The 53,569-nt window shown below is 67.7% G+C and carries 64 protein-coding genes and 1 tRNA gene (2 of these 65 only partly in view); 34 read left to right on the top strand and 31 right to left on the bottom strand.

Translation table 11 applies throughout. From position 1 onward, the window contains the following. The 13 genes from FHS98_RS13525 to FHS98_RS13465 all read right to left on the bottom strand — a co-directional run. Window positions 1–183, bottom strand: partial view of a hypothetical protein gene (locus FHS98_RS13525; protein ID WP_167105944.1) — the 5' end (the start) only. The gene continues 264 nt to the left of window position 1, outside the view; the window shows 183 of its 447 coding nt (coding positions 1–183); its start codon is at window positions 181–183; its stop codon lies beyond the left edge, outside the window. A gap of 59 nt (window positions 184–242) precedes the next feature. Beyond that, window positions 243–1,175 (bottom strand): phage capsid protein, encoded by a 933-nt coding sequence (locus FHS98_RS13520; protein WP_167105941.1) that lies wholly within the window; start codon window positions 1,173–1,175, stop codon window positions 243–245. Window positions 1,176–1,414: 239 nt separating this feature from the next. After that, window positions 1,415–2,242, bottom strand: coding sequence for a hypothetical protein (locus tag FHS98_RS13515; RefSeq protein ID WP_167105938.1), 828 nt, complete (start codon window positions 2,240–2,242; stop codon window positions 1,415–1,417). Further along, window positions 2,235–2,573: a Bbp19 family protein gene (locus tag FHS98_RS13510; RefSeq protein ID WP_167105935.1), complete on the bottom strand. Its 339-nt coding sequence runs from the start codon at window positions 2,571–2,573 to the stop codon at window positions 2,235–2,237. The genes FHS98_RS13515 and FHS98_RS13510 overlap by 8 nt, the downstream gene beginning before the upstream one ends. Beyond that, window positions 2,560–4,194 (bottom strand): portal protein, encoded by a 1,635-nt coding sequence (locus FHS98_RS13505; protein ID WP_243848035.1) that lies wholly within the window; start codon window positions 4,192–4,194, stop codon window positions 2,560–2,562. The genes FHS98_RS13510 and FHS98_RS13505 overlap by 14 nt, the downstream gene beginning before the upstream one ends. Before the next feature lie 37 nt (window positions 4,195–4,231). Further along, window positions 4,232–5,104 carry a hypothetical protein gene (locus FHS98_RS13500; protein ID WP_167105929.1) on the bottom strand — a complete coding sequence of 291 codons (873 nt, stop codon included), beginning with the start codon at window positions 5,102–5,104 and terminating at the stop codon, window positions 4,232–4,234. Between the two features lie 15 nt (window positions 5,105–5,119). Further along, window positions 5,120–5,362, bottom strand: a complete 243-nt coding sequence (locus FHS98_RS13495) for a hypothetical protein (RefSeq protein ID WP_208402264.1) — start codon at window positions 5,360–5,362, stop codon at window positions 5,120–5,122. Continuing rightward, window positions 5,359–6,996: a hypothetical protein gene (locus FHS98_RS13490; RefSeq protein ID WP_167105923.1), complete on the bottom strand. Its 1,638-nt coding sequence runs from the start codon at window positions 6,994–6,996 to the stop codon at window positions 5,359–5,361. Before FHS98_RS13490 ends, FHS98_RS13495 begins: the two co-directional genes overlap by 4 nt. A gap of 445 nt (window positions 6,997–7,441) precedes the next feature. Then, the gene (locus FHS98_RS13485; RefSeq protein ID WP_167105920.1) at window positions 7,442–8,065 is read right to left on the bottom strand and encodes a hypothetical protein; all 624 of its coding nucleotides are present in this window, start codon (window positions 8,063–8,065) and stop codon (window positions 7,442–7,444) included. A gap of 522 nt (window positions 8,066–8,587) precedes the next feature. Then, entirely contained in the window at window positions 8,588–10,489 is a 1,902-nt protein-coding gene (locus FHS98_RS13480; protein ID WP_167105917.1) for a hypothetical protein, read from the bottom strand. A 151-nt stretch (window positions 10,490–10,640) separates the two neighbouring features. Then, window positions 10,641–11,294 (bottom strand): Gp49 family protein, encoded by a 654-nt coding sequence (locus tag FHS98_RS13475; protein ID WP_167105914.1) that lies wholly within the window; start codon window positions 11,292–11,294, stop codon window positions 10,641–10,643. Further along, on the bottom strand, window positions 11,291–12,397 hold the full coding sequence (locus tag FHS98_RS19095; protein ID WP_167105911.1) for a DUF7146 domain-containing protein: 1,107 nt from the start codon (window positions 12,395–12,397) through the stop codon (window positions 11,291–11,293). Before FHS98_RS19095 ends, FHS98_RS13475 begins: the two co-directional genes overlap by 4 nt. Before the next feature lie 213 nt (window positions 12,398–12,610). Further along, a complete protein-coding gene (locus tag FHS98_RS13465) occupies window positions 12,611–13,027 on the bottom strand; it encodes a hypothetical protein (RefSeq protein ID WP_167105908.1) in 417 nt (138 codons plus the stop codon). Window positions 13,028–13,164: 137 nt separating this feature from the next. Here FHS98_RS13465 and FHS98_RS13460 point away from each other — a divergent pair, with 137 nt between their 5' ends. Beyond that, window positions 13,165–13,356: a hypothetical protein gene (locus FHS98_RS13460; protein ID WP_167105906.1), complete on the top strand. Its 192-nt coding sequence runs from the start codon at window positions 13,165–13,167 to the stop codon at window positions 13,354–13,356. On the opposite strand, the gene FHS98_RS13455 is transcribed toward FHS98_RS13460, so the two are convergent. Continuing rightward, on the bottom strand, window positions 13,349–13,591 hold the full coding sequence (locus tag FHS98_RS13455) for a hypothetical protein (protein WP_167105904.1): 243 nt from the start codon (window positions 13,589–13,591) through the stop codon (window positions 13,349–13,351). The two genes, FHS98_RS13460 and FHS98_RS13455, sit on opposite strands and share 8 nt — an antisense overlap. Before the next feature lie 91 nt (window positions 13,592–13,682). Here FHS98_RS13455 and FHS98_RS19090 point away from each other — a divergent pair, with 91 nt between their 5' ends. From FHS98_RS19090 to FHS98_RS13355, 19 genes are all read left to right on the top strand, one after another. Next, window positions 13,683–14,432 carry a helix-turn-helix transcriptional regulator gene (locus FHS98_RS19090; protein WP_341786069.1) on the top strand — a complete coding sequence of 250 codons (750 nt, stop codon included), beginning with the start codon at window positions 13,683–13,685 and terminating at the stop codon, window positions 14,430–14,432. After that, the gene (locus tag FHS98_RS13440; RefSeq protein WP_167105895.1) at window positions 14,419–14,892 is read left to right on the top strand and encodes a hypothetical protein; all 474 of its coding nucleotides are present in this window, start codon (window positions 14,419–14,421) and stop codon (window positions 14,890–14,892) included. The genes FHS98_RS19090 and FHS98_RS13440 overlap by 14 nt, the downstream gene beginning before the upstream one ends. 81 nt (window positions 14,893–14,973) lie before the next feature. Further along, window positions 14,974–15,381, top strand: a complete 408-nt coding sequence (locus FHS98_RS13435; protein ID WP_167105892.1) for a hypothetical protein — start codon at window positions 14,974–14,976, stop codon at window positions 15,379–15,381. Further along, window positions 15,378–15,731 (top strand): hypothetical protein, encoded by a 354-nt coding sequence (locus FHS98_RS13430; RefSeq protein WP_167105889.1) that lies wholly within the window; start codon window positions 15,378–15,380, stop codon window positions 15,729–15,731. Before FHS98_RS13435 ends, FHS98_RS13430 begins: the two co-directional genes overlap by 4 nt. After that, window positions 15,728–15,919 (top strand): hypothetical protein, encoded by a 192-nt coding sequence (locus FHS98_RS13425; protein WP_167105886.1) that lies wholly within the window; start codon window positions 15,728–15,730, stop codon window positions 15,917–15,919. Before FHS98_RS13430 ends, FHS98_RS13425 begins: the two co-directional genes overlap by 4 nt. After that, complete coding sequence (locus tag FHS98_RS13420; RefSeq protein WP_167105883.1) at window positions 15,919–16,329, top strand: hypothetical protein; 411 nt, start codon at window positions 15,919–15,921, stop codon at window positions 16,327–16,329. The genes FHS98_RS13425 and FHS98_RS13420 overlap by 1 nt, the downstream gene beginning before the upstream one ends. Beyond that, complete coding sequence (locus FHS98_RS13415) at window positions 16,326–16,625, top strand: hypothetical protein (RefSeq protein ID WP_167105880.1); 300 nt, start codon at window positions 16,326–16,328, stop codon at window positions 16,623–16,625. The genes FHS98_RS13420 and FHS98_RS13415 overlap by 4 nt, the downstream gene beginning before the upstream one ends. Continuing rightward, window positions 16,626–17,069 (top strand): Ros/MucR family transcriptional regulator, encoded by a 444-nt coding sequence (locus tag FHS98_RS13410; RefSeq protein ID WP_167105877.1) that lies wholly within the window; start codon window positions 16,626–16,628, stop codon window positions 17,067–17,069. A 61-nt stretch (window positions 17,070–17,130) separates the two neighbouring features. Continuing rightward, entirely contained in the window at window positions 17,131–17,373 is a 243-nt protein-coding gene (locus FHS98_RS13405; RefSeq protein ID WP_167105874.1) for a DUF2312 domain-containing protein, read from the top strand. Then, complete coding sequence (locus FHS98_RS13400) at window positions 17,373–17,594, top strand: hypothetical protein (RefSeq protein ID WP_167105872.1); 222 nt, start codon at window positions 17,373–17,375, stop codon at window positions 17,592–17,594. Before FHS98_RS13405 ends, FHS98_RS13400 begins: the two co-directional genes overlap by 1 nt. Continuing rightward, entirely contained in the window at window positions 17,594–17,749 is a 156-nt protein-coding gene (locus tag FHS98_RS13395; protein ID WP_167105869.1) for a hypothetical protein, read from the top strand. The genes FHS98_RS13400 and FHS98_RS13395 overlap by 1 nt, the downstream gene beginning before the upstream one ends. A gap of 11 nt (window positions 17,750–17,760) precedes the next feature. After that, window positions 17,761–18,579 (top strand): DUF6551 family protein, encoded by an 819-nt coding sequence (locus FHS98_RS13390; protein WP_167105866.1) that lies wholly within the window; start codon window positions 17,761–17,763, stop codon window positions 18,577–18,579. Further along, complete coding sequence (locus FHS98_RS13385; protein WP_167105863.1) at window positions 18,576–18,995, top strand: hypothetical protein; 420 nt, start codon at window positions 18,576–18,578, stop codon at window positions 18,993–18,995. Before FHS98_RS13390 ends, FHS98_RS13385 begins: the two co-directional genes overlap by 4 nt. Continuing rightward, a complete protein-coding gene (locus FHS98_RS13380; RefSeq protein ID WP_167105860.1) occupies window positions 18,992–19,510 on the top strand; it encodes an ASCH domain-containing protein in 519 nt (172 codons plus the stop codon). The genes FHS98_RS13385 and FHS98_RS13380 overlap by 4 nt, the downstream gene beginning before the upstream one ends. Further along, entirely contained in the window at window positions 19,507–19,857 is a 351-nt protein-coding gene (locus FHS98_RS13375) for a thermonuclease family protein (protein ID WP_167105857.1), read from the top strand. The genes FHS98_RS13380 and FHS98_RS13375 overlap by 4 nt, the downstream gene beginning before the upstream one ends. Continuing rightward, on the top strand, window positions 19,854–20,438 hold the full coding sequence (locus FHS98_RS13370) for a hypothetical protein (protein ID WP_167105854.1): 585 nt from the start codon (window positions 19,854–19,856) through the stop codon (window positions 20,436–20,438). Before FHS98_RS13375 ends, FHS98_RS13370 begins: the two co-directional genes overlap by 4 nt. Before the next feature lie 125 nt (window positions 20,439–20,563). Further along, window positions 20,564–20,839, top strand: a complete 276-nt coding sequence (locus FHS98_RS13365; RefSeq protein ID WP_167105851.1) for a hypothetical protein — start codon at window positions 20,564–20,566, stop codon at window positions 20,837–20,839. Beyond that, the gene (locus FHS98_RS13360; RefSeq protein ID WP_167105848.1) at window positions 20,836–21,516 is read left to right on the top strand and encodes a hypothetical protein; all 681 of its coding nucleotides are present in this window, start codon (window positions 20,836–20,838) and stop codon (window positions 21,514–21,516) included. The genes FHS98_RS13365 and FHS98_RS13360 overlap by 4 nt, the downstream gene beginning before the upstream one ends. A 42-nt stretch (window positions 21,517–21,558) precedes the next feature. Then, a complete protein-coding gene (locus tag FHS98_RS13355; RefSeq protein WP_167105845.1) occupies window positions 21,559–22,896 on the top strand; it encodes a site-specific integrase in 1,338 nt (445 codons plus the stop codon). On the opposite strand, the gene FHS98_RS13350 is transcribed toward FHS98_RS13355, so the two are convergent. After that, on the bottom strand, window positions 22,893–23,423 hold the full coding sequence (locus FHS98_RS13350; protein ID WP_167105842.1) for a hypothetical protein: 531 nt from the start codon (window positions 23,421–23,423) through the stop codon (window positions 22,893–22,895). The genes FHS98_RS13355 and FHS98_RS13350 overlap by 4 nt on opposite strands. Then, window positions 23,410–23,889, bottom strand: a complete 480-nt coding sequence (locus tag FHS98_RS13345) for a Panacea domain-containing protein (protein WP_167105839.1) — start codon at window positions 23,887–23,889, stop codon at window positions 23,410–23,412. The genes FHS98_RS13350 and FHS98_RS13345 overlap by 14 nt, the downstream gene beginning before the upstream one ends. Before the next feature lie 274 nt (window positions 23,890–24,163). Here FHS98_RS13345 and FHS98_RS13340 point away from each other — a divergent pair. After that, a tRNA-Gly gene (locus FHS98_RS13340) sits at window positions 24,164–24,237 on the top strand. A 10-nt stretch (window positions 24,238–24,247) separates the two neighbouring features. On the opposite strand, the gene FHS98_RS13335 is transcribed toward FHS98_RS13340, so the two are convergent. Then, window positions 24,248–25,006 carry a competence/damage-inducible protein A gene (locus FHS98_RS13335; protein WP_167105836.1) on the bottom strand — a complete coding sequence of 253 codons (759 nt, stop codon included), beginning with the start codon at window positions 25,004–25,006 and terminating at the stop codon, window positions 24,248–24,250. Window positions 25,007–25,054: 48 nt separating this feature from the next. Here FHS98_RS13335 and map point away from each other — a divergent pair, with 48 nt between their 5' ends. Further along, window positions 25,055–25,882: a type I methionyl aminopeptidase gene (map, locus tag FHS98_RS13330; RefSeq protein WP_167105833.1), complete on the top strand. Its 828-nt coding sequence runs from the start codon at window positions 25,055–25,057 to the stop codon at window positions 25,880–25,882. Between the two features lie 38 nt (window positions 25,883–25,920). Continuing rightward, window positions 25,921–26,463, top strand: a complete 543-nt coding sequence (locus tag FHS98_RS13325; RefSeq protein WP_167105830.1) for a peroxiredoxin — start codon at window positions 25,921–25,923, stop codon at window positions 26,461–26,463. Window positions 26,464–26,467: 4 nt separating this feature from the next. Here the strand turns inward: FHS98_RS13325 and FHS98_RS13320 are convergent, their stop codons facing one another. From FHS98_RS13320 to FHS98_RS13310, 3 genes are read right to left on the bottom strand one after another with little or no spacing between them, the layout of a single operon-like run. Continuing rightward, window positions 26,468–27,181 carry an endonuclease V gene (locus FHS98_RS13320; RefSeq protein WP_167105827.1) on the bottom strand — a complete coding sequence of 238 codons (714 nt, stop codon included), beginning with the start codon at window positions 27,179–27,181 and terminating at the stop codon, window positions 26,468–26,470. Continuing rightward, complete coding sequence (locus FHS98_RS13315; protein WP_167105824.1) at window positions 27,178–28,311, bottom strand: hypothetical protein; 1,134 nt, start codon at window positions 28,309–28,311, stop codon at window positions 27,178–27,180. Before FHS98_RS13315 ends, FHS98_RS13320 begins: the two co-directional genes overlap by 4 nt. Next, window positions 28,308–29,096 carry a phosphocholine cytidylyltransferase family protein gene (locus tag FHS98_RS13310; RefSeq protein WP_167105807.1) on the bottom strand — a complete coding sequence of 263 codons (789 nt, stop codon included), beginning with the start codon at window positions 29,094–29,096 and terminating at the stop codon, window positions 28,308–28,310. Before FHS98_RS13310 ends, FHS98_RS13315 begins: the two co-directional genes overlap by 4 nt. A 199-nt stretch (window positions 29,097–29,295) precedes the next feature. On the opposite strand from FHS98_RS13310, the gene FHS98_RS13305 reads away from it, so the two are divergent. Further along, complete coding sequence (locus tag FHS98_RS13305; RefSeq protein ID WP_019832184.1) at window positions 29,296–29,634, top strand: P-II family nitrogen regulator; 339 nt, start codon at window positions 29,296–29,298, stop codon at window positions 29,632–29,634. Window positions 29,635–29,683: 49 nt separating this feature from the next. Further along, window positions 29,684–31,096 (top strand): type I glutamate--ammonia ligase, encoded by a 1,413-nt coding sequence (glnA, locus tag FHS98_RS13300; RefSeq protein WP_167105804.1) that lies wholly within the window; start codon window positions 29,684–29,686, stop codon window positions 31,094–31,096. 557 nt (window positions 31,097–31,653) lie between these two features. On the opposite strand, the gene FHS98_RS13295 is transcribed toward glnA, so the two are convergent. The 3 genes from FHS98_RS13295 to FHS98_RS13285 form a co-directional block, all read right to left on the bottom strand. Further along, window positions 31,654–35,853, bottom strand: coding sequence for a translocation/assembly module TamB domain-containing protein (locus FHS98_RS13295; RefSeq protein ID WP_167105801.1), 4,200 nt, complete (start codon window positions 35,851–35,853; stop codon window positions 31,654–31,656). Further along, entirely contained in the window at window positions 35,853–37,934 is a 2,082-nt protein-coding gene (locus FHS98_RS13290) for an autotransporter assembly complex protein TamA (RefSeq protein ID WP_167105798.1), read from the bottom strand. The genes FHS98_RS13295 and FHS98_RS13290 overlap by 1 nt, the downstream gene beginning before the upstream one ends. A gap of 115 nt (window positions 37,935–38,049) precedes the next feature. After that, complete coding sequence (locus FHS98_RS13285) at window positions 38,050–38,280, bottom strand: hypothetical protein (RefSeq protein ID WP_167105795.1); 231 nt, start codon at window positions 38,278–38,280, stop codon at window positions 38,050–38,052. A 131-nt stretch (window positions 38,281–38,411) separates the two neighbouring features. Here FHS98_RS13285 and FHS98_RS13280 point away from each other — a divergent pair, with 131 nt between their 5' ends. After that, window positions 38,412–38,585: a hypothetical protein gene (locus FHS98_RS13280; RefSeq protein WP_167105792.1), complete on the top strand. Its 174-nt coding sequence runs from the start codon at window positions 38,412–38,414 to the stop codon at window positions 38,583–38,585. On the opposite strand, the gene FHS98_RS13275 is transcribed toward FHS98_RS13280, so the two are convergent. Beyond that, on the bottom strand, window positions 38,582–39,220 hold the full coding sequence (locus FHS98_RS13275; RefSeq protein WP_167105789.1) for a S24 family peptidase: 639 nt from the start codon (window positions 39,218–39,220) through the stop codon (window positions 38,582–38,584). The two genes, FHS98_RS13280 and FHS98_RS13275, sit on opposite strands and share 4 nt — an antisense overlap. Window positions 39,221–39,321: 101 nt before the next feature. On the opposite strand from FHS98_RS13275, the gene FHS98_RS13270 reads away from it, so the two are divergent. Both FHS98_RS13270 and FHS98_RS13265 read left to right on the top strand, forming a co-directional pair. Beyond that, window positions 39,322–39,507, top strand: a complete 186-nt coding sequence (locus tag FHS98_RS13270; protein WP_167105786.1) for a hypothetical protein — start codon at window positions 39,322–39,324, stop codon at window positions 39,505–39,507. Then, window positions 39,504–39,848 (top strand): hypothetical protein, encoded by a 345-nt coding sequence (locus FHS98_RS13265; RefSeq protein ID WP_243848024.1) that lies wholly within the window; start codon window positions 39,504–39,506, stop codon window positions 39,846–39,848. The genes FHS98_RS13270 and FHS98_RS13265 overlap by 4 nt, the downstream gene beginning before the upstream one ends. On the opposite strand, the gene FHS98_RS13260 is transcribed toward FHS98_RS13265, so the two are convergent. Together FHS98_RS13260 and FHS98_RS13255 are read right to left on the bottom strand one after the other, a co-directional pair. Then, the gene (locus FHS98_RS13260; RefSeq protein ID WP_167105783.1) at window positions 39,820–40,626 is read right to left on the bottom strand and encodes a hypothetical protein; all 807 of its coding nucleotides are present in this window, start codon (window positions 40,624–40,626) and stop codon (window positions 39,820–39,822) included. The two genes, FHS98_RS13265 and FHS98_RS13260, sit on opposite strands and share 29 nt — an antisense overlap. 16 nt (window positions 40,627–40,642) lie before the next feature. Continuing rightward, complete coding sequence (locus FHS98_RS13255; RefSeq protein ID WP_167105780.1) at window positions 40,643–41,887, bottom strand: TIGR04063 family PEP-CTERM/XrtA system glycosyltransferase; 1,245 nt, start codon at window positions 41,885–41,887, stop codon at window positions 40,643–40,645. Between the two features lie 176 nt (window positions 41,888–42,063). Between FHS98_RS13255 and FHS98_RS13250 the strand changes: the two genes are divergently transcribed. The 5 genes from FHS98_RS13250 to FHS98_RS13230 all read left to right on the top strand — a co-directional run bounded on the left by FHS98_RS13250 (window position 42,064) and on the right by FHS98_RS13230 (window position 46,186). Continuing rightward, on the top strand, window positions 42,064–42,204 hold the full coding sequence (locus FHS98_RS13250; protein ID WP_167105776.1) for a hypothetical protein: 141 nt from the start codon (window positions 42,064–42,066) through the stop codon (window positions 42,202–42,204). Further along, window positions 42,197–43,543: a putative O-glycosylation ligase, exosortase A system-associated gene (locus FHS98_RS13245; protein WP_167105773.1), complete on the top strand. Its 1,347-nt coding sequence runs from the start codon at window positions 42,197–42,199 to the stop codon at window positions 43,541–43,543. Before FHS98_RS13250 ends, FHS98_RS13245 begins: the two co-directional genes overlap by 8 nt. Then, a complete protein-coding gene (locus FHS98_RS13240; protein WP_167105770.1) occupies window positions 43,540–44,631 on the top strand; it encodes an acyltransferase family protein in 1,092 nt (363 codons plus the stop codon). Before FHS98_RS13245 ends, FHS98_RS13240 begins: the two co-directional genes overlap by 4 nt. Before the next feature lie 80 nt (window positions 44,632–44,711). After that, window positions 44,712–45,905, top strand: a complete 1,194-nt coding sequence (locus tag FHS98_RS13235) for a mechanosensitive ion channel family protein (protein WP_167105767.1) — start codon at window positions 44,712–44,714, stop codon at window positions 45,903–45,905. Beyond that, the gene (locus FHS98_RS13230) at window positions 45,902–46,186 is read left to right on the top strand and encodes an HNH endonuclease signature motif containing protein (protein ID WP_167105764.1); all 285 of its coding nucleotides are present in this window, start codon (window positions 45,902–45,904) and stop codon (window positions 46,184–46,186) included. Before FHS98_RS13235 ends, FHS98_RS13230 begins: the two co-directional genes overlap by 4 nt. A gap of 221 nt (window positions 46,187–46,407) precedes the next feature. Here the strand turns inward: FHS98_RS13230 and FHS98_RS13225 are convergent, their stop codons facing one another. The 4 genes from FHS98_RS13225 to FHS98_RS13210 all read right to left on the bottom strand — a co-directional run bounded on the left by FHS98_RS13225 (window position 46,408) and on the right by FHS98_RS13210 (window position 50,936). Further along, a complete protein-coding gene (locus FHS98_RS13225; protein ID WP_167105761.1) occupies window positions 46,408–46,974 on the bottom strand; it encodes a hypothetical protein in 567 nt (188 codons plus the stop codon). Between the two features lie 164 nt (window positions 46,975–47,138). After that, window positions 47,139–48,134, bottom strand: coding sequence for an N-acetyl-D-Glu racemase DgcA (gene dgcA / locus FHS98_RS13220; RefSeq protein WP_167105758.1), 996 nt, complete (start codon window positions 48,132–48,134; stop codon window positions 47,139–47,141). A gap of 14 nt (window positions 48,135–48,148) precedes the next feature. After that, window positions 48,149–49,726, bottom strand: coding sequence for a hypothetical protein (locus FHS98_RS13215; protein ID WP_167105755.1), 1,578 nt, complete (start codon window positions 49,724–49,726; stop codon window positions 48,149–48,151). Next, window positions 49,716–50,936 (bottom strand): polyhydroxyalkanoate depolymerase, encoded by a 1,221-nt coding sequence (locus FHS98_RS13210; RefSeq protein WP_167105752.1) that lies wholly within the window; start codon window positions 50,934–50,936, stop codon window positions 49,716–49,718. The genes FHS98_RS13215 and FHS98_RS13210 overlap by 11 nt, the downstream gene beginning before the upstream one ends. Window positions 50,937–51,131: 195 nt before the next feature. Here FHS98_RS13210 and FHS98_RS13205 point away from each other — a divergent pair, with 195 nt between their 5' ends. Further along, window positions 51,132–52,913 carry an ABC transporter transmembrane domain-containing protein gene (locus FHS98_RS13205; RefSeq protein WP_167105749.1) on the top strand — a complete coding sequence of 594 codons (1,782 nt, stop codon included), beginning with the start codon at window positions 51,132–51,134 and terminating at the stop codon, window positions 52,911–52,913. 179 nt (window positions 52,914–53,092) lie between these two features. On the opposite strand, the gene FHS98_RS13200 is transcribed toward FHS98_RS13205, so the two are convergent. Then, window positions 53,093–53,569, bottom strand: partial view of a dihydroorotase gene (locus FHS98_RS13200; RefSeq protein WP_167105746.1) — the end only. 852 nt of this gene lie beyond the right edge of the window; 477 of the gene's 1,329 nt are visible here — the last part of the coding sequence; the start codon falls outside the window, past its right edge; it ends in the stop codon at window positions 53,093–53,095.

Genomic DNA, 53,569 nt, shown 5'->3' with positions numbered 1-53,569 from the left:
GGCAGGACGGCGGCAGACGACGTTCGTGTCGCCGACGTTCTTGGCCACGGTCGCGGTCGCAAGGTCGAAGATCTCGCGATAGCAGCGGACCTTCGCGTTGACGCGGCGGCCGTCCGCCTTCTTGGCCGGAAGCACGGTGCCATCAAACACCCCCGCGAGCAGATTGCCATAACCTTTTGCCATGTCTCAGTTCCTCGTGGATCTAAGGGAAACCGAGGCGGCCGAGGCCGCCCCGACCAGGATCAGGGCGCCTCGATGCACAGCATCTGGAAGCACTTGTCCTCGAGGAGCCGGGTGGCGCCCGCACAGGTGTATCCAGCGATCTGCAGCGAGTGGTTCTTGTCCGAGCGCTCGTCGAGCTTGCCCTTGAAGTCGAGCCAGGTGCGGCGATGCATGCCGCTCGGCACGAACACGGGCACGCGGCGATAGCCGTTGCCGTCGACGGTCAGGCCGGACGATCGCTTGTACGCCTTGGGGTTGTCGATCTCGGCCGGGATGAAGCGGAAGCCCATCCAGTCGACCAGCTTGCCGTCAGCCAGCGGCTTGACCGTGTTATAGTCGGCCGACTGATACTGCGTGATCTTGAACAGATCCTCGATCTGGGCGGCCGTCACGATCATGTGGAGCTTCTCGGCCTCGAGATCGACGAAGGCCGAGGTGGCCATGCGCTTGAGGCGGATGAGCTTGTTGGTGGTCAGGCCTGACGGCGTACCCGTGGTGGAATAATCCGCCGCGAGGATGTTGGCCGCCTTGAACGGCACAGCCGTCGCGCCCTCTTCGCCGGTGTAGGCGGTGCCGTAGAAGCCTTCGAGGAATTTGTCGTCCTGGAAGCGGCGGATCGCCTTGGCGACGCCGGTCGCCAGCGGCGACTGGAGGCCGACCTCGGTCGACATCTCATCGTCGGGATCGAGCAGCGGCGCGACGCCGGCGCGCTTCGGCTTGACGATCCAGCGACGGTTGACGTCCGGATCGGTGTTGCGGGTATCGCCGTTCCGCTCCGAGATCTCCTCGGCATACAGGTCGTCGAAGCGATCTTCGATCTGGACCTTCTTGCCGCCGCCGGCGCCGACCGAAGCGGCGAGCGGCCACAGCTTGCCCGGCATCTCGTTCAGCGCGAACGTGACAGCCTTCTCATATTCGACGGTACGGGTCGTATCGGCCCAATTCTCGGCCATGATGCGTCTCCATCGGAAACCAGTTGGTGCTGATTTTCGATCGGGAAACGGCGCTCGCGCGCGGGGCCGATCTGGGCGCTTAACGTCCGCCTTTGACGCCGCTGCTTTCGCGGGTGCAGCCGGGGCCGATCCGAAGATCGGGAAACGGGCTGGGCAGCGGGAGGCGGGTTATCGGCCGGGGCCGGTGACGACACCCCCCGATGCCGTGGCGCGGAGAGTGAGTCCGCGCCACGATTTCGTCAAGAGCCTTTCACCGCCGCCTTCTGCGCCGCGCCCAGCAGCCGCTGATATTCCTGATGCTCGGGCGATCCCTTGATTTTCACCTTCTCGCGCCAGCCGGCATCCAGCATCTTCGTGTCGAGCGTCGCCCCAGCATTCGCATCCACCTGGAGATTGGGCGTCTCGCCGTCGAGGCGGCGATGCTCGCCAGCGCGATCGGCAAGACTGAAGAAGAACTTCATCAGGTTGCCGGTGCCCATCTTGAGATCGAGCTCGCTCGCGAGTGCCGGGTCGACACCCAGCGATTTCACGAACTCCTTCACCTGTGGGAGCTTCGCATCATAGTCGGGCGTCGACTTGCGGAACGCATCGAGCTCGGCCTGTGAGGACCGCTCGAGATCCGCCAGCTGCCCCGCCACGAACTGATTATTGAACTCGACGACGCCCTTCGCCTGCGAAGCCGTCAGGCCAAGCTTGTGCGCGAGCGGGCGGAAATCATCGGCCAGCTTCGTGTCAGCGCCCTCGGGGAGCGGGATCTCATATTTGTCCGGCGTCTCCGGCCGGCCGAGCTGGTTATAGAAGGCGCCCCAAGTGGCGTCGTCGGCGCCCTCGTCCGGCTTGACGATGCGCGAGCTCGCCTGCCGTTTCAGGTCGAGCGCGCCCCGCGCAAGCTTCTCGACGTCGGCATAGCGAGCCAGCGTCGGATCGGCCTTGAGGTCGTCAGGCAGGCTGCCCATCCAATCCGGCGTAGCACCACCGCCTTCACCGCCCTGGCCGCCGCCGGCCGCACCGGCATCGTCGACCAAAACGACGACACCACCTTCACCACCATTACCCCCGTCACTCATCTTCGGTCTCCTTCAACTGACGCGACAACATCGCCAGGCGCCGGGTATCGAGCGCGAGGCCATGCATAATTTCGAGAAACACGGCGCGCCGACCCTCGTTGAAGGCGTGGGCGCGCGGATCGAGATCCCAGGTGGGATGTTCGGCAAAACAGTGACGGCCGAGCTCGGCCAGCCATTCAATCGCCGCTTCGCTCAATTGCCCGTCCGCCCCGTAGAAGAGGCGCACCGCCAGATCATGAGCACCAACTAGTCGCCGGCGTTGGCGCAGAATCTGCGCACGCTCGGTATTGGCAGCCTCTTCGATCTGGCTGATGTCTTCAGAGAGCGCCACCTGCGCCTCCCTGTGCAAGGCTCAGTTCCTTCGCAGTCTTGGCGATCACCGGCGCGGCCGCGAGCAGCTGTTGCGCGTTGGCGCTCTCGCCCGCCGCTGCGGTCGCCTGGGTCCGCTGATCGTCGTCGGCTTCCCAGCTCGCCGGCACACCGTTTATGTAGGCGAGGCCATTGAGCACCCCGTCGAACGGGAAGCGCGCGAGGAATGCGTCGATCAGCTGCGGCTTCGCCTGAATGAGGGGGGTCACGCCCTGCAGGGTACGGAAGAAGCCCGCTGCCTGCTCCGCCTTCTGCGCGCGCGCCAGCGGGTTGTCGTAGCGCATCTGATAGAGGCCTCCGGCCTCCTGCACCTCGGGCGGCATGTCGGAGAGCATGCCCATCTCCCACATGAGATCGATCTCGCGTTCCCCCATCGGAGACAGCCACTCGGTTTCCTGCCGGCCGAGCGGCGCTAGCAGCACGCCCTTCTCCTGCAGCTGCTCCATCACGTCGGCTTCGATGAGGTGGGTCTTCTGCTCCTGGCGGATACGGAGCATGTCGCCGTAGAAGGCGCGACGGATGACCTCGCGCGTGCGCTCCTGAAGCTGAAGAGCAGGCGCGATGTTCGCGCCGTCGAGCAGCGGCTGGATCAGCTTATTGCCCTGGCGATCGATCGCGCCATAGGTGACGCCGTGCGGCGAATAGCGGATCGTCTGGTCCAGCATGTCGTCATGAGCACCGAGGGGCGGACGGGCAAGGAACTCCACGGCCGTCACGAGATCCTGCATCATCCGCTGCGCAGCCTTGACCGCCGGCAGCACGTCCATGCCAGGGCCGCGCCCATAGGTTTCCATCGGTGATTTCTCGAAGCGGCTGGCGATCGTCGGCATCGAGCGATAACCGCCAACCTCGATCAGCTGCTTGTCCTGGACGGCGATGTACGCGCTGGCCACAGGCTTGCCGGCATGGTCGAGGCGGCCGGGTTCGAAACGCCGGTTCGGCTCGATCGCCTGCAGATACCAGTGCTTTTCGTGCTCCCGTTTATCCTTCATGGCCTTGAGCACGCATTCAGGCGCCTTGTCGCCGAACTCCTGCAGCGCCTGCCGTGCCTCGAGCTTGAACTTGCGGTGCACGACGTCGGGCCGCCCCCATGCATTCTCCAGGATGAAGATCCCGCCGAGATGCTCGCTGCGATAACCGATGCCGGCGATCCGCCCGCGCAGATCGCGGCGGATGCTCGGCGTCATGGCCTGGTTGCCAAAGCCCATCAGCGACGCGATGCTTTCGTGACATTGCGTGTCGAAGCCCGATTGAGGGTCGGAGCGCAGCGCGAACAGCTGACCGGTCTTGCGCTCATACCATTCCCGCACGCTGCGCTTCTTCATGAGCTCGGGATCGCGCGCCTCGAGATTCTGCCAGCGCGCGCCGCGCGGCATGACATAGCCCTCGAACACCGCGATGCCGTCGTTCAAAGACTGCAAACCCGCCTCGTCGAAGATCCGGCCGGTGCGGCGCGCTCCCTGGGCGAAGCTGTCGCCCAGGAAGTCGGCCTGTCGCGGGAGCAGGTAGGTGGCGACGTCCTGCCACTGCGCCTCGAAATTGGACCGTTCGGCCTCCATGACCGACTGGCGCCGCAGGATCATATCCACGTCTACCATCTGACCTACCCCCGCTCCGTGCTCAGAAGATCAGGCTACCGGCCGGAAACTCGATCGACCGGCCTCCGCCCGCGCGGATCCCCTGGGGGATCTCGCAATTGCCCACGACCTCACCTTCGGCATCGAGCAGCAACACATGGCTGATGTCCGCCGGCGCCACGTCCCCCGCGATCGTCAGCTTGCGCTGGAAGAGCACGCGGTCGCCCGACACCGTGAACATGCCGGGCGAGGCCTCGACGGGGGAGAGGTGCTCGATCAGGCGAGGATGATCGCCAAAGGCCAGCGAGGTCGGCCCGCCCATCGCGGCGGTCAGCGCATCGAGACGACGGGCCAACGGCGCGTGCGAGGCCGCCACGCTGCCCCGCACACGGTGCAGGGCCTCTTCGCGCAGCATGCGCATGCGCCGGTCGATCTCGTCGATGACCGGTGCGCGCGAAGCACCGGCGATCTCCACCTGCATCAGCGCCTCAAGCGTGGCGAGATCAGCCGTGGCGATCTCGATGGATCCGCTCGCCGTCACGGTGTCGCCTACCGTCCCCGAGGCGAGCGAGACGCCATCATCGACGGACGGCCGGTAATTCGGGTTCGGGCCGCCCCCGACGTCGGGACCGATGCCATGGATGTTCGCACCAGGGCGGAGCGCCGGGCCGTCCCCGGCCTGCCCAGCCGGGGCGTCGTCGGACAGGTCGCCAGCCGGGGCGTCCTCCCCAACCTCGTCCAGCTCGGCGAGCGCCGCATCGATCGCCTGGATCGCGGTCGTGCGCGCATCGGCCTCGCCCTTGGCGAGCTCGGCCGCCCGCAACCCGGCGAGCTGAGCCGCGTCGAGCATGGGCAGGGCCTTCTTCAATTCCGTGACGGTGCCCGCCGCCAGTGCCTCGATATTCACGTCCGCCATGTCACTTCTCCTCGCTTATTGGCCGAGCAGCGTCTTTGCGCCCGGGGTGGATGCTTCGGCGCCGCCGCCGGTAAGCTCGTTCGCGCCGGCGCCACGCCGACGCCGCAGATCGTCCGCCGCTTGCTGGTTTGCCGCGTCGAGGGCTGCCGACTGGTCGACCACAGGGGTCTGCACCGGCTGTTGCGGCTTCTGCTTGTTCAAGCCGCCGACCAGCGCCAGAGCCGGGCTCAACAAAAACTTTACAGCTCCACTCATCATCGTGCTCCCGAGAAATAATCGCTGCCAAGATCAACCCGGCCACGCTGCCGTGATTTGCTGGATCGGGCCGATTTTCCGAGGATCTGGGCGACGACTGTCTCGTCATCCATCGACGCATACTGAAGGGCATCGTGGACGTGACTGAACTGGTTCTTGTTCGGCTCAAGCGAAAACTTGCCGACACCATCTCCAACGGCAGTTCGCTGATAGTGGTAGCCAGACAGGAAGCCCTTGCGCAGCGTCTTGCACGTGGGGGACATCTCGAAACCACCGCGCGCCATCAGCGCGATGCGCACCGCCTCGAGCCGAACATGCAGCCGGTTGCTCCGCGCCGGCCGGAGCCGATAGCCGATCACCGCCTGGACGATCTCGAGCCAGCTTTCCTCATTACCCGACTTGTCGGTTCCGTCCTGCCCGGCCGGATCGCAGATGAAGCGGATCCGCTCTTCCTCGAGATCATCGAGCTCCGGCCCGCCATTATGCCCCATGCCGCCACGGCGCAGCCGGCCTGATGTCGCAGGCTGGTAATGGTGCGGATAGTGCTCCGCGAGGAAAGCGCGCAGCGCCTGCCCGAAACGCGTGGGGCCAGCCTTGCCGATCATCTGGTCCGGCGCCGCGATCACCACCAGTTCGGACAGCACACGCAGCTTGCCCAGGCTGTCGCGCTGACAGATCACCGCCGCCGGCGTCAGTCCGGCGTCGAGGCCGACGATCAGCTTGCGGGTCGGGTCGGCGCGCAACGGCTCGGCCGCGATATGCTCATCCATGTCGAATTCATCGCCATAGACCGGCTGGCCATGCTGGACGGGCACGAACCGGTTACGTAGCATGCGGTCGAGATAGTTCTTCTTCGTCTTGTTCAGAAGATATTGGCGCTCGTAGTAGCCGCGCGGCAGATTGGACAAGTTCTCCGCATTCGGATTGACGTTGCCGTCCTTGTCGATAGCCGGCGGCTGCTGGAAGAATTCTACGACAGCCTGACCGCCGAGGACGTCGCGCATCGCCTTTTCGGTCTCTTCATCCATCGTGCGCTCGACGAATGTTTCGTAACAATAGTTGTCGACGTCGGGCGCGTTGAAGTCGCCGATGATCTGCGGGTCGATCACGCTGCTGGCGTCGAACTGCGAATAGCGGCCGACGCGGCCGGACATGTACTCGACGACCGCCGCCGGGAGTGTGTCCATCTCGTACAGCCAAGCCGCGGTGCATTCGGAACCGCGCAAAGCTTCCTCGACCGTCTTGTCACCGATCGCGCGGAACACGACGATCATGTCGAGGATCTCGGTAACGCGGCCGGTTTCAGGATCCTTGCGCAGCACGCGCTGGAAGCGGTGCTCGCGCGGCGCATCCCAGCTGAAGCCCTTGTCCTCCGGCACCACGCGGAACCATGACGGCAGCAGGTTCGCGTCGATGATCGGATAGGTCGCGCCGACTACGACCACCTTGGCATGGCGGACGAGTACGCCGTGGGCGTTGCGGACCGGCTTCTGGCGCGCGCCGATCCGGAGCACCTTCTGGGCGCAGGTGATGGTCTTCCCGGAACCGACCGGCCCCATGATACCGCAGAGGAAGGCGGTGCTCGCGAGAAACCTCGCGGCTTTCGGGCCGACCGGACGGAGGCGCAGAAGCGTCATGCGCACGCGCCCTTGACCGCGCGCTGGCGCGCGCCCATCGTCACGCGCTCGATAGCCCGGCTCGCCAGCCCCGCACCATCGAAGAGATCCCGCGCCCCGGGCCCGCGCTGTGCGCGAATGCCTTGCGCGGGTTGCGCCTCCCCAGCCCGTGCCCGGGCCCGAGCCTGAGCCACAACACTATGCGCCCCCGGACGGCCAAGCATGGTGAGGGGGGGCGAGGCGATCGCCAGGAATTCCCACGCACGTCGTGCGAGGGGGTGGGACAGAGCCTCGGCCCGCGAAGGGGGGCGAGCGCCTGGCCGGATCGCGACCACCCCGAGCGCGGCCATGGTGACCGCCGCGGCGGCCCCTGCGATCAGCCTGCCAAGCTTAGGACAGGCCGCGATTTCCGCAGCTTTCTCAGCGGCTTGGCCGTCGCATTCCAACGATGCCATTCCAACAGCCATCATTCGGCCTCCGGAAACTGGCGGTTTTCCGCCATTTCCGCCTCGCCTTCCTCGACGGTCATGAACTCGCCGTCGAGGAGATCCGCGAGCTCTTCGGAAGCGTGCGTGACGCCCTCGATCACCAGCGTCGGGATCTCGCGGTAGATGTTGAGATCGACCGCGACCGGCATCTTGCCCTCGACGTACGGCGCAAGCTCGGCCGCTGCCGACTTCACCAGCGCGAGCGCCTCGATCGGACGGCATCCCGTCTCGGCCACGATCGCATCGATCGGCCGCGAGATGATCTGGGCCAGCACCTCGAGCGGATGCGCGTAGCGGCCGAGCAGGTAGTCGCGGACCTCTTGCGTGCGCTGGTTGCGCGCGCCCGCCGGACGCCCCACGCCGCGCGGCGCGCGCTTCGCCTGGACGACGTCGAGCCGGCCGCCATCGTCGCGCAGCAGTTCGAGCTGCTCGGCATCGCGCAGCGGCAGCAGCGGCCCGGCATCGCGGACGGCCATCGCCACCCCGGCGCGCGTGCCCGCCCCGCCGATTGGCGGCGAAGCGGTTTCCGCCGCGGCCCCAGAAATCGCGGCCCCGGTCGCGATTTCGACCCGTTCGGAGGCGTCGCGGTCAGGCGAGGACATATCCGCCCCCTTTTTTATTCGGCTGGCGATAGGCGGAGAGCAAAGTTCCCAAGTTCCCAAGCGGGAACCGCGTTGGGAACCGCATTGGGAACCGAAAAAGCTCGATGCTGCCTAGCTTTTCAGTGAAAGTTCCCAAGTTCCCAAGGAAATACATATATTCTAATGCGCGTGTGCATGCGCATGCGCGCACATTGTCACGCGCGCGCGAGGCTTGGGAACTTGGGAACTTTCGCCCATCCGCCCCGGATCGCCGCGCTTTCCCGGTTCCCAACGCGGTTCCCAAACCAGTTCCCAAGTTCCCAACCCCCGGGCCCGTCGGCGCGCGGCCAAGCCCGCTCCGCGCCCCTGATTGAACCCAATGGGCACGGGCATGGGCACGGGAAAAACAGGGCACGGGCGTGGGCCTGGGCGGTCTCTTGGTTGCCCCTGCGGCGGGCGTGGTGGATGCGGAGTGCGGACGCACCACATCAACGCCGCTCCGCGTCGTTGATGCTGTCCGCACGCGTGAAAGCGAACAGTGGGTCACGGCAGATCGGCCCCCTGCTCCTGGTCGCCCTCGACGTCGACGAACGCGGAGAGCGGCACCAGCGTGCACCACTCCTTCCGGCCCGCGATCGAGACCTTTTGGCGCTTCACGGCGCCCGCGAGACGGCCGAGCGCCTGCTGCCAGACGCCCCCCTGCCATCGCTGCTCGCGCAGCAGCTTGGACAGCCCCTCGTGGCTGTTGGCGACCGCGAGGAACAACCCGCCCGGATAGGCCCGATCCGGCTTATACTCGCTCGTTTTACGCTGCCCCCCGTCGTCGCCGGCGATCCAGCTCGCCACCAGCTTCATGCCCGCCATCTGCAGGCGTCGCTGTCCACGCTGGGAGATATCCAGCGACTGGTCCCCACCGCCTCGGCCGAAGGCCAGCGCCTTCAGGATCCACAGCGAGACGGGCTCGGGCTCGGCGCCGCCGGATGCCGGCAGCGGGCTCTGGGAGATGAACTTGGCGCAAAGATCGCCCTCGCTCTCATCCTCCGCCTTCTCGGCCAGCTGAGAAGCATCGAGACGGCGGGCCCAGGCGGCCGCCATCTCGTCATCAGGCAAGTCGTTGAACAATAGACAGTCGGCGCATCCAAGTAATGTGCCGAACTGATCCTGCATGCGAGCATCGTGCCCGTGGTGGCTCAGCCAGTCCTTGTACACCGCGATCGTGTCGTCGAGCCGGCCCACCTGCTCGACCATCCGGCGCAGCAGGGCCCGGCCGAGCGCCTGGTTGCGCGCCGGATCCATCTTCGGTGCAGCACCACCCTCGAGCGGATTGAGTTCGAGCATGGCAAGGCGCGAGCGATCGGCCGGCGTCAGTGGCGGCACGAGGATGCTCGAGAACAGGAAGCTCGAGCGCATCGTGAAGTCCTGAGCGCTGTGATCCGAGGATCCACGCCCCATCAGCGCACCCGACGCCGCGAGGCGCGCGAGATCTATGATGGCCTGGACGCGCCGATTGTCGGCGCCGGCCTCGAGCTCGTCGATCTCGATCGGGATCGTGCGCATCTTGAGCGTCTGGCGCACCCACGCTTCGGTGATGTTCGCGGCCGAGATCAGCGCATTGCCCAGCAGCTGCTTGATGAGCTTCTGCAGCGTCGACTTGCCGGTGCCGCGACCGCCCGTGATCCAGGTGGCCGGGCGCCATTCGAGCCAGCCGCAGATCAGCGAGGCGCCGATATGACCGAGCAGCAGCATCGGATCAATGCCCGGATCGCCGTCGCCGGACGAGCCGCGCTCCCAATTCCAGGTGCCGAGCATCGCCAGCACTTCGCGCGCGACCTCCGCCGACGCGGTTTCAGTCGCAGGCCGTTGGATCGCTTCCGCCGCCGGATAGACCAGCCCGTCGATCAGGCCCGGCTTCACCCACGGCCGCCGCTTGTCGGCGCCGGTCCAGATATAGTCCCCGCAATGGAGGATGAGCTCGCCATTGTCGCCGCGGTGCGCGCCGGCGCCGCGCACCTTGCCCGCAGGCGACCACAGCCCCTTGCGCGCGCACGCGGCCATGAGCTGCCGGCCGGCCTCTTCAGGTTTCCAGCCGGTGATATTGGGCTCTTCTTCGCAGGTTTCCTTGTTGACCTTGGGCTTTCCGTATCGCGGCCACAGGGTTTCACACAGATCAGACCGACGCCCGAACAGACTTTCGAGCGTCTTCTTTTCATGTTCCTTCGGCTTTACTTCTCGGATCTGGCACAATTCATCCAGATAGAAGCAGACGCCGTTGACCGTGCCCAGCGGCACGACCGGGCAGCCGTCCGGCAGCATGTTGCGCCGGGGCGTGTAGCCCTGCCCGTCATCGCCGTGCTCTGCCGCGTCGTTCCGCCGATCGGCGCCGACGGGCGCGGGTGCATCGCCATGCAGCGACACCACCTCCGCCCCGGCCATCATCTCGGCCACTCCGTTGAGCCCGGATTTTGCCCCTCCGCGCGTCATCAGCCACCTGCCTCAAGAAATGCGGGGCGCGCGCTGAACGCCGCGAGGCGGTGCCCGATGACACCGCGCCGGGGGCCTTGCGAGCCGTACCGGACGCCCCTGGGGTATTGCTGGATCACGGAACGATGGCCGCTTCGGCCGCGATCGCGGCGTGGACGATCGTCCGGAATAGCCGATCCTTGAACTGCTGCTCGCGCGGCAGATCCTCGAAGGGCACAATGCACGGATGCGTCGGCGGATGAGCGTCGGGATCCTTCTGCTCGCCATAGACCCAGCCGGCCGCGACCTTTTCGCGCATCCAGCTGTCGTGCGAGGCGGCGTCGCCGGCCTCCGGGTTGGCACGGTGGAAAGCCACGCCGGTGATGGCGCTGTCGCGCTGCCAGCCCGGCGCATCTGCCCAGTTCGGCTGGCTATCGTCGCCATTGTAGGCGCACCAGGCGCGGTTCACCTCGTGCGCGATCGAGGCGATCAGCGTGTCGCGATAGGCGAGGCGATCGCGCAGCGCATATCCTTCGAGCGCCCAGATCTTCTGCTTGGCATTGTCGAAGGCGATCTTCTCGCCGATCTCCTGGTTGTAGTTTTCCGGACTGGCGCACGCGCTCTCGCCCGTGACCGTGAAGCCGTTCGCCAGCGTCAGCACGCAGATCGTGAGCGTGCCGGTCGGGCGCACGAACAGGCGTTCGGCGATCACCGCCTCGACGCGCTCCGGCCCAACCTTCGGCGCGGTTTGCGCGCCGAGGCGCGCCTTCAGCTCGACGTCGTCGATCATGCTGTTCTCCTCTCTTCCTCGCCGGCGTTGGCGAGATCGTTGGCGTCCTTCACCCCCTGCGGGGGCCGCGCGACCGCCACCTGGGCGCCGCGCTCGATCAGTTTCATCACCACGCGCTCGAGCGCCTTGGCGGCCTGGCTGCCGGGCGGATCGTTCTGCGCGATGATGGTGACGGGGTTGCCCGGCCGGCCGTCGCGGCCGTTGGGCGGAAGCGGAATGTTCGCGATGTTGGCGAGGCTGATCGCCGCGATCACGCGGAGCTCAGGGCAGGCGCAAGCGACGGTCAGCCCGTCCTCAATGCCTTCCGAGACGGCGATCGGCACGCCGGCGGGAAGGCGATGCAGCGGCACCGCATGCTCGCCCTTCCACAGCGGGATATAGCCGCCCTCGAAAGCGCCCAGCACCTTTTTCGGCTCTGCCAGCCGCGCCTTGCGCCACAGATAGCCGTCCGCGTTGGGCTCGATCCAGGTGCGGTGCGCGGCCATATGCTGGCCGGCGCCGTCGATCACGCGCGCCACCATCGCCGGCAGCGGCCCGTCCGCCTCGCTGCACCAGCAGTCCGGGTGGAACAGCAGCGCGCGCGGCTCGCGATCGAGGAGCGACATGTCGATCCCGCGCGAGGCGAGATAGAGCTCGGCAGGCGAGTTGATGATCGACACCGCCGGCGGGAAGAACAGCGACTGAGCCTTGCGCCGCATCCACTCCGCCTTGCGCTTGGCTTCCTCGTTCGCGGTCTGCGCCCGGCGCGTTGCCTTGGCGCGCTCCTGGGCAATGCGCGTCGGGTCGAGCCCGTCGAGCCCGAGCTTCGAGCGCGCCCAAGCGAAGGCCTTACCGCGATCGCCGCCGAACAGCACCAGCGCGGCCAGCGTCAGCATATCGCCCGATCGGTCGCGCGCGCCCTTGTCGGCCGAGAAATCGGTCCACATGCCCTGGTTCGCGCCGGTTAGATTGACGGCGAGGCTCTGCCCCGGCTCGCCCTCGATCGAACCGACGCGCCAGAACACGCCCATCTTCTTGCCGTTCGGCAGCAGCTCGGGCGCGAGGCTCGCCACGCGCTGGTCGAGCATGCGCGCGACCTCGTCGATCGAGATCGGACCGCTCACCGCGTCGCTCCAGCCGGGGCGCACGCGGACAGTGGGCGGGGGTTATCCCCGCCCATCTTGCCCCGCCCGATCGACGGGCTCTGCTGCCATGCAATCGCACCACAACAGAACCACGCACCCCGCGGCGACCACTCCGCCGACCAAACCCCCAAGCAACACCCCCAAAAGAAAGCCCAACGACAACTCATCCATGTTCCGCCCCCGCGCTTCTCCTCAGTCTGGCATCAGCGCGCCGGGGCGAGCGGCGATGGCGGCGCGCGCGGCGCCGAGGAGCGACTGCGCAAGCGCGATCGCCTGTTCGGGATGGAGGACGTGTCCTTCGTTCGGCGGCGCGTCGGCGCGGCGCAGCACGACCAGCGACGGCCCCTCGAAATAGGCACCACTGACACGGAAGCCGTGCGACGCCCCGATCAGCGGCGTGGCGAAAGGCGGCGGGGAAGCGATGGGGGTCGCCTCCCCGCCATCCGCCGCCGCCGTGGAGGGGCGGTCGCCGACAGCGACGGAACCGGAGTGCGGAACGACCGGCGAGCATGAGGCGCCGGCCGTTCCGCTCGATGTGGCGGCAACAATCCCCCGATCGTCCGCCGCATCGATCTGATCATCGACGTAGTTTGCGAGATGCCCGCTCACAGCGCCGGACCTTGGTTGCCATAGCGGTGAGCCAGTGAGCGACAGATGTCGGCCTCCACAGCCTTCCGCCGGGACGGCTCGACACCGCCCCGGCTTCGGGCCAGCCTGTAGTCACCACAACCAACAGGAGGACATGGATGGCCGAATCGCCGGAAGCCGTTGCGCTCGAACTGACCAAGCTCATCATCACCGAAGGACGCTCGACCGGCTTCCTGGCCGCCAACTTCAAGGAGGCCAACGTGCTGCGCGTCTACCAGGCCTGCCTGGCGACGGTGAAGGACAAGGATCCGATCCCTGACCTTCAGGCCGAGATTGTCCACGCTACCTGACATCGGCGGCGTCCAGCGCGGCGTCCAGCGCCTCGCGCGGTGGTGTCGCGCTGGCGCCCGTGATGAATTCGAAATAGCGCTGGGCGAACACCACAACGGTGGGGTGATAGGACGCCTTCGCCTCGACAATCGAGCTTGCGAAGCCGCACGCCAGTCGCAGGCATTCAAGCCGCAGCTCAATCTCGCGATCGGGAGAAAGGGGCGTGCGGTCGGCCGGAGTGCGATCGTCGCTCATGCGGTCACACCTTGGTTGCCATGATGGTTAACCAGTTGGCGACGGATTTCCGTCACCAACGCCACGGGTCTAGTAGTGGTGGAGTGCGTGCGTGCAGGGAGATATTGGGCGGGGCGCATCAGGCGGCCTTCCGCGCGAGTTCGGCGCGCGCCTCAGCCTCAATGAGCTCGGCCTCCCAGGCAGCAATCGGGTAAAAGTCACAGGGCCGAACCTGGCCTTGCGTCATGACGAAGATTCGCTTCATCATGTCTCGGTCGCTTTCCTGGGGCGGACTTTCTGGCAACCGGGTGCCCGCCTCATAACGGGCGACGGTGCTGACCGCGCAGCCGAGCACGTCCGCAACCTCCGATTGCGTCATGCCACTACCGTGCCGCCAATCCGCCAGCTTCAAAGCGAAGCACTCCCTAAACGATTTCCAAAATGGCTATCGCATTCTGTGGCGGTGTGGCAATACGCCAATATGGAAACTTGCCGGATTGGCTATCTTGGTGCCGTGGCAAACGACACGCACGCACCGAACAGGATCCGCAAACTGCGCGAGGCACAGGGCCTTTCGCAGAAGGCGCTCGCTGACCTGATCAACGTCACGCCATCTGCGCTCAATAAGATCGAGATGGGAACGCGCGGACTTGACCAGGAATGGATGCGCCGCATCGCCCGAGTGCTAAATTGCAGCTCCGCCGACCTCTTGCCCGACGAGGAAAATCCCGACCGGCTTACGACGGAAGAGCGCGCACTCATCGAACGCTATCGCAGCGCGAGCGAGCGAGAAAAAGTAATCCTTGACGGTTTGTCGGAAGTCGTTGTGCCCTTCAAGGGGCAACGGAATGAAGCTGCTTAATCGACTGTTTGGAAGAGCCAAACCGACAACCACTTCAACTTCCGGCACGATGCTTCCTTTCAAGGATGCAGATGCCTTCATGGAATACCAAGACGAATTTGGCATTCGTGAAATTCGCCAGAACCGAGCAATGTTTGCTCAGATTATCGACGCCCGCGAATGGGCTGCAGCTCGCACCCCCGTGTCCATAGACGATCGCGGCATACAGACCGCACTCATCCGACTGCCTTCAGCTACGGATCAGCAAGTCACACTCGCCACGACGATGGCCGCTGGCGCAAGGCTCCAGCCTGGCGACCTCGTATGCTGGATGCCAATTCAATTTGATGAGGATCTAGCAGAAGCCGGTAAAATGGCATCAATGGGATGGGTGGGCTTCATCACCGCCAAAATTGCACCAACCCTATCCGACAATCTGCCAACGATCATTGAGGACTATCGACCAGCAGCTTACCGCTGATTTCCATTATGCCAATTTACCATTGACCAGATGGCCAATATGGAAATATGAGGGCCCCGTTCAATCGAACGGAGGCCCACAGTGCTTTCATCCGTCTATGTGCTGCAGGACCGGCTGCTCGCCTGTCCGCCGACCCGTCTCCCCTCGGAGATCCGCCACGACACCACGCGGCCGCGTTGCGGCATGTCCTATATCGCGCGCCGCGCGGGCTGGGGCGATCTGCAGGTGCCGACCTTGGTGCGCAAGATCCGCGCCCTCATCCGCGGCCACGGCTTCCCGCCGCCCGCCAGCCTGCGCCAGTATCGCGGCGAGTTCCTGACCGGCGCAAAGGCCGTCGGCGCCGCCGCCTGCTGGGACAAGGGCATGGTCGACCGCTGGTTCGACGATCGCACCGCCCCCGAGATCATTCTCGCCGCCCAGAATGACGAGAAGGCCGACGCCGCCGAGTTGCTCGACCAGCGCGCCGCTCTGCTGGGGCGCCGTCGATGAGCACGGCCGACGAACTGATCCGCGAGGCGGTAGAGGCGTTCGGCGTCACGCCGTCCGACACGTCCAACATCTACATGTCCGAGACGCGCACCGCGAAGCGTGACCGCAATCCGCCGATCGTCTCCGAAGTGCCGACCGTCGGGCTCTGCATGATCGGCGAGGGGCACAACTGCTTCACGATCAAGATCGGCGAGCAGATGGAGCCGGCGATCATGGTCGTCGATCGCGGAACGGACGAGCGCCCTCCGATGGCCCTCTACTATTGTCCGGACGCCACGCAGCTCCGCGCGGTCGCAGCCTTCTGCATCGAGCACGCCAACCGTCTCGACGGCGGCGCGGGCTGCCAGTGAGCGCTGGCGCCCTTACCCCCGGCGAGCTGGTCGAGCACGGTCTGCGGATGATCGCACGCGGCGTCCGCGGCTGCGGCACCGACGCGGTTCATGCCTACGCGCTCTCCGCCATCGCCGAACGCGGCATCGCCGACATGGTCCGCGACAGCAAATCCCGCCTTTCCATCCCGCACGCCAGGAGATCCTGATGGCCGACAGCCAGACGCATGCCTTGATGACGATCGCGATCCCGCCCGAGAGCACGCTCGCCGCGCGCCTCGCGGTCAACGATAGCGCGCTCGCGGATCTCGTGCGCGAGCGTATCGAACAGGTCGACCGGCATGGTTTCAGCACCGCGCACGACGACGATCACAACCCGCTCGATCTCGGCCTCGCCGCTTATGCCTATGCGACCGTCGGCGTCGATCTCGTCGGCGGCGATCGACCCGACAATGCCCACCATCGCGGTGAGGGCTACTGGCCGTTCATGGGCGGCTTCCGCCCGGCAGAGGATGCACGCGGCAATCTCGTGAAGGCGGCGGCGATCCTGCTCGCGCTGATCGGCCACCTCGATCGCGCGAGGCTTTCCGCCACCCTCCCCGCCGATCAGGCGGCATGATCGTGACCACGCTGTTCGAGCGCATGAGCGCCTCGGCGCGGGGCGCTGCCGACCCGCAGATGCCCCACGATCTCGACGCCGCTACGTGGCGGCGGATCGACGATCGCCGTTTCGATCGTGCCGACGGCGCCGAGATCTACGCGATCGGCGGCGGTCAGTGGCGCGCCACCTATCCGGACGCCGGCGGCGCACGCCACGTCCTCACCCAGCGCGGCGGCCAGCGCCAGTTCCCGTCACCGGGAGCCGCCGGCCGCTACCTCGCCCTTCACCACCCTTGCAACCGGGAGAAGAAGTAAATGTCGATCGCCATTCCGACCACTGTCAGCCTGACCGCTGATATCGTCAGCAGCTTCGTTGCGAACAATCGGATCCCGCACAGCGAGGTCGCCGAAGTTATCGCCTCCGTCCACCAGGCGTTGACCAATCTCTCGAAGCCCGCCGTCACCCCGGAGCCCGAGCTCGCGCCCGCGGTGCCCATCGGGCGCAGCATCAAGCATGAGCACATTGTTTGTCTGGAGGACGGCAAGAAGCTGAAGATGCTCAAGCGCTATCTGCGCACCAACTACCAGATGAGCCCTGAGGAATACCGGGCGAAGTGGAAGCTCCCGCGCGACTATCCGATGGTCGCCCCGGCCTACGCCGAACAGCGCCGTAGCCTCGCGAAAGCGATCGGCCTCGGTCACCAGCGCGGCCCCGCCAAGTTCAGGGATGGCCCCATCACCCGCCGCGTCGCCGCCTGACCGCAACCCTCGCGGGCCGGTGCGATCGGCCCGCGATCGATGCAGCCAGTAGGAGTGGGATATGTCTGACGGCAACGTCGCAGCGGACCAGTTGCGCCTCTTCATCGAGCGTATCGAGCGCCTCGAGGAGGAGAAGAGGCGCATGCAGGACGACATCAAGGATGTCTACCTGGAGGCCAAATCGCAGGGCTACGACCCCACGACCATGCGGACCATCGTCCGGCTGCGCAAGCTCGAGAAGAACGCCCGCGACGAGGCGGAAGCCCTGCTCGAGACGTACAAAGCCGCGCTGGGTCTCAACTGATGAGCGCGCTCCCCGTGCTCACCGCCGTGGAAAAGCGCATGCTGCGGAATGTCCGTTGGGGGTCGATAGCCCTCCGCTACGATCATCCGACGATGAATGCCCTGCAGACCCAGCAACTGGTCAGCAGCGAGATCATTCAAAAGCGCACTGGTGGACTATCGGTCAACCGCCTCTGGTCGATCACTGAGCGCGGTATCACCGCCTACGGCGAACAATGCTGATGGCCGGGAAGATCCTCCACCACCTCATCCCCCGCTTTGAACGCGGCCGCTGGGGCGGTCCCGGCGTCGACGAGGCCGACGAGTTCGACGGCTTCCACATCACCATCCAGTGGCTCGGCCTGATCGCGGAGATCGGGCTCGGCCGCATCTGTTGAGGAGCGCACGCATGGCTGGAAAGACTGCCCCCTCGAAGACTGCCTTCGCCCCGCCAAAGGGCTATCCGCCCTCGATCGAGCAGCGCCCCGTCCGCGAGCTGCTGATCGATCCGAGCTACCAGCGCTCGACTGAGGGGCAGGACAGCCGCAAGGCGATCCGCGCGATCGCGGAAGCCTGGGACTGGCGGCTGTGCGCGCCGCTCACCGTCGCCCGTCGCGCCGAGGACGGCGCCAGCCGCTTCTACGTCATCGACGGTCAGCACCGACTGGAGGCCGCCCGCATGCGCGGTGACATCCAGTTCCTGCCGTGCATCATCTCGAGCTTCGAGACCGTCGCAGACGAGGCGGCCTGCTTTGTGGCCGTCAACACCAAACGTCGGGCCATGTCGCCGGTCGATACCTTCCGCGCCGCGGTCGCCGCCGGCGACGAGGCGGCGTTACAGGCAGTGCGCGTGCTTGGAGATGCCGGACTCGAGGTAGCATCGAGCACCAACTTCAGCTGCTGGAAACCGGGTCAAATCTCGGCTGTTCAGGGATTGAAAACTGCGATCCGCCGGATTGGCGAGGACCGCACGCGCGAGGCGTTGGCGGCGATCGCGCTGGCCTACCCGGAAGAGGTGCTCCGCTATTCGGGGAGCATCCTGCGCGGCCTCTACCAGCTCCAGGAGAGCAGCCCTTGTAACGCCGGTCAGCTCGCGGCCGCGCTGCGCATGCGGAAGCAATCCGACTGGTATGCCCAGATGCTCCGGCGCCAGGCGAAGCATGGCGAACTGCCGGAAACGGCCATGCGCTACGCAATCGAGGATCAGCTGACGAGGCGCGCGGCGTGAGGCGCGACTGGACCTTCGAGGAGATGGCGGTGATCCGCCGCCACTACCCAACGGGGAAGGCGACGGCCTGCCTGCCGCTCCTGCCGGGGCGCAGCAAGCAAGCCATCCGCAACCAGGCATACCTCATGCGCCGCACCGGGCTATCGATTGCCCTTCCACTCGTGCGGCCGCGTCCCCGGGTAAACCCGGCTCCGCTTCTGACCGCATTTCGAACAGCGGAACCGTCGCTCGGCGCGCCAGAACGGAAAGCTCGGCTCGATCCCGTCCATCTTCAGGAGCGTGACCATCGTCAGCGGGATCCAATGACCGCAGGCCTGACACTCCACCACGGCGTCCGTGCCGTGTCGGAAACAGTCGAAGAGCGTCTCGAAGCGCTTGTTGCCCATGTAAGAACATTAGAGGAACAAATGGCATGACGGAAGGAGCTACGAAGGCTCTCACGATCTGGCAGCCATGGGCGTCCCTGATCATGCTCGGCGCGAAACCATACGAATGGCGGAGATGGAAAGCTCCTGCGTCGATGGTCGGTAAGCGCATTGTCATCCACGCTGGCGCCCGCAGAACTACGACAGAGGAGATCTGGGGCCTCATCCAGTCCGTCATCCATGAGGTCAACGCAATCGAGGAACAGCGGCCGGTAGAGCATCCGACCGCGCTCGATGTGTACAAAGCCCTGCCGTTTCTGCTCAATATCTATGATGGCGGCATCCGCCTCCCACTCTCGGCTGGCCTTGGAACGGTCGTTATCGGCGAGCCACGGCTCGCCGGCGATCTGGGTTTCCCGATCGATAGCGACCGCCCTCAGGACCAGAATTGGGGATGGCCCATGTTGGATGTCCAACCATTCGCCGACCCCATTCCGATGCGTGGCGCCCAGGGCTTCTGGAAGTGGTGCGACGCCTCCAACGCCGTGGAGAACCTTCTGCTATGATCACCGCTTTCATCTGCGCCCACGCGCTCGCCATCGATGGCGACACACTGGCCTGCTCGAACCGGCCGGAGCATATCCGCCTCGCACGCATCGATGCGCCGGAGATGCCCGGCCATTGCCGTCGCGGCCGCAGCTGCGCCCCGGGCGATCCGATCGCCGCACGCGACGCACTGACGGCCCTGCTCGATCGCGGCGAGCTCCGCTGCGAGCCGGTCAGCGCCAGCCCGCGCGGCGGCTCCCCGTTCGACCGCTATGGCCGCATCGTGGCCCGCTGCACCGTCGCCGGCGTCGACGTCGGCGAGGAGCAGCTGCGCACCGGCCACGCCATCCAGTGGCCGCACTCATGATCGCGGCCCTCGACCCGACCGTACTGGAGGGGCTGATCGCCAAGGCCACGCAGGAGGATTTGACCGATGACGGCCGCTACTTCGCGGACAGCTTCGCGGATCTGACCAAATGCCACCACCAGGAGATCGGCGAATATCAGCACCGCGCTGACGGCAAGCTGATCGAGTGGCTCTGGAACCAGCGGCACTCCATCGCGGACTGCCTGCGGTCCGCAGCATCTGCGCCCGGCGTACCCGGCGACGTGCATGCGTTGGTCATTGCGGCGCGCATCTTCTGGGATGCGCGCAACGACACATCTTCTGAAAGCCGCGATCTGGACAAAGCGCTGGAGGCGTTCGCCAGTCGCGTGCCGTACGAGGGCGAGCCGGCGATTTCCGATGCTCCCGTGGACGAAGCCGCAGCTGCCGCAAGCGATGGTTGCACGGCCTGCGGCGCCCCTCTGGCCCGCGGATACATGGCCTGCGATGAGACGATGGGCCATTATTGCGCCAGTTGTTGGGAAGCTGTCCGCTGCGACCAAAAGCACGGCGAAGGCTGCGCTACCGCCGTTTGGATCGCGCCCGGCGAGAGTCAGGGCTGACCGTGTTACACGGTCTGCCAGAGACGCCCTCTGAGCGTGCCGGGGCTTCCCCGGCACCTCTCGGGCCGTCGCAGGCGCTACAGCGCCCTGGCGGCCATCCCTGCCCGGAATGCGGCCTGAGCTTCGTGCCGGGGCATCCCAATCAATTATTCTGCACCGATCCGCACAAGCAGGCCTGGCACAACCGCCAGACCACGCGCGGCCGCGTGCTCACACCGCTGCAGCTGGCAGCCCGCATCACCCGCGACGGTTCGCGCGGCGATACCGTCACCGGCACCTATGCCCGCCAGGCGAGCCGTCGCCTGCTCGATCGCTGGGCGAAAGAGGACCGGGAAGGCGGACGCATGTCGGCCGTCGCTTATGTCAGCCTTCGTAAATCCAAGGGGTTCGAAAGCCTATGAACGCCCGTCCGCTCGATTTCGGCTTCACGCCCATGTCCCCCCTGTCGCACCGGCCGCCTTGGTCGATCCGCGAGGAGGAGCAGGAGGAGGAGCTGCGCAACGAGATCCGGCACCGCCGCGATTTCTATCCCATGCTGGTCAGGCAGGGACGCGGCATGAGCCCGCAGGAGGCCGAGCATCACATCCTCGTCTGGGATGAGATCATCGCCGACTGCTGCAGCTACGCCGACCGCTCGCCCCAAATCTGGGCCGAGCACGTCTCCGCCCGGCGCGCCGAGCGCAAGCTCGCCTTGGTGTCCTGGGACGCCAAGGTGCGTGAGCTGCGCCGCGAGCTCGCGATGCGGCGCAACGCCTATCCCCGACGCATCGAGGCGAACCGCCTCAACAAGGTGGATGCCACGCTGCAGATGGAACGGCTCGAGGCAGTTCACTGGCGCTACTGGGTAGACGGCTTCGTCTGGTCCGACTGCCTGTTCGACCAGCCGGTCGGCCAGCGCTGCGCGATGTTCCGGAACTTTGAGGTGCCGCGCATCGAATGGGAGCTCGCTCAGATCGACGCCGGCGCCCGCTGGGCTCGGCCGGTTGATCCCGCCGATCGCGCCTGGCTCACCGAACATTGCCGCATGTGGCGCGCCGATCGGCGCTCCACTGTGCAGGCGCTCGACAACGCGGCCTGATCCGCGCATCATCCTTCCCTCACGCCACAGGCTCGCCCGCTCATGGCCAACATACTCGGCAAGAAAATCCCCTGCCTCGTCTCGAAGGACACCGCCGGGGGCATCCGCTATTACTGGCAGCCATCGGCCGCGCTCTCAAAGCACGGCTGGAAGGCGATCTCGCTCGGACAGGATCTCGTCGCCGCGATCAGCGCGGCCGAAGCCCAGAACGAGAAGGTCACCAGCTGGCGCGAGGGCGGCGAAAAGCCCCGCGAGGTAGCGAAGATCATCCGTCGCGCGACGATGGACGATATGATCGACGGCTACCGCAAGGAGATTGCCGAGCGCGAGAGGCAATATCTGCTGCCGGCCGTACAGCGCAATCCGACGCTGGGCGAGCCGCTCTCGCCCAACACGGCGAAGGCCTATCGCACCGGCCTCAACATCATCGAACAATGGTCGACGGGCGTGGCGATCGCCACCATCACGAAGGAGCGCGTCATCAAGCTCCGCAATGCGCTGATGCAGCCCAATGACGACGGCGAGATTCAGCACCACCGCGCCCACAACACGCTGCGCGTGCTCCGCCAGCTGTTCGAACATGGGATCCGCCGGGGCTTGCTTTCGAAGGACGCCAACCCGGCCGTCAACTTCGAGCTCGCCACCCCTCCGCCCCGCGATGCCGTGTGGGACGAGGACGGCGGCCGCGCGGACATCGAGGCATTCGCCCGGGGCGCGGAAGCGATCGGCTATCCCAGCCTCGCCCTCGCCGTCGAGATCGCGGAATATTACGGCCAGCGCCATGCCGACATTCTCAAGATCAGCCGGCAGCATTGGAAGCCGGTGCATCTCCACGACCCGACGTTGATGGACGCGCTGCGCGGCGACGACGAGGAGCTGATGGGCCTCACCCAGCGCCAGGGGAAAACCAAGAAGTGGGTTGGCGTGCCGATCGTGCGGCCGCTGCGCACGCGCATCGAGGAGGCGTTCAAGCGCAACCTCGCGATGGATCCCCCGCAGACCGTTCTCCTGCTCGACGACAAGACGGGGCTGCCCTGGACGACCCGCCAGTTCCATCGCCAGTTCGCCAAGGCGCGCGACTGGGCGATCAACCCACCGGCCGAAGCGCGAGCCAAGGGCGCGCAGCCTTACCCACGCCTCGCCGAGCTCGAGTTCCGCGACTTGCGCCGCACCCGCGTCGTGCGCGCGCTGGAGAAGAACCTCGAGCCCGGCCTGATCGCTTCGATCACCGGGCACAGCATCAAGACGATCGAGGCGATGCTCGAGATCTACGGCCCCCGCACCACGCGCCAGGCTGCGATCGCGGTGCTGGCAATGCATGGTCGCAGCGAAAAGGCTGCCGATCATGGCGAGCAGGCCCAGACAGGCTCAGCGGCCTAGTTTAGGCGCTTCTTGAAGTGGTTACCGATCACGCCGACCAGCAAGCCAGCCGTCACGATGCTCTGAATGTGGGACAGATCCTCGCTGGACAGCCAACGACGATTCGCCGGCAGCACCATGTGAAGCAGCCAGACCGAACCGATGCCGGTCACCGCGATGGCCGTCAGCCAGAGCGCGCAGATGGCCATCACCTCAAAGTGATTTCGAAACTTCTCGTTCCGGCGATGTTCGCCGCGAAAAGCCTCTTCCGCCAGCTCATCTCGAGACTTGCCACTGCTGAAATCGGCGGCTTCTTGCTGAGCCGCATCAAGGGGCCGCGGGTCAACAGGCAAAGATGGGGTCGAATTGTCAAACAGCTCCGGGATGGCAGCCCGGAGCTTCAACTCATCCCAAGTGAGCCCGCTGGAAAACTCCGCCGCCTCCGCCTCGGCCGCCACGGCTCCCGGCAAGAATCCAGCGGCCGCAGCTTCCTCCGTCGGAGGAAGGCCAGGGATGACGGCGCGGACGGGTTCTTCAGCCTCGTCCACCCGAACTCCGCTCAGACGCCAGCCGCTGGTAATGGTCCGCAATCATATCGGTCGGGATCACCGTACCGAACTTGCCGGGCGCATAGGTCTGCGCCCAAGGCGTGTTCGGAGCGTGAGTGATCCGCGACAGTGCGACGCCATTGATGTGGCCGTACAGCTTGTAGACCTGGCCGAGCAAATCGTCCTCAAGGCCAGTAAGATTTTCGGCACGCGATCCCCAGCCGATGCTCAGCGGCCCTTGGACCGCATTGCCACCAAATTTCCGCATCGCGTTATAGAGGTCGGAGATAACAGGACCGTACTGCCATGCCTCGACCGGCTGATCGATCAGGGGCTTACCATAAAGACCGAGCGACCAGCCGTGGCTGATGTAAACCAGCTTCAGAACCTGCATGGGCGTCAAGCTGCGACCATCAGCCGCTGCCATTTCGAGCAGCCGATTGGCAACGACGCGGGCGTCAGCCATTTCTACCTATCCCTCTTCAGAACGGCCCATCGGGGGATGAACTCGCCGGGCGAGAGCGCCGTTCCAAGGCGAGCATATAGTGATGATGATAGGGCTTAGCAAATGGTCATGGTTAAGGAGGGAAACGTTTGCATCCGTCTTGGAGGCATGCGTGCAACCCATTGCACTCTCGAGCTCTGGCAGCTATCGAAACAGCGCCCGTTGGAATTCCAACTTTGAATGCGTTGGAATGAAAGAGGGGCCAACCGAGAAAACCTAGCGTTTTCAATTCGGTGCGGGTGTAGCTCAATGGTAGAGCAGAAGCTTCCCAAGCTTACGACGAGGGTTCGATTCCCTTCACCCGCTCCACGGACCGCACCTAAATCCCGGCGATCACCGCCTGATAGCCCGCCTCGCCGAGCGCCGCGACCAATGCCTCGGCGCAGCGGTCCAGCAATTCCTGCTCGGTCGAGCGGATGACGAAATTGGCGCCCACCCGCCCCTCGCGGAAAAAGGGATAGCTGCCGATCTGGCAACCGGCATGGCCGCGCTCGGTCTCGCGGAGCAGCTCGGCCACCTCGCTTTCGGGCACCCAGCAGCCGACCACGGCCGAGAGCAGCGGGCGGCCGCCCTCCAGCGTTCCGGTCAGCGCGTCGATCATCTGGGCGGCGATATGGGGCACGCCCGCGAGGATGAAGATATTGCCGAGCCGGATGCCCGGCGCGCCCGACATGCGGTTCTCGATCAGCTCGGCGCCGGCCGGCACGCGCGCCATGCGCAGCCGCGCCTCGGTGAGCCCGCCGCGGGTGGCGTAATACTCCTCCAGCACGGCGCGGGCGCGGGGATGGATCACCACCTCCAGCCCGAGGGCCGCCGCGATCGCCTCCACCGTGATGTCGTCATGCGTCGGGCCGATGCCGCCCGTCGTGAAGAGATAGTCGTGCCGCGCCCCGAGCGCCGTCACCGCCTCGCCGATCGCCGCCATGTCGTCCGCCACGATGCGGACCTCGGCCAGCCTTATGCCCTGGAGGTTCAGCCACAGCCCGATCTGCGCGACATTGCGATCCGGCGTGCGGCCCGACAGAATCTCGTCGCCGATCACCACGAGACCGGCGGTCCAGATACGCGTATCATCCATCGCGTCACGGCATAGCGCTTGGGGCTGCCAAGCGCTATATGGGGCCGCATGACCAGCTATGTTTCCGTCACCGCCGACGACGTCATCGAACGAGACGGCGCGATCAAGCTCTACGACGCCGCCGCCTTCGAGGGGATGCGCAAGGCCGGCCGCCTCGCCGCCGAGATCCTCGACGCGCTGGTGCCGCATGTCGTCCCCGGCGTCACCACCGAGGCGCTCGACGATATCGTCCGCGCGATGACGCTGGCGGGCGGCGCGGTGCCCGCGACGCTCGGCTATCGGGGCTATACCAAGAGCTGCTGCATCTCGATCAACCATGTCGTCTGCCATGGCATCCCCGGCGCAAAGGCGCTGAAGGAGGGCGACATCGTCAATATCGACGTGACGCCGATGCTCGACGGCTGGCACGGCGACACCAGCCGCATGTATCTGGTGGGCGACGTGCCGATCAAGGCGAAGCGCCTCGTCGACGTGACCTATGAGTCGCTGATGCTGGGCATCGAGCAGGCGAAGCCCGGCAACCATCTCGGCGACGTCAGCCATGCGATCCAGACCCATGCCGAGAAGCATCGCTACGGCGTGGTGCGCGATTTCTGCGGGCATGGCGTCGGCCGCGTGTTCCACGATGCGCCGGAGGTCGTCCATGTCGGCAAGCCCGGCACCGGGCCGGAGCTGAAACCCGGCATGATCTTCACGATCGAGCCGATGATTAACATCGGCCGCCCGGACGTGAAGATGCTCGACGACGGCTGGACGGCGGTGACGCGCGATCGCACGCTGTCGGCGCAATTCGAACATTCGATCGGCATCACTGAAACCGGATGCGAGATTTTCACGAAGAGTCCTGCGGGGCTGGACCACCCGCCCTACGCCTGATCCGCGTTCGTCGTCTTGCCAACAGGAGTTTCCGCGTCATGAAGCTGTCGCTCGTCCCGGCGCTCGCCGCCCTCGCCTTCTGCACCGCACCGGCCTTCGCCGCGCTGTCGGTGGGTGCCGCCGCGCCGACCTTCTCCACGCAGGCGAGCCTCGCCGGCAAGGAAATGCCCTTCGATCTCGCCAAGGCGCTGAAGAAAGGCCCGGTCGTGCTCTATTTCTACCCGGCGGCCTTCACCACCGGCTGCACGATCGAGGCGCATGACTTCGCCGAGGCCACCGACGGCTTCAGGAAGCTCGGCGCTACCGTGATCGGCGTGTCGGCGGACCCGATCGAGGTGCTCGACAAATTCTCGGTCAGCGAGTGCCGCAACAAGTTCGCGGTCGCCTCGGCCACGCCGCAGATGATCGCGGACTATGACGTGAAGCTCGCCACCTCGACGCGCGCGAACCGCACCTCCTATGTCATCGCGCCCGACGGCAAGATCATCTTCGCTTACTCGGCGATGGACCCAGCCGGCCATGTCCAGAAGACGATGGACGCGGTGAAGGCGTGGAAGGCGGCGCACCCGAAGAAAATCTGATCCTTCATTCTCCCCCTCCCCCCACTGCGCGGGGGGAGGACAGGAAGGCCCGCCGCGCCGCATTGGCGGCGTCATGGGCGAGCCGCGTGGTGAGCGGCAGGCGGCGCCCTTCGGCCAGATCCAGCACCCAGCGCACCGCCGTGTCGATCGAGACGCGATGCCCCGTGCCGACATAGACCGGCAGAGCCCGCGCCCGCGTGCGCAGAGCCATCGCCACCACCTCGCCGCGATCGACCAGCGGCGCCGTCGAGCCCGGCGCCTCGCCCAGCTCGCCCTCCACGCGCCCGCACAGGATCGACTTCGCCACCCCCACCGTCGGCACGTCGAGCAGCACGCCGAGATGCGTGGCGATGCCGCAGCGGCGCGGATGGGCGCGGCCATGGCCGTCGACGAAGAGCATGTCCGGCTTCTCCGCTTGTCGCTCCCACGCGGCGACCAGCGCTGGCGTCTCGCGGAAACCGAGATAGCCCGGCACATAGGGAAAGGGCGGTATCCGCGTCACCGTCACGGCGGGCAGCACCTCGCGCGACGGCCAGCGGAGGGGCGCCACGGCGGCGTGGATCGGCCCGCGCTGATCGCGCCATTTGGCCGAGGTGTCGGTGCCGGCGATCAGGCGGACCTCGCCGATGCGGTCCTCCGTCTCGCAGGCCTCGGCGATCTCGCGCTGGGCACGGGTGGCGTCCTTCAGGCTCGGCGGGTCGAGCCAGTCGGCCCTCACAGGCCCGCCGCCTCCATGATCTTGCGCGCGGCGCGGACCGGCGCCTCGGGGCCGGTGTCGCCCATGGTCAGCGCCGCGCATTCGCGCTGCGTCTCGGCGAAGCGCGGATGGACTTCGGCCGCCCGGTCGATCGCGGCGGAAACGTCGGCCAGCGCCTCGATCACCTCGCCGCATTCCCAGAAGCCATGATCGTCGGTCGCCCGCCAGTCGAGCTTCTGCGCGTTGAGGAACACGCAGGGGCGCGGCCGCATCAGAAATTCCAGCACCTGGCTCGACGTGTCGCCCAGATAGATGTCGGCGGCCGCCGTATAGCTCCCGTCGACCATCGCGAAGCTGTCGAGATCTGCATGGACATGCGGCAGATGCGCGACGCCGGCCAGCACCTCGCGGATCGCCGGGTCTTTCTCGACCAGCCGCTGATGCGGCGCGATGATGACGTTGTAGCGATCCTGCGCGGCCAGCATGGCGACGATCTCGCGCCCCCACTCCCACCAGGAGGAGCGGTATTTCTGCCAGTGCGGCGTGTAGAGGATGATCGGCCGGTCGGCCTCGAACAGCGCGCTCCGGTCGGTCCGCCCGCGAAAGGCCGCCTTCACATAGCCGGTGACCGCGACCCGCGAGCCCACCTGCCCGCCGCGCACCATCTCGTCCGCCTCGAAAATGCTCGGCAGCAGGTGTATCCAGGCGTGGCTGCGGCGACGGTCGATACGGTCGTTGATCGATCCGGCGCCGTGCGCGGTGATGACGAAGCGCTGGCGCAGGAACGGAAGCGCCGTCGGTATCCACAGGCTCGTCTGCTCGGCGCAGACCACCACCGAGGCACCCAGCAGGTGCGGCACCAGCCGCGCCAGCGTCGGCAGCTTGGCGGGGATCGGCGGGTTCTCGCCCTTCGTCAGATGCGGATGATCGCGAAAACCCGGCGCGCGGCGCACACGGACCCGCGGTTCGCCCAGCCCCGCCTCGGCCAGCCAGCCCGAAATCAGCCCCTCATGGACCGACGTCGACACCCAGATATCGATCGGCAACGCAGGCGCCATCTCCGCCAGCGCCTCGGCGATGGGATAGAGATGCGGGATCAGCAGCGTCTCGCCGAGGAACAGGAAGGCGACGCGCCCGCGCCGTCCGCTCATCCGCGACGGCCGCCGATCGCGCGGACCTTGGCGCTGCCCTTCTTCGGCGCCTCGACGGACTCGCCGTGCCAGCGGGCGATATCCTCGGGCCGGTCGATCTCGGTCCAGACGCCGCCCGAGAAGGGCACGGCATGGACGCCGCCCTCATGCGCCAGCCGGTCGACGATGGCGTGGTGGAAATTCTGCACGCCCTCCACCTCGCGGATCACCTTGTCGAGCGCCTCGCCATAGCCCGCGCCGTCGGGCGCGTTGCCGACGATGAAGCCGAGCGAGCGATGGTGCGCAAGCGCCTCCGGCAACGTCTTGCCCACCGCGACGATGCGGTCCCCATCGAGGCGGACGAGCATGTCGTCGACCTCGGGCACGACCACCGGCTCGACGAACAGGTTGAGGCCGGGCTTCAGGCGCGAGAGGCCGTCCTTCACCAGCGCCGGATCATAGACGGTGTCGCCGTTCAGCAGGCAGAAGGGCGCCGACAGCCGGTGCCGCGCGGCCCACACGCTGCCGATCGAGCTGGAGATCGCATAGAAGGGGTTGAGCACCAGTTCCGGCCGCTCGTCCTCGGCCCAGCGCTCCTCCACGAAGGCCTGGAGCCGATCGAATCGATAGCCGCCGACGATGGTGATCCCGCTCACCCCCGCCTCGCGCAGCGCCTCCACCTGATGCTCCAGGATGGTCTTGCCGCCCACCTCGATCAGGCATTTCGGACGGTCGGCCGTCAGCGGCAGCAGCCGCGAGCCGAGGCCGGCGCAGAGCAGGATGGCATGGGGTGCGGATTCGCTCATGTCCGTGCTGTTGCCTGACGATTACGGCGATGTGACGGCAAAGTTCTGCCCAAATAACGGGCAGGCGCTCAGATTTTTGCACATGCGTTAAGCAGACGCCCGCTTTGCTGCGCGAGCGAACCCCCGGCCCGCTTGCGGTCCCTCGTCTGGCACGCTTATTGAAAACGCGAGGACGCTGCGTTCTGGAGGGGCGCGACTGATGAAGAAGATCGAAGCCATCATCAAACCGTTCAAGCTGGACGAGGTGAAGGAGGCGCTCCACGAAGTGGGCGTGTCCGGCATCACGGTCACCGAAGCCAAGGGTTTCGGCCGGCAGAAGGGCCATACCGAGCTGTATCGCGGCGCCGAATATGTCGTCGATTTCCTGCCCAAGGTGAAGCTCGAGGTGGTGGTGGACGATGCGCTGGCCGAGCGCGTGGTGGAGGCGATCGCCAACGCCGCGCAGACCGGCCGCATCGGCGACGGCAAGATCTTCGTCATCCCGGTCGACACCGCCGTTCGCATCCGCACCGGCGAACGCGGCTCGGACGCGATCTAACCCCCCCGTTACCTTATCATCCTCTCTCAGCGGAAAAGGGCATCCCCCCATGGCGAACACCGCCTCTGACGTTCTCAACCTCATCAAGGAAAAGGAGATCGAGTGGGTCGATCTTCGTTTCACCGATCCCAAGGGCAAGTGGCAGCACCTGTCGATGGTGGCCGGCGTCGTCGGCGAGGATGAGCTGACCGACGGCTTCATGTTCGACGGCTCCTCGATCGAGGGCTGGAAGGCCATCAACGAGTCCGACATGATCCTGAAGCCGGATCTGGACGCGGTGTGGATCGATCCCTTCTCGGCGACCCCGATGCTGATCCTGGTCTGCGACATCGTCGAGCCGTCGACCGGCGAGCTTTACGCCCGCGATCCGCGCTCGACCGCCAAGCGCGCCGAGGCCTTCCTCAAGTCCACCGGCATCGGCGACACCGTCTATGTCGGCCCGGAAGCCGAATTCTTCATGTTCGACGACGTGCGGTTCGAGAACAGCTATTCGGCGAGCTATTACAAGATCGACGACATCGAGCTGCCCGGCAACACCAGCCGCGAATATGAAGGCGGCAATCTCGGCCACCGTCCGCGCGCCAAGGGCGGCTATTTCCCGGTCGCGCCGGTCGATAGCGCCGTCGACATCCGCGCCGAGATGGTCTCCACCATGCTCGAAATGGGCCTGCCCTGCGACAAGCACCACCATGAGGTGGCCGCCGCGCAGCACGAGCTGGGCCTGACCTTCGGCACGCTGGTCACCACCGCTGACCGGATGCAGATCTACAAGTATGTGGTCCACCAGGTCGCCCATGCCTATGGCAAGACCGCGACCTTCATGCCCAAGCCGATCAAGGAAGATAACGGCTCGGGCATGCACACCCACATGTCGATCTGGGACGGCGGCAAGCCGCTCTTCGCGGGCGACGGCTATGCCGGCCTCAGCGACATGTGCCTCTATTTCATCGGCGGCGTCATCAAGCACGCCAAGGCGCTCAACGCCTTCACCAACCCGTCGACCAACAGCTACAAGCGTCTGGTGCCGGGTTATGAAGCGCCGGTGCTGCTGGCCTATTCGTCGCGCAACCGCTCGGCCTCGTGCCGCATCCCCTATGGCACCGGCGCCAAGGCCAAGCGCGTCGAGTTCCGTTTCCCGGATGCGCTCGCCAATCCGTATCTCTGCTATGCAGCGCTGCTGATGGCCGGCCTCGACGGCATCGAGAACAAGATCCATCCGGGCGAGGCGATGGACAAGAACCTCTACGATCTTCCGCCGGAAGAGCTGTCGCAGGTTCCGACCGTCTGCGGCTCGCTGCGCGAGGCGCTCGACAGCCTCGAAGCCGACCATGAGTTCCTGCTCAAGGGCGGTGTGTTCTCGAAGGACCAGATCGACGCCTATGCCGAAATCAAGTGGGCCGACGTCGCGCGCTGGGAAATGACCCCGTCGCCGGTCGAGTACGACATGTATTATTCGAGCTGATCATCACCGGATCGGTTCAAAGGCAAGCGCCCGGAGGGAAACCTCCGGGCGTTTTGCTTTTCAGGCGATGTTGGATTTGCGGACGCGGCTTTCCCGCATCATGGGAAGAGGATAGCGGCCGGCGCGTCCTGTCGCGCGCACCCGGTGTGGCAGGCGCTGTGCCTGCCGGGCGTCCGAAAGACGCCGGGTTTGGCGGACCTCCGCGAGGCGATCCCGATGTGCGACGGGAACGCGAGCGAAGGCTGGCCGTGGGAGATGGTCTGCGAAGCTTCGGCTGAACCGGATGACTTCGCGCCGGCCGACCGGGATTTCAACCCGGACCCCGTTCCCTCACGCCGTGATCGGGGGCGCAAGGGAACGGGAGGGATTATAACCTATTTGGTTTATACTGTCAAGATGGCGGTTCGGCGTCGCGGCAAGTGGGGCGAACCCCGCCAGGAAAGCCCCTCCCGGAAAGGGAGGGGTTGGGGTGGGTTCGTTGCCGGATAGCGATACGCCAGCATCGGGAGAACCCACCCCCCGCCCCCTCCCTTTCAGGGAGGGGAGATGAGCCTCTCTCAATAATCCTTCGACACCCGCACATTGGCGCTTTGCCGGCCGATCGTGGAGATCGTCGAGAGCAGCGACAGCCAGCGCGTCACCTGGAACTCGACGCGGGTGGCGGAATAGCCCTGCCCGTCGGTCACCAGCTCCACATAGGTGCGCTTGCCGATATATTTGCCCGCCGCGATCGAGGTCTTCTGGCCGGTCGTCACGTCGGCGGGCTCGATGCGCAGGCGGTCGAGCCCCGCCACGCGGCGGATCGCGTTGATCGGATCGAGGCTGCCCTTGCCGCCGCCGTTGCGCAGCGCCGCCACCGCGCCCGCGAGCTGGAGCGCCTCGGGCGCCGACAGGTTGGCGATCGACGTGCCGAACAGCAGGCGCGAGAGCAGCTCGTCCTCGGGCAGCGCGGGCACGCTGGTGAAGGCGATGTCCGGCTTCGTCCCCGTGCCGGAGACGTGGATCGAGGCGTTCACCCCCTGGATGCTGGCGTTGGCCACGATATCGAGCGCGGGATCGACCGGCTGCGTGCCCGTGAAGCGGATGATGCCGCGATCGAGATCGAAGCGGCGGCCGGCGAACTCGTAATTGCCGCGCACGAGGTCGGCGCGGCCGGTGATCGCCGGATTCTCCACCGTGCCCTTGATCGCGAGCTTGGCGCGCCACTCGCTGTCGAGCCCCAGCCCGCGCACGAAGAGCTGGTTGCGCGCGTCGGTGGTGAGATCGAGCGCCCAGGGCGCGCGGGGCTCCTCCTCGTCCTCCTCCACCGAGCGGTTGAGTTCGTGGACGGCGAGATGCGGCACGGTCGCCGCCGCAGCGCGGCCGAAGCGGTAGCTCGATCGGTCGAGCCGCACATGGCCCGCGATCGTGCCGCCATGCCCGTCCGAGCGGATGGTGAGCGGCCCCGTCACCGTCGCGCCGATGTCGTCGCGGGCGAGCAGGATGGCGTGCTGGGCGTCGAGCGCGATGTCCATGCCGAGGCCGTGCGCGCCCGCGAAGTCGAAATTGGCGTGGCCGGTCAGGTGGCCGTTGTCCTTGGTCGAGCCGGCGAACTGGTCGATCAGCAGGCGCGATCCGTCGAAGCGGCCATGCGCCCTGATCCCTTCGATCACGGTGCCGGTGGTGGCGCTCTCGATGCGGGCGGCCTGCGTGTCGAGCGAGCCGCGGATCACGGGATCGCGGAGCGTGCCGTTGATGTCCGCGCCGATCGCGACCGGGCCGGAGAGGTCGATCGTCTCGATGCCGGAGAGGCGCCAGAGCGTGTCTACCGGGCCGTTGTAGCGGAGCTGGGCGAACAGCGGCGCGGCGAGCAGCCGGTCGCCGAGCGAGGCCCCCGCGCCGATCGGGGCGAGGCGGGCCTGCGCGCGGCCGATCACCTGCCCGCCGCTCACCGCCACGGCGCGCAACCCCGCCCCGGTGCCGGCCAGCACCGCCGCCAGCCCGACATCGACCGGCTTGGACGAGAGCACGAGGCCGGCGCGGCTCAGGCCCCGGATGCGCAGGTCCGCGCGGCCGGTCGGCAGCGCGCCGGCGACGGGGAGCGCATAGCTCAGCCGCCCAGTCGCCTCGCCGCTGAGGCCGAGGCCCGGCTTGAACATGTCGAGCACCGCCAGCGGCATGGCGTCGAGGCTCGCCTCGAAGGCGGTGGTCGCCGCGCCGAAGCGCCCGGCGACGGTGGCATGGCCGCCCGCGAAGGTGAGGCTCGTCGGGCTCAGCACCCAGATGCCCTGCTGGTGGCGCAGCACGGCGGCGGTGGTGAGGTTGACCGGGCGGCCGTCGACCTGCCCCTGGCCATGGACGGTGTAGCTGTCGGGCGTGATGGCGGTGTCGGTCTGGAAGGCGAAGGCGCGGCCGCGCGAGCCGGCGATCGAGGCGCGGACGTCGCCCTTGCCACCCGCCATCACCACATGCGCGGTCAGCCGCGCCAGCGACAGGGCGCTGCGCCGCAGGCCCTGCGCCGCCACCGTCGCATCGACATGCGTGCCGGCGGGATCGAGCAGCAGGTCCGCATTCACCTGCCCGCGCCGCACGGTCGCGCCGATATCGCCGGCGAGCGCCGCATTCTCCGCCTTGAGGTGGACGCCGATGCGCTGGAGCATCTGCGCGGGGGCGAAGTCCACCGTGCCGGCGAGCCCGCCGCCCGCCACCGCGAGTTGGCCCGTGAAGCCGCCCGGATCGGAGCGGAGCTGGCCGGTCGCATGGGTGCCCGTCACGTCGAGGGCATCGACGCGGATCACCGTCGGCTGTCCGGGCGGCGTCAGGATCGCGCCGTTTCCGGTGAACGCGCCCAGCGTCGATCCGCCCGAGGCCTTCATGGTGAAGCCGCCATCGATCGGATCGAGATCGAGCTTCACCGCGGAGAGCCCCAGCGAGTCCACCGGATGATCGAGCAGCAGGTTCACCTTGGGATGATCGATCTGCCCGTCAAGCGCGAGCTTGAACGGGCCGTAGGTGGCCTGCGTGCCCTGCCCCGTCATCTGGAAGCTGCCGTCGCGCAGGCGCTGGCCGCTGCCGGTGATGGTGATGGCGGGCGCGGTGAGCCGGAGGCCGGAGAAATGGATCACCCCGTCCGGCGTGCGGGTGAGCTGCGTGTCCAGCTCGGGCAGGCCGCCCGCCAGCGTGCGCAGGAAGCTGTTGTCGAAGCGGCGCACCCATGCCCGCCCGCGCCCGGAGACGATGGTGCCGTGGCCGCCCTCGCCGGGCAGCGCCTTCAGCTCGGTCAGCACGTCGACGATGCCGAGGCCGGGGATCAGATAGCGTTGCAGCCCGCCCGACAGGTCCACCGCATAGCGCCCGGTGTCGAGATCGACGAACAAAGCGAGCTTGCCGTTGAGCTTGTCCGAGCGGAGCGTCAGCCCCTCACCGGTCAGCGCCTTGGTGGTGACCTTGAGCACGCCGTCCACCGTCATGTTGGCGAGGATGCCGCCCGCCACGTCGCCGATGCCCGTCACCCGCCGCGCGGTGAAGCGGATCGGCAGCGTCAGCGCGTGCCCGCCGAGCTTGCCCGCGCCCTCGGCATGGGACTCCTCGAAGCCGGTATTGTCGAAGGCGAAATGCGGCGAGCGCGCCTCGTAGCGATAGGTCGCCGTGCGGAAGGCGCCCTTCAGCTCGACATGAAGGCGGATCTCCCGCCCCGTCATGTTGGGGAAGAGCGCGGGCGGGCGCAGCAGCATGATGTCCGTCTTCAGCGGATCGAAGCTGCCATGGGCGAGATCGATCGTGCCCCTCGACACCAGGTTCAGCGCCGGCGAGGCGAGCCGGATCGTCCCCTCCAGCCGCCGATCCTCATAGCGCGCGCCGCCCGCCACGAGGATGGACGGGCTGGTCAGCCGCTGGAGCTTGCCATGGGTGATCGAGCCGGGCGTGATCCGGCCGGACAGCGCATAATGCCCCTTCGCCTGCCGGAGCGCGAGATCGACGATGCGCTGGCCCGAGACATCGAGCCGGGCATGGCCCTGCCAGCCCGTCCAGCGCCCCTCGCCGCCGACCACCATCGTCACCGGCCGCCGCGCGCCGAACAGGCCGGGCACCACGCCGTCCGCCGGCGCGGTCAGCCGCGCGTCGACGTCGAACAGGTTGCGATCGGGCTCGGTGTCGAGCGCCAGCACCAGCCGGTCCCCCGCGCTCGACAGCGCACGCACGCCGATCACGGCGCGGCCGCGCCCGGTGTCCGCCTTGCCGACGATGCGGACCAGCCGCCGCTCGGCCCCCGCGACGCCGGGCTCCAGCCGCAGGCGCATGTCGAGATCGCCCAGATGGATGCGATAGCCGGGGATGATCGGCTGGCCGGGCTTGCCGGGGCGGAGCTTCGGCAGGCGGTGGACGATCACCAGATCGGAATGCAGCCGGTCGACATGCAGCCGATGCACCGTCCAGCGGCCGGGGCGCCAGTCGAGATCGATGGTGGGCGCTTCGAGGAACAGGCCCTGCGGATCGTACAGCCTGAGATCGCGGATGCGGGCATGGCGCCAGATCGATCCCTCGATCCGGCCGATATGGATGCGCAGGCCGCTCGACGGGCGCAGCTCCGCGATGCGATCGACGATGAAGCGATGGCCGGCGTCCGTGTCGACGCCGAAGCCCACGCCCGCCAGCACCAGCAGCAGCAGGCCGACGATCGTGCCCAGCCCGCGCAGCGACCAGTGCAGCCGGCGGCGCGGCTTCGCCGCCGTGGCGGCTTCGGGAACGGCGTCGGGGATGGCGACCTCTTCGGCCATCAGAAGGCCTGCCCCAGCGAGACATAGACCGCCACGCGGCTATCCCCCGGCAGCGGGTTGATCGGCGTGCCGACATCGACGCGCACCGGCCCGAAGCTGGTGTAATAGCGGAAGCCGAGGCCCGTGCCGTAGCGGAAGCCGGTGAAGCGCGGCAGCGACTGCTCGTAGAGATTGCCGCCGTCGAAGAAGGGCACGATCCCGAAATTGCCGAAGCGGATGCGCGCCTCCAGCCCGAACTCGGCGAGGCTGGCGCCGCCGACCGGATCGTTGTCGATGTCGCGCGGGCCGATCTTCTGATAGCCGAAGCCGCGCACCGATCCGCCGCCGCCCGAATAGAAACGCCGCGTCGGCGCGATGCGGTCGGCGCTCGATCCCTGGATAGAGCCGAAGCGCAGGCGGCCGGCGAATACCAGATGGTCGCCCACCGGCTGATAGGCCGATCCGTCGAGCTGGATGCGGACATAGGCGAAGGTCGAGCCCTGCAACGACACTTCCGGCGAGACATGCGCGGAAAGCCGCCAGCCGCGCGACGGGTTCAGCAGATCGTCGGTGCCGTCATAGGCGAGGCTGAGCGGCGCGGCGGTGATGAAATAGGTGCGGCGGCGCGGCTGGCCGGTGGCGGCGATCACGTCGCGCTCGTCCGATCCGATCAGTTCGCCGCCATAGGACCAGGTCCATTTCTTCTGCCAGATGATGTTGGTCTGCCGCTCCATGCCCCCCGCCAGCGTCAGCGTGCGGGCATCGTAGGCCGGGCGGTTCTGATGGTCGATGGCGACCTGCCCCGTCAGCACCTGATCGCGGTCGTGGAAATTGCCGCGGCGGAGCTGCGCGGAGAGGAGCTGCTCCTGCGTGCCGAGCAGGCCGCGGAAGGTGACGGCGCCCTCGGGCGGCAGCAGGTTGCGGTGCTGCCAACTGATTTCGATGCTCGCGCCCTCGCCGGTGCCGTAGCCGAGCTGGCCCGCGATGGTGCGCGGCGGGGCGGGTTCGAGGCGGGCCTCGACATCCACCACCTGCGGATCGGCGGTGCGGATCGGGGTGAGCTGGACGACCGAGACGAGGCCGGTCTGTATGAGCGCGCGGCGCAGATCGTCGAGGCGGGTCGCGTCGTAGCGGTCGCCGGGCTTCATCCGCGAGATGCGCAGGAGATGGTGCATCCCGAACACGCGCTTGCCCGCGAAGCGATAGGCGCCGAAATGCATCACCCGGCCCGGCTCGACCGCGAGCGAGAGCGTCGCCTCGTGGGTGTCGTGATCGACGGTGATGTCCGGCTCGGCGACCGTCGCGAAGGCATAGCCGCGCTGGCCGAGCGCCAGCTTGAGCGCCGCGAGGCCTTCGGTCACCTTGTCGGCATTGACCGGATCGCCCGCCTTCACCCCGAAGGCATGGGCAAGCGCCTGCTCGTCGCGCCCCGCCGCCGCGAGGCCCGGCAGCGCGACGCTGCGGAAAGCATAGGCCGGCCCCGCCGTCACCGAGAGCGTCACCGCGAGGCGCGGCTGGCCGGACAGCGTCGGCCCGGCCGCGCCGCCGACGCGGGCGTCCACCTCGGCGTCGTAATAGCCATAGGCACGGAGAAGCTCGCGCAGCAGATCGGCATCCTCGCGGGCGCGGCGGTCGATCTGGGCGACGTTGGCGAGCGCCCCCTCCCCCTGATGCAGCGAGGAGAGCGCGTCGAACCGCTCGACCAGCCCGTCCGCCGCGACATCGCCCAGCCCCTCGATGGCAAGCGCATAGCGGCGGTCCCCGGTCGTCTCGGTCGTCCGGGACGATGCCGCCTTGGCGGGCTTGCCTCCGGCGCCGGGCTGCGTCGGCGGCGGGAGGAAGAGCGTCGGCGCGCCGGGCGAGGTCTCGTCCGGGGGCAGGATGCCGAGCGGGGCGTCCGGCTTGGCGAGATCCGGCCAGTCGACGCCGAGATCCGGCATCGCCGCCATCGGGGAATGCGGGTCGAGCGTCATGTCCGGCAGCGACTGCGGCGCGCCAGCCGTCGTCGGCGCGTCCTGCCCGTGGGCGGCGACGGGACAAGCGACAAGAACAATCGCGGCGCAGGCGCTCCGGGCGCGGCGCCGCGAGGCGACGGGCGACATGCCGCGGACCCTAGTGCGGTTTGCGGCGGAGGCAAACCGCTCTTGTCCGCCGCCGATGCGAATTTCCGGCCCGGAGGGCGCTTATCCGGGCCGAACCGTCACCCGGCGGCCACGCTCAATGCAGCGCGCCGCCCGGATCGGGCTCGCCGAGTTGCAGGATGGCGCGGCCGACCCGGCACCAGCGGGTATAATGGACATGGTTGCCGACGCCCCGGCAGCGCTCGGCCCGCGCGGCGGCCTCGGCCAGCGCGCCTTCGCCGAACGCATCGAGCAGCGCCGCCGCGCCGTCATAGGCCTCCCGGTCCGCCACGAAGAATTTTCGATCCAGCACGCCTTCTCCGCCCATGCGCTTCCGGCCTGACCGGGAACCCCGCTCTGCGCATGGGGCCGTTAACCGGCGGCCTAGGGAGACGGTAAACGGCCGCACCACCATGAGCGCCGCTGGCGTACCCCTGCGGTTCGTGGCAGGACGGTCGCATGGCAGATCGTCCCGCGCCGCAGGCTGGCGGCATCCTCCTCGCGCTCTTCATCCTCGCCGGTGCGCTGATCGGCTCCATCAAGGGGCAGCCGACCATCGGCGTTCTCGTCGGCACCGGGCTGGGCATCGCCGCCGCGCTCGCCCTGTGGCTGGCGGACCGGCGGCGGCGCTAGAGCCGCCGCCCCGTCCACAGCACGCGGCCGATCACCTCCACCCCGCCGGCGAGGTCCACCGGGCCGGCGTGCGGGTTGTCGCTCCTCACCGCGAAGCCGTCGCCCTCGCGCGCCAGCCGCTTGACCATCAGCGCCCCGTCGACGCGCAGCACATAGACCCCGTCGCGCAGCCGCTCCCCCGCATCGCGCCCGTCGACGAGGATCTCGTCGCCGTCGTTGAGCGTGGGCAGCATGGACTCGCCCGTCACCCGGATCAGCGACAGCCCCTCGCGCCCGCCGCTCGGCCTCAGCCGCCGCAGCCACGCCTCCGAGAAGCCGATGCCCGCCGCCGACAGCCGATCCTCCCCCACCGCGCCCGGCCCCGCCGAAGCGGCGGTGTCGAGCACGGGCACCGTCACCAGCGCCGCCGCCGGCCGGGGTGCTGCGACGGCGGCGCCGAGCCATGTCTCGGGCACGCCGAAATAGCGGGCCAGCCGCTGCCGGTCCCCCTCCGCCAGGCGGCGCGGTGAGCCGCGCTTGATGAACTGCTGCACATAAGACGGATTGCGGCCGATCAGCCGCGAGAGCGAGGCGCAATCCTCCCCCCGCTCGTGGATCAGCCGTTCCAGCACGGCACGGGGATCGTCTCCGTCCATGCTCTCAATCTAGCGATAGGAAAAATCCTAGACAAGTAGGAAATGAAGAACAAATCATGTCCATATAGTCACTCATCGAGTCCCACAGGAGGCCGGTTTCCATGCATCTCCTCACGCGAATCCAGCGCCATCTGCGGCGCACGGGCACCCCGCCGACGCGCTTCGGGCGCGAGGTGGTGGGCGATCCGCGATTCGTGGCGGACCTGCGCAACGGTCGCGAGGTGCGCTCCGCCACCGAGGCGCGCGTCCATGCCTGGCTCGATCGTCATGAGGGGTGTGCGCAATGACCACGGATCAGTCTCAGGCGGCCTTGCTCCGGGCGCTGGCGCCGCATGTCGGGCCGTGCCGGATGCTGTCCGCGCAGAGCCGGGACTGGGCGAGCGCGCTGTTCGTCGGCGCGCGGCACCGGCTGGCGCTGGCGCTGGAGGGGGCGGACGCCGCCGCCCGCGCCGAACGGCTGGCGGCCGCTCTGGAGGATTGCGAGCTGGCGATGCGCGGCGGCTTCGTCGCCGATCTTCAGGCGATCGCGCGGATCGAGGACGGCGCGGCGGTGCTCGGGATCGAGGCGCTGACGATCGAGGAGCCCGAGGCCGAGCCGGTCAGGCCCGGCTGGCGGCGAGCCGGTTGAGCTCCTCCAGCGCCTCGCGCAGCGCCGGGCGCATGTCGCGCGGGGCCTCGCCGACCGGGCCGTCCATCGGCCGCAGCGTGGCGCGGCGCTCAAGGCCGGCGGAGAGGCGGTCGATCATCGCATCGAGGCTCTGGCGCTCGCGCGGGGCGACGACGCGCAGGATCGGGGCGGGCGCGACGGGCGGCACTGGAGCGGCGGCCACGATCGGGGCGGCCTCCTCCTCTTCGACCGGCACCGTCTCGGCCAGCTCCTCGACCGCGTCGAGCGTCTCCGTCTCGCCGACATCCGGCTCGGCCGGGTGCGGCGCCGGCAATTCGCCGGCCAGCTCGACGAACTCGCCGTCGAGGATCATGTCCGTCTCGGTCTGCCCGGCCGTTTCCTGGAAGAAGAGGCCGACTTCCATCAGCGGCGCGCCCAGATCGCGGCTGGCGCGGATCGGCGCGCGCGGCGGGGCGTCGGGGTGGCGATCGGCGCGACGGACGCGATGCAGGCGCTCGTCCGGCGTCTCCTCCTGCCGGGCCTCCGCGAGGGTGGCGGCGTCGATGCCCGGCCTGGCGGGCGGGCGCATCAGGATATAGCTGACGACCCCGCTCAGCACGGCGATCAGCGCGGCGGCGGCGCCCTGCGCGATCAGCCCATAGCCACCGACAACGGGCGCCTGCGCGAAGATCGACGCGGGCATGGCGGCCACCGCGAAGCCGGCGGCCACGCCCAGCAGGGCGGCCAGCGGCGCCTCGAAGCGCCAGCGATCGATCGCGTGGAGAATCTTCTTCGCCATGAACCCGTGCAGCCCCCTAAAGTCCTGCCGTCGCCATGACATGGGACGGCCTCTTCATCTGTGTCAATCTTTGGTAAACGGGAAGATAACGCCGCGCATTCTGCGCCCAATCCCGTTCGATTTCAACGAAGCGGCGCCCGGCGTCCCTGCGCGCCTCCCACTGCGCGCGATCGGCGAACAGGCCGGAGAGCGCCGAGGCGATCGCGGCGGGATCGTCGGGGGCGAAGAGCGTGCCCGTCTCGCCGTCGCGGATCAGCTCGCGATGGCCGCCGATATCGGAGGCCGCGACGAGGCGGCGCTGCGCCATCGCCTCCAGCGGCTTCAGGGGCGTGACGAGATCGGTCAGCCGCATCTTCTTGCGCGGATAGCAGAGGATGTCGACGAGGCTGTAATAGCGCTCGACCTCGTGATGCGGCACCCGGCCGACGAAATGGATGCGCTCCGCCACCGGAGACGCCGCCGCCTGCGCCTTGAGCGCCTCCGCCCGAGGGCCGCCGCCGACGAGCAGCAGATGCGCCTGCGGGCGGGCGGACACCAGCGCCGGCATGGCGGAGATCAGATCGTCGATGCCCTCATAATCGTAGAAGGAGCCGATGAAGCCCACCACCTCGGCACCGTCCAGCCCGAGCCGGGCGCGCAAGGCCGCGTCCGGCGGAGGCGGATCGCCGAACAGGCCGAGGTCCACGCCGTTGGGCGAGACGAGGATCTTCTCCGCCGGCACGCCGCGCGCGATCAGGTCGGAGCGCAGGCCTTCGCAGATCACCGCCACCGCGTCGGCGCGGTTCACCGCCCATGTCTCCAGCGCGCGGGTGGCGCGGTAACGGGCCGAGCCCTCGCGGCCGGTGCCGTTGCCGACCGCCGCATCCTCCCAGAAGGCGCGGATCTCGTAGAGCAGGGGCAGCCCGAGCCGCTTCGCCGCACGGCGGGCCGCGAGCGCGGTCAGCACCGGGGAATGGGCGTGGAGCACGTCGGGCTTGTACGCCTCCGCCGCCCGCTCGATCGCGTCGGCGAAGGCGCGGACCTCGCGCATCTCGGTGAGCACCGGGCGGCCCGGCGCGATGCCGCCGCCGCGATAGAAGCGGAGGCCGTCATGCGTCTCCCAGCTTCCCTCCTCGACTTCGGCCTCGGCGACGTGGCGCGCGCCGGTGACGCCCGCCACCTCCAGCCCCAGCGCCTCGCAGGATTTCAGGATGGCGCGCGTGCGGAAGGTGTAGCCGCTGTGCAGCGGCAGCGAGTGATCGAGGATGTGGAGGATACGCATCGGATGCCCCTTGTCCCGTAACCGGGGATTCCGCCCTACTGGCACCGGACGCTTAACGCAGCGTCAACCGCCGGGCATTAGCCTGTTTGCCTCTCCGGCCCTCCGACTGTCCCAAAGCAAGGCGGTATCGGAGGCGGCAGGCTTGTGCGACAGGGGCGGATGGCCACGGTGACGCGATGATCGATCTCTTCTCGCTCGGGCTGACGCATGTGCTGATGGCGATCGCCGCGTGGCGGCTGGTGCGCCGCGCCGATCTCGACCGGGACGATGCCGTCGAGAAGCCCCGTGCCGCGTGGGGACGTGCGCCCGATGCATGATCTCTTCTTCGTCGCCTTCCTCGCCGGGCTGATCGCGCTCGGCTTCCGGCGGCCCTTCCTGTTCGTGCTGGGCTATGCCTATGTCGACATCGTCTCGCCGCAGCGGCTTTCCTATTATCTGCTGAACGCGGTGCCGGTGTCGCTGATCTTCTTCGTGCTGGCGGTCGGCGGCTGGCTGGTGGTGGACGACAAGAAGGACACGCGCCTCTCCATCCGCCAGATCATCCTGATCGTGCTGCTGGCGTGGTGCGCCTACACCACCATGACCGCCGATTTCCCGACCGCCGCACTCGGCAAGTGGGACTGGGTGTGGAAGGCGCTGATCTTCGCGATCTTCCTGCCCTTCACGCTGAGGACAAGGCTGCGCATCGAGGCGCTGCTGCTGTTCATGGTGCTGTCGGCCGCCTCGATCATCATCGTCGGGGGGATCAAGACGATCTTCTCGGGCGGCGGCTATGGCGTGCTGAACCTCGGGCTCGACGACAATTCCGGCCTTTATGAAGGCTCGACCATCTCGACGGTGGCGATCGCGATCATCCCGACCATCCTGTTCCTCTGCAAATATGGCACGATCTTCCCGGCGGACTGGCGGGTGAGGCTGTTCACCGCCGCGCTCGTCTTCGCCTGCCTGCTGATCCCGATCGGCACCTCGACGCGCACCGGGCTGATCTGCATCGGGCTCGTCGCGATCATGACCTTACGCGATTCCCGGCGGCGGATGCTCTACATGGCGGGGATGGCGCTGGCGGTCGCCGTCGCGATCCCGCTGCTGCCGGCGAGCTACACCCAGCGGATGCAGACCATCCAGGGCTATCAGGCCGACGAATCCGCCTCCACCCGCCTCGCCGTATGGGCGTGGACGTGGAGCTATGTGCAGGATCATCCGGGCGGCGGCGGCTTCAACGCCTATCTCCAGAACCATCTGACGATCCGGCTGAAGGGGCCGGGCGTGGGCGGCGCGGGCGCGCCCAACGCGGTCGAGTATGACAAGGCGCGCGCCTATCACTCCGCTTATTTCGAGATGTTGGGCGAGCAGGGCTTCTTCGGCTTCGGCCTGTGGGCGATGCTCCAGATCGCGGGGCTGCTGCGCATGGAGATGCTGCGCCGCCGCTTCCGCAAGGCCACCGATCCGGGCGAGGCCTGGATCGCGCCGCTCGCCACCGCGCTCCAGCATGGGCATGTCATCTATCTGGTCGGCGCGCTGTTCATCGCGATCGCCTTCCAGCCCTTCATCTACATGCTGCTCGCCGCCGAGATCGGGCTCGACAGCTATGTCCGCCGCACCCGGCCGAAGAACCGGCCGCAACCCATGCCGGGCGCGGCGGCGGTGGCGGCATGAGGCGGCCCGAACTCAACCCGCTCACCTCGGTGCGCGGGCTCTTCGCGTGGATGGTGGTGCTCTATCATCTCCGCCTCGCCTGCGCGGGGTGGCTGGAACCGGGCGTCGTCGCCGTGCTGGCCAAGGGCTATCTGGCGGTCGACTTCTTCTTCCTGCTCTCCGGCTTCGTGATCTGGCTCAATTATGGCGAGCGGCTGGGCAGGCGCGGCGCGGGCACGGATTTCCTCGTCCGCCGGATCGCGCGGGTGTGGCCGCTCCATGCCGTCATGCTGGCCTTCGCCGCCGCGATGGCGCTGCTGCTGCTCGCGACCGGCAGGCCGGCGCCGCGCTTCCCCTTCGCGGTGCTGCCGCTCCACCTCGCGATGATGCAGGACTGGGGCCTCACCGACGCGCTGATGTGGAACGATCCGGCCTGGTCGATCAGTTGCGAGTGGGCGGCCTATCTGCTCACCCCGCTGGTCGCGCTGCTGCTGCCGGCGAAGCGCCAGCCGACGGCGGTGCTGATGGCGGCGGCGGCGGTGCCGCTGCTGGCGCTGCACATCGCGCTCACCCATGCCGGTGCCACGACGCTGGGCTTCGACATCAGCCGCTTCGGGCCGGTCCGCTGCCTGACGGAGTTCTCCTGCGGAGCGGTGCTTTCCGCGCTGTGGCGGCGCTGGCGGCACGACTGGCTGGCGGAGGCGAGCTGCTGGATCGCCGGCGCCGCGGCCCTTCTCGGCTGGTGGGCGGGCGTGGCCGAGACGCTGGCCGTGCCCTTCGCCTTCGCCAGCCTGCTCCTCGCGCTCGCGATCGGGGCGGAGCGGCCGCGCAACCTGCTGGCGGGCCGCGCGATCCATTTCCTCGGCGAGATCAGCTACGCGACCTATCTCTCGCATTTCCTGCTGTTCTTCGCCTTCAAGCTCGCCTTCGTGCGCGACGCGGGCAACGTCCCGCCCGTGCAGGCGGCGGCCTATCTCGCGCTGGTGCTGGTGGCGTCGGTGGCGCTCTACACGCTGGTCGAGCGGCCGGCGCAACGCATGATCCTGCGCCGCTGGACGCGCCGCGCCCGGCGCGACGAGGCGATGCTCGCGCCCGCCCAGCCGGGCTGATCCCACCCTTCCCGCTTCGCCGTCACCGGAACGACCGGCCCTTCGATCGCGTTGGCCCGGTCACGGTGGAGAGGAGTTTCATGGCCAACACCCAGACCAGCCTGCCGACCCATGTGTTCACGCCGCCCGCCGATCTGGTGGGGCAGGCCCGGCTGCTCGCCAACGAGACGCTGGCGTGGCTCTCCGCCAATTCGCTGCGCATCCTGATCGCGTTCGCCGCCGCCGCGCTGATCGTGGCGGGGCTGCTCGGCCTGAAGAAGCTGGCCCAGCGGCTGTGCCGCGAGCATGACGCGCTGGTCGGCTGGCGCACCATCATCGGGCGGGTGGCGGCGCGGACCAGCTTCTGGTTCCTCGTCATCGTCGCCGCCCGGCTGGTCGACGGCTATGCCGACACGCCGCCGCTGCTGGACACGACGATCGCCTTCCTCTTCACGGTCGGCCTCACCTTCCAGGCGGCGCTGTGGGTGCGCGAGCTGGTGCTGGGCTTCGTCGAGCATCGCGCCGGGATGACCGATCAGGATCATGGCTCGCTCGCCTCCGCGCTCGGCATCATCCGCTTCCTGGTGAGCTTCACCCTGTTCGCGATCGCGCTGGTGCTGGTGCTGGGCAATCTCGGCGTCAACGTGACGGGGCTGGTCGCCGGCCTCGGCGTCGGCGGCATCGCCATCGGCCTCGCCGCGCAGGGCATCTTCAAGGATCTGTTCGCGGCGCTGTCGATCATCTTCGACCGGCCCTTCCGCAAGGGCGACTCGATCAAGTGGAACAACATCTCCGGCACGATCGAGCGCATCGGCCTCAAGACCACGCACATCCGCGCCACCACCGGCGAGCTGGTGGTGGTGAGCAATGCGGACCTGCTGGCCAAGGAGGTCTACAACCTCGCCCAGCTCAACCGCCGCCGGATGATCGAGAAGATCGCGCTCGCCTATCGCACCAGCGACGCCGACGCCCGCCTCGCGATCGAGCTGATGCGCGACGTGGTGGACGCGACCGAGACCTGCCAGCTCGTCCGCGTCGGGCTGATGGGGATGGACAAGGAAGGCTTGCAGTATGAGCTGCAATTCGACGTGATGTCCGCCAATTACAACGAGGTGATCGCGAAGCGCAGCGCGGTGAACCTCGCCATCCTCCAACGTTTCCGCGAGGCGGGGATCAGCTTCGCCGATCCCAACGGCAAGCCGCAGGACATGCCCGCGACACCCGAGGAGCCCCGCCGCCCGCCCGCGCCGCGCGTCAAGGAGCCCGTTGCGAGCGACACCGAGGAGGCGCCTTGAGCGGGGAGGTTTCGGGCACTTCTTGCGCGCTGTGCGGCCGTCCGCTGGGCCGGCGGGTGGAGTGGCATCATCTCGTGCCGAAGAGCGAGGGCGGGCGGGAGACGGTGCCGCTCCACCCGATCTGCCACCGCGCGATCCACCGGGTGGCGAGCAACAGGGAGCTGGCACGACGCTACGCGACGCTGGAGGCGCTGCGCGCGGTGCCGGAGATGGCGCGGTTCCTCGCCTGGATCGCGGGCAAGCCGCCGGACTTCCATGCGCCGACTTATGGGGGGCGGTGATGGGCGGTTTCCCGCCCCGGTTGCGGACTATCCCGTGATTGTCATGTCAGCGAAAGCTGGCATCTCGGGTGGCGAGCGCCGCGCATATCGGGAGAGATCCCAGCCTCCGCTGGGATGACGGGGGAGGGAGTGGCGGCTAACGCCCAATTGTTGCCTTTCCGCACCGTTATAGCCGTGGGTCTTGAAACAGGCTTTGTCATCACCGCTTGAAGGGCAGCGCGCTACTGAACCTTGGACTCCGACGCAAAAATAACTTTCCCGTGATATCCAAGGTTTGCTGGATCGTACCCGGTCTGCACGGTGATTTTATAGCACTGCGTCCAACCATAGCCGGGCTTCATGATGCCATCAAAGTGCAAATAACCGGTATCGAGAGCCAGATCCGTCGAGTGCTCCCGCGCGTTTGCCTCGATTGAAAAGGATACATCCCCAACAGTCTTTCGTGATTTGTTATAGAATTCAACTTTTAGCGGATAATCCTTCGTGCAACGGAACGACTTCGACCCAGTGGAGATGATCGAAGCCGCGCCGTCATCATATTGGGCGGCAATTTCGATCTGATCTTTCAGCGGTGGGAACAGCTCAGGCCCCAACCAGGACACCCACACGAGCATCAGACAAAGTGCGACCGCCGGAGCGAAAACGACAACCACAATAACGCGCCAAAGTGTTTCTAGAACCTTTAACATCACATCGCCAACTGAAGTTGGTTGAGTGAGCTTGCCGATGTGGAAAGGGCCGTTCCAAATACGAAGGACCAACTCGACGAACTTGTAAGCAGCCCCCACATCGTCCTCCAGTTGCCGACCGAAATTCTCCTATTCAAACATACACAGCCTAACGCGATGGCAAACGCAACAATCAGTACACCCGGATCGACAACATCCGAGGCCCTCCCCGATGCCTCGGCGACAAACCATGTCGCGCCGCCCCACGCCCATCGGAACCAGCCTCACCCCCAGAGGCCCGCCCCCGCGTTCAGCATCCTGCCCTTGTCGAAGACGAAGCCGTCCGGCCGGTCGCGGGCGAGGAGCAGCGGGCCGTCGAGGTCCACCCACTCCGCGCCCTGCGCCGCGAGGAAGGCCGGCGCCACGCCCAGCGACGTCGACAACATGCAGCCGACCATCAGCTTCAGCCCCGCCGCCCGCGCCTCGCGCGAGAGGAGCAGCGCCTCGGTCAGCCCGCCGGCCTTGTCGAGCTTGATGTTCACCGCCTGATAGCGCCCCACGCAGCGCGCAAGGTCGCTGCGATCCTGGCAGCTCTCGTCGGCGCACAACGGGATCGGCGAGATCACATTGTCGAGCAGATGATCCTCGCCCGCCTTGACCGGCTGCTCGATCAGCTCGACGCCGAAGGGGACGAGCGCCGCCGCCTCCGCCGCCACGTCGCGGCCGGTCCAGGCCTCGTTGGCGTCCACCACCAGCCGCGCGCCCGGAGCGCCGCGACGCACGGCGGCGACGCGATCGAGATCGCCCTCACCTGCCAGCTTGAGCTTGAGCAGCGGATAGCGGCCGGCCGCCGCGCGGGCATCGGCTTCCATCTTCTCGGGCTCGCCGAGCGAGATGGTGAAGGCGGTGGTGACCGGCCGGGGCTCGTCCAGCCCGGCAAGGCGCCACACCGGCAAGCCGCAACGCCGCGAGTCGAGATCCCACAGCGCCGCGTCCACCGCGTTGCGGGCGGCGCCGCGCGGCAGCAGCGAGAGCAGGTCCGCCCGCGTCGCGCCCTGGCAGATCGGATCGACGACGCTCAGGATCTGATCCCGCACGCTCTCGGCGCTCTCGCCATGATAATAGATGGCGGTCGCCTCGCCGCGCCCGCGCCATTCCCCTTCGGCGAGCGTGGCGACGACCACGTCCACCTCGGTCTTGGCGCCACGGGCAATCACGAACGAGCCGGCCACCGGCCAGCGCTCGATGCGCGCGGCAAGCCGCGTGCAATGGTCGGCCATGCCGTCTTTCTCCTTCAGGTGGTGGCGGCTGCGCTCTGGACACCGCTGGGCGCAGGCAGCGCGCGCGGGGCCGTGGCAGGCCAGTAGGTCTTGGGCAGGATGCGCGCCGCGCGATCGAACGACGCCTTCACGTCCGCCCGCTGGAGCAGCCGCGCCCAGAGCGCGCGCAGCCGCGAAGCCGGATGCGGGAGCAGCGCCCCCTCCGGCTGGAACTGATCGGCGATGCGATCGGCGCCCTCGTGCGTCGCGAGCGTGGCGACCGCGATCGCCGCCGCCTCCTCGTCGCGCCCGGCGCAGAGCAGGCCTTCCACCGCCGCCGCCTGATTGTCGGCGGAGGCCGCCTTGAGCGCATCGGCGGCGACTTTCTCCTCGGCCGAGCGCTGGAGCCCGGCGAGCGCGCACACCTCGTTGCGCCGCAGCCAGTTCAGGCCATAGGCCGAGAAATATTGGGCATTGTGCTGCGTGCCGGTGCGGGCGACCGCCAGCTCCTCGTCGTAGCGGCCATCCTCATGGAGCATCTCGGCCAGCGTGATGAGCGCGCTGGCGGCCTCGGGCGTGGTGGCGAGGTCGGCGGTGGCGAAGGGGCGGAGCCGCGCCAGCGCCTGATCGCGATGCCCGTCGGCGGCCATCGCCTCGGCATCGGTGAGGACGATGCCGACCTGCTGCTCGGTCATGCCCGGCGCGATCCTGGTCGGCCCGGCGGTCACCCCGACATCCTCGTATCGGCGCAGGAACAGGAAAGCGCGCGCCGCGTCCAGCGTCGCCTGCTGGTCCTGCGGGGTGCTGGCATAGATGTCGAGCGCGGAGCGGGCGAAACGGTCGATCGCGGTGCCGCCGGCCGGCCCCATGCGGGCCTCCACATCGGGCCACAGCGCGGCATAGCGCCGCTGGATCGCCATCTCCCACAGATAATTGGGCCGATGGACGCGGCCGAGCAACTGGCGCGCATCGTCGGGCGCGTTGTGATCGAGCAGCGTGCCGATCCCGTCCGCCGCCAGCGCCTCGGGCAGCGCCGGCTCGTCGGTCGGCTCCCAGTCGGCGAGCGCGAGGGCCAGCGAGACGCGGTCGCGCCGCTGGACGTCGCCCATCGCCGTCAGCTTCTGGGCGAGCGCGCGCCACAGCTCGCCCGGCATCATCGCCAGCGCGCGCGAGCGGGCGTCGGCGATCGCCGCCAGGCCGTCGGCGGCTTCGGCATAATGGCCGGCGTCCGCGTCGACGAACACCTGGAAGCCCTGCACCAGCGGATTGTCGGGCGCCTGCGCGCGCAGCTCCGCCAGCGCCGGCGCGAGATCGCGCTGGCGGCCGGCCTCGGCGAGGCAGGGCAGCCGCAGAAGCTGGGCGGAGAAGCGCGTGGGCGTCCCCTTGCCTTCCTCCTTCGCCACGACCGGATCGAGCAGCGCCAGCACGCCATGGCAGTCATGCGCCTGCGCACGCTCCAGCGCGCGGGCGACGATCGCCCCGTCGTCCGCCGGCCGCATGTGCGGGGGCGCCACCGGATTGCGGGGGACGGCCGCGCCGCCCGGCCCCGCCAGCAGCGCGCCGAGCGCGACGCCGAGGGTCAGGAGGCGGAGGCGGCCTGTCTCAGCGCTCATGCCCCGCGATCCACTCCTCCAGCACCGGCGCGATCTCGTCGCGCCAGCGGCGGCCATTGAAGATGCCGTAATGGCCCACCTTCTCGGCCATGAGATACCGCTTCTCGGTTTCGGGCAGATTTTTGGCGATGGTGAGCGCCGCCCTGGTCTGGCCGATGCCGGAGATATCGTCGCGCTCGCCCTCGATCGCCAGCAGCGCGGTGCGGGTGATCGCGCCCGGATCGACCTTGCGCCCGCGATGCAGGAGCTGGCCCCTGGGCAGCTTGTGCTTCTGGAACACATCCTCGATCGTCTGGATGTAGAACTCCTCGGTCATGTCGCAGACCGAACGATATTCCTCGTAGAAGGCCTTGGTGGAGTCCGCCCCCTCGCCATCGCCGTCGACCAGATGCTGGAACATCCGGTAATGGCTCATCAGGTGGTTGCCGAGGTTCATCGCCATGAAGCCGGCGAGCTGGAGGAAGCCCGGATACACCTTCCGCCCCGCGCCCGGATAGAAGAAGGGCACGGTGGCGATGACATTCTGCTCGAACCAGGCGAGCGGCCGCTGGGTGGCGACGGTGTTGACCGCGGTCGGCGCCTTGCGGGTGTCGATCGGGCCGCCCATCATCGTCAGCGTCGCGGGCGCCGCCGGATTCTTGTCGGCGTTCATCAGGCAGGCGGCGGCATAGGCCGGCACCGAAGGCTGACACACGGCGAGGACATGCGCGCCGGGGCCGATGAGCTCCAGAAATTCAACAAGATAATCAATATAATCGTCGAGGTCGAAACGGCCCTGATCGAGCGGGACCAGCTTCGCGTCGCGCCAGTCGGTGATGTAGACGTCGTGGCGGGGCAGCATCCGCTCCACCGTGCCGCGCAGCAGCGTGGCGAAATGGCCCGACATCGGCGCCACGATCAGCAGCTTGGGGCCGCCCTTCACGCCGGCACGCACGAAGCGCTTCAACTGGCCGAACGGCTTGCGGAGCACGATCTCCTCTGTGACCGCTACCTCCTTGCCCTCGACGCGGGTGGTGGTGAAGCCGAAATCCGGCTTCCCGCGCGGCTGGGAGGCGTGGGCGAAGACATCGAGGCCCGAAGCGATCATCGGGCCGAAACCGGTGTGCGACAAAGGGTTAACGGGATTTTGCAGCCATTCCGCGCTCAGATTCGCCATCAGGCTCGCGCCGGAAAGCCAGGAACGCTGCAATTCATAAGCGTCGTACAGCAATTCTATCTCCCGTTGCGGCGAACCTGCCGCATGGAACCGGTCACAAAGGTCTGCCCTTCTACCCGAAACTATCCCCAACGCTGTTGCAAAATAGGAATGCAGGAAGGAGGTTTCCACAGTCCTACCGAGCGATCCGTCATTCGCCTTAGCAACCGCGCATTGAGCCGAACCGGTCGGAATGCTAGTCGAGCCGCCATGGCTCGATCCGCCCCCGAAAGCGCCCCTCGCGAGCGGCGTCTTGGCAACCTCCGGCTCGTCTGGGCACATGCCCTTCGCTATCCGGGTCATATCCTCGCCGCGTTCGCCGCGCTGTGCGTCTCCTCGGCGGCGACGCTCGGGATACCCTATGGGTTCAAGCGGATCATCGATCGGGGCTTCTCGGCGGGCGTCGATCCGCATGGGCTGGCGGTTTCCTTCCATTATCTGCTGATGATCGTGGTGGTGCTGGCGATCGCCACCGCCTGCCGCTTCTGGTTCGTCTCGTGGCTCGGCGAGCGCGTGGTGGCGGACATCCGCACCGAGGTGCAGGCCAATCTGCTGACGCTGGCGCCGCGCTTCTTCGAGGAGAACCGCCCCTCCGAGATCGCCTCGCGACTCACCTCCGACACCACGCTGATCGAGCAGGTGGTGGGCACCACCGTCTCCGTGGCACTGCGCAACATCTTCACGATGATCGGCGGCGTGACCTATCTCTTCGTCCTCGCGCCCAAGCTCGCGGGGATGATGCTGCTCGGCATTCCGCTGGTGCTGCTGCCGCTGATCCTGCTCGGGCGGCGGGTGCGGGGCTTCTCGCGCGGCACGCAGGACCGGATCGCGGCGGTCGGCGCGATCGCCACCGAGGTGCTGGGCGCGATGAAGATCGTGCAGGCCTTCGGGCAGGAACCGCGCGAGGCGAGCCGCTTCCGCCAGGCGGTCGAGAGCGTCTTCGCCACCGCCAAGCGGCGCATCGCGTTCCGCGCGCTGATGACCGCGCTGGTGATCGGCCTCGTCTTCGGCGCGATCACGCTGGTGCTGTGGGAAGGCGCGCTCGATGTCGCGGCGGGCCGCATGTCGGGCGGCGCGATCGCCGCCTTCGTGCTGACCGGCGGCCTCGTCGCGGGCGCGTTCGGCGCGCTGGCCGAGGTCTATGGCGACCTGCTGCGCGGCGCGGGCGCGGCGAGCCGGCTGGGCGAGCTGCTCGCCGAGCGGCCCGAGATTCGCGCGCCGGCCCATCCCCGCGCGCTGCCGCAGCCGGCGGCGGGGCGGCTCCAGTTCGAGAATGTCACCTTCCGCTACCCGACTCGTCCCGAGGTCGCCGCGCTGGAGACCTTCACGCTCGACATCCCCGCCGGCGAGACGGTCGCCGTGGTCGGCCCGTCGGGCGCGGGCAAGTCGACGCTGATCCAGCTCGCCCAGCGCTTCTACGATCCGCAGGGCGGCCGCGTGCTGCTCGACGGCGTGCCCCTGCCCGAGGCGGACCCGGCCGAAATCCGCACCCGCATCGCGATGGTGCCGCAGGAGATGGTGATCTTCGCGGCCTCCGCGCGCGACAATCTGCGCTACGGCCGCTGGGACGCGGACGACGAGGATCTCTGGACCGCCGCCGAGGCCGCCAACGCCGCCGATTTCCTGAAGAGCCTCCCGCAGGGGCTGGACACCTTCCTCGGCGAAGGCGGCGCGCGCCTGTCCGGCGGCCAGCGCCAGCGCCTCGCCATCGCCCGCGCGCTGCTCCGCGACGCGCCGCTGCTGCTGCTCGACGAGGCGACCTCCGCGCTCGACGCCGAGAGCGAACGGCTGGTGCAGGACGCGCTCGACCGGCTGATGGCGGGCCGCACCACGATGGTGATCGCCCACCGGCTCGCCACCGTGCGCAAGGCGGATCGCATCGTCGTCATGGAGAAGGGCCGCATCGTCGAGCAGGGCACGCATGACGAGCTGTTCGCGGGCTCCGGCCTCTACGCGCGGCTCGCCAAGCTCCAGTTCGAGACGGCGGGCTGATACGCCAAGGCCGTTGGCGGGCGAACAGATAGCCAACCCATCCTCCCCGCTCGGCGGGGAGGGGGACCAGCCGCAGGCTGGTGGAGGGGAATCCCCGTCGTCTCAGCCCCTCCACCACCGCCTTCGGCGGCGGTCCCCCTCCCCCTTCGCAGGGGGAGGACGGGAGGAGGCCGCGCCCCTTACGGCCGATAGGTCTCCTGGAAGCGCACCGGGCGACCGTGCGCCTCGCTGGCGAGCGTCGCCTCCCACATCACGCGGCGGCCGCGGATGATCGTGCCGACCGGCTGGCCGGTGAGCGTCATCCCCGCGAAGGGCGACCAGCCGCAGCGCGAGGCGAGCCACTCGTCTTCGATCGTCCACCGCTTCTTCAGGTCGACGATCGTGAAGTCCGCGTCATAGCCGGGGGCGATGCGGCCCTTGTTGACGAGGTTGAAGATGCGCTGCGGGCCGGATGCCGTCAGGTCGATCAGCCGCTGCATGGTGAGCCGCCCCTTCGCCACATGATCGAGCATCAGCGGCAGCAGCGTCTGCACGCCTGGCATTCCCGAGGGCGAGGCCGGATATTCCTTTGCCTTCTCCTCCTTGGTGTGCGGCGCATGGTCCGAGCCGAGCACGTCGGGCACGCCCTGATTGACCCAGTGCCACAGCCCATCCCG

The sequence above is a fragment of the Sphingomonas oligoaromativorans genome, from assembly GCF_011762195.1.
In the GTDB taxonomy this organism is placed as follows: Bacteria; Pseudomonadota; Alphaproteobacteria; order Sphingomonadales; family Sphingomonadaceae; genus Solisphingomonas; species Solisphingomonas oligoaromativorans.
This window is presented reverse-complemented; position numbering and strand designations above follow the sequence as displayed.

Excerpts from the sequence above, each read along its gene's own strand:
- FHS98_RS13520 (WP_167105941.1), bottom strand. The coding sequence starts at position 1,175 with ATGGCCGAGAATTGGGCCGATACGACCCGTACCGTCGAATATGAGAAG.
- FHS98_RS13515 (WP_167105938.1), bottom strand. The coding sequence starts at position 2,242 with ATGAGTGACGGGGGTAATGGTGGTGAAGGTGGTGTCGTCGTTTTGGTC.
- FHS98_RS13505 (WP_243848035.1), bottom strand. The coding sequence starts at position 4,194 with ATGATCCTGCGGCGCCAGTCGGTCATGGAGGCCGAACGGTCCAATTTC.
- FHS98_RS13500 (WP_167105929.1), bottom strand. The coding sequence starts at position 5,104 with ATGGCGGACGTGAATATCGAGGCACTGGCGGCGGGCACCGTCACGGAA.
- FHS98_RS13495 (WP_208402264.1), bottom strand. The coding sequence starts at position 5,362 with ATGATGAGTGGAGCTGTAAAGTTTTTGTTGAGCCCGGCTCTGGCGCTG.
- FHS98_RS13490 (WP_167105923.1), bottom strand. The coding sequence starts at position 6,996 with ATGACGCTTCTGCGCCTCCGTCCGGTCGGCCCGAAAGCCGCGAGGTTT.
- FHS98_RS13485 (WP_167105920.1), bottom strand. The coding sequence starts at position 8,065 with ATGTCCTCGCCTGACCGCGACGCCTCCGAACGGGTCGAAATCGCGACC.
- FHS98_RS13475 (WP_167105914.1), bottom strand. The coding sequence starts at position 11,294 with ATGATCGACGACGTCGAGCTGAAGGCGCGCCTCGGCGCGCAAACCGCG.
- FHS98_RS13460 (WP_167105906.1), top strand. The coding sequence starts at position 13,165 with ATGGCCGAATCGCCGGAAGCCGTTGCGCTCGAACTGACCAAGCTCATC.
- FHS98_RS13455 (WP_167105904.1), bottom strand. The coding sequence starts at position 13,591 with ATGAGCGACGATCGCACTCCGGCCGACCGCACGCCCCTTTCTCCCGAT.
- FHS98_RS13440 (WP_167105895.1), top strand. The coding sequence starts at position 14,419 with ATGAAGCTGCTTAATCGACTGTTTGGAAGAGCCAAACCGACAACCACT.
- FHS98_RS13430 (WP_167105889.1), top strand. The coding sequence starts at position 15,378 with ATGAGCACGGCCGACGAACTGATCCGCGAGGCGGTAGAGGCGTTCGGC.
- FHS98_RS13420 (WP_167105883.1), top strand. The coding sequence starts at position 15,919 with ATGGCCGACAGCCAGACGCATGCCTTGATGACGATCGCGATCCCGCCC.
- FHS98_RS13415 (WP_167105880.1), top strand. The coding sequence starts at position 16,326 with ATGATCGTGACCACGCTGTTCGAGCGCATGAGCGCCTCGGCGCGGGGC.
- FHS98_RS13410 (WP_167105877.1), top strand. The coding sequence starts at position 16,626 with ATGTCGATCGCCATTCCGACCACTGTCAGCCTGACCGCTGATATCGTC.
- FHS98_RS13405 (WP_167105874.1), top strand. The coding sequence starts at position 17,131 with ATGTCTGACGGCAACGTCGCAGCGGACCAGTTGCGCCTCTTCATCGAG.
- FHS98_RS13400 (WP_167105872.1), top strand. The coding sequence starts at position 17,373 with ATGAGCGCGCTCCCCGTGCTCACCGCCGTGGAAAAGCGCATGCTGCGG.
- FHS98_RS13395 (WP_167105869.1), top strand. The coding sequence starts at position 17,594 with ATGGCCGGGAAGATCCTCCACCACCTCATCCCCCGCTTTGAACGCGGC.
- FHS98_RS13390 (WP_167105866.1), top strand. The coding sequence starts at position 17,761 with ATGGCTGGAAAGACTGCCCCCTCGAAGACTGCCTTCGCCCCGCCAAAG.
- FHS98_RS13380 (WP_167105860.1), top strand. The coding sequence starts at position 18,992 with ATGACGGAAGGAGCTACGAAGGCTCTCACGATCTGGCAGCCATGGGCG.
- FHS98_RS13375 (WP_167105857.1), top strand. The coding sequence starts at position 19,507 with ATGATCACCGCTTTCATCTGCGCCCACGCGCTCGCCATCGATGGCGAC.
- FHS98_RS13370 (WP_167105854.1), top strand. The coding sequence starts at position 19,854 with ATGATCGCGGCCCTCGACCCGACCGTACTGGAGGGGCTGATCGCCAAG.
- FHS98_RS13360 (WP_167105848.1), top strand. The coding sequence starts at position 20,836 with ATGAACGCCCGTCCGCTCGATTTCGGCTTCACGCCCATGTCCCCCCTG.
- FHS98_RS13355 (WP_167105845.1), top strand. The coding sequence starts at position 21,559 with ATGGCCAACATACTCGGCAAGAAAATCCCCTGCCTCGTCTCGAAGGAC.
- FHS98_RS13345 (WP_167105839.1), bottom strand. The coding sequence starts at position 23,889 with ATGGCTGACGCCCGCGTCGTTGCCAATCGGCTGCTCGAAATGGCAGCG.
- FHS98_RS13335 (WP_167105836.1), bottom strand. The coding sequence starts at position 25,006 with ATGGATGATACGCGTATCTGGACCGCCGGTCTCGTGGTGATCGGCGAC.
- map (WP_167105833.1), top strand. The coding sequence starts at position 25,055 with ATGACCAGCTATGTTTCCGTCACCGCCGACGACGTCATCGAACGAGAC.
- FHS98_RS13325 (WP_167105830.1), top strand. The coding sequence starts at position 25,921 with ATGAAGCTGTCGCTCGTCCCGGCGCTCGCCGCCCTCGCCTTCTGCACC.
- FHS98_RS13315 (WP_167105824.1), bottom strand. The coding sequence starts at position 28,311 with ATGAGCGGACGGCGCGGGCGCGTCGCCTTCCTGTTCCTCGGCGAGACG.
- FHS98_RS13310 (WP_167105807.1), bottom strand. The coding sequence starts at position 29,096 with ATGAGCGAATCCGCACCCCATGCCATCCTGCTCTGCGCCGGCCTCGGC.
- FHS98_RS13305 (WP_019832184.1), top strand. The coding sequence starts at position 29,296 with ATGAAGAAGATCGAAGCCATCATCAAACCGTTCAAGCTGGACGAGGTG.
- glnA (WP_167105804.1), top strand. The coding sequence starts at position 29,684 with ATGGCGAACACCGCCTCTGACGTTCTCAACCTCATCAAGGAAAAGGAG.
- FHS98_RS13295 (WP_167105801.1), bottom strand. The coding sequence starts at position 35,853 with ATGGCCGAAGAGGTCGCCATCCCCGACGCCGTTCCCGAAGCCGCCACG.
- FHS98_RS13290 (WP_167105798.1), bottom strand. The coding sequence starts at position 37,934 with ATGTCGCCCGTCGCCTCGCGGCGCCGCGCCCGGAGCGCCTGCGCCGCG.
- FHS98_RS13285 (WP_167105795.1), bottom strand. The coding sequence starts at position 38,280 with ATGGGCGGAGAAGGCGTGCTGGATCGAAAATTCTTCGTGGCGGACCGG.
- FHS98_RS13280 (WP_167105792.1), top strand. The coding sequence starts at position 38,412 with ATGGCAGATCGTCCCGCGCCGCAGGCTGGCGGCATCCTCCTCGCGCTC.
- FHS98_RS13275 (WP_167105789.1), bottom strand. The coding sequence starts at position 39,220 with ATGGACGGAGACGATCCCCGTGCCGTGCTGGAACGGCTGATCCACGAG.
- FHS98_RS13270 (WP_167105786.1), top strand. The coding sequence starts at position 39,322 with ATGCATCTCCTCACGCGAATCCAGCGCCATCTGCGGCGCACGGGCACC.
- FHS98_RS13265 (WP_243848024.1), top strand. The coding sequence starts at position 39,504 with ATGACCACGGATCAGTCTCAGGCGGCCTTGCTCCGGGCGCTGGCGCCG.
- FHS98_RS13260 (WP_167105783.1), bottom strand. The coding sequence starts at position 40,626 with ATGGCGAAGAAGATTCTCCACGCGATCGATCGCTGGCGCTTCGAGGCG.
- FHS98_RS13255 (WP_167105780.1), bottom strand. The coding sequence starts at position 41,887 with ATGCGTATCCTCCACATCCTCGATCACTCGCTGCCGCTGCACAGCGGC.
- FHS98_RS13250 (WP_167105776.1), top strand. The coding sequence starts at position 42,064 with ATGATCGATCTCTTCTCGCTCGGGCTGACGCATGTGCTGATGGCGATC.
- FHS98_RS13245 (WP_167105773.1), top strand. The coding sequence starts at position 42,197 with ATGCATGATCTCTTCTTCGTCGCCTTCCTCGCCGGGCTGATCGCGCTC.
- FHS98_RS13240 (WP_167105770.1), top strand. The coding sequence starts at position 43,540 with ATGAGGCGGCCCGAACTCAACCCGCTCACCTCGGTGCGCGGGCTCTTC.
- FHS98_RS13235 (WP_167105767.1), top strand. The coding sequence starts at position 44,712 with ATGGCCAACACCCAGACCAGCCTGCCGACCCATGTGTTCACGCCGCCC.
- dgcA (WP_167105758.1), bottom strand. The coding sequence starts at position 48,134 with ATGGCCGACCATTGCACGCGGCTTGCCGCGCGCATCGAGCGCTGGCCG.
- FHS98_RS13215 (WP_167105755.1), bottom strand. The coding sequence starts at position 49,726 with ATGAGCGCTGAGACAGGCCGCCTCCGCCTCCTGACCCTCGGCGTCGCG.
- FHS98_RS13205 (WP_167105749.1), top strand. The coding sequence starts at position 51,132 with ATGGCTCGATCCGCCCCCGAAAGCGCCCCTCGCGAGCGGCGTCTTGGC.